At 63.4% G+C, this 47,790-nt stretch carries 51 protein-coding genes and 6 pseudogenes; 35 read left to right on the top strand and 22 right to left on the bottom strand.

The window, feature by feature from the left end; all coding sequences use genetic code 11:
* Positions 1-351: 351 nt before the first annotated feature.
* Both AC1DZY_RS25090 and AC1DZY_RS25095 read left to right on the top strand, forming a co-directional pair.
* Positions 352-1,236, top strand: coding sequence for a hypothetical protein (locus AC1DZY_RS25090; RefSeq protein ID WP_476822880.1), 885 nt, complete (start codon positions 352-354; stop codon positions 1,234-1,236).
* Between the two features lie 517 nt (positions 1,237-1,753).
* Complete coding sequence (locus tag AC1DZY_RS25095) at positions 1,754-2,239, top strand: DUF4142 domain-containing protein (RefSeq protein WP_476822881.1); 486 nt, start codon at positions 1,754-1,756, stop codon at positions 2,237-2,239.
* A gap of 278 nt (positions 2,240-2,517) precedes the next feature.
* Here the strand turns inward: AC1DZY_RS25095 and AC1DZY_RS25100 are convergent, their stop codons facing one another.
* Positions 2,518-2,865 carry a hypothetical protein gene (locus AC1DZY_RS25100; RefSeq protein WP_476822882.1) on the bottom strand — a complete coding sequence of 116 codons (348 nt, stop codon included), beginning with the start codon at positions 2,863-2,865 and terminating at the stop codon, positions 2,518-2,520.
* A gap of 159 nt (positions 2,866-3,024) precedes the next feature.
* Between AC1DZY_RS25100 and AC1DZY_RS25105 the strand changes: the two genes are divergently transcribed.
* The 3 genes from AC1DZY_RS25105 (at position 3,025) to AC1DZY_RS25115 (ending at position 4,119) form a co-directional block, all read left to right on the top strand.
* Positions 3,025-3,219 (top strand): hypothetical protein, encoded by a 195-nt coding sequence (locus AC1DZY_RS25105; RefSeq protein ID WP_476822883.1) that lies wholly within the window; start codon positions 3,025-3,027, stop codon positions 3,217-3,219.
* 64 nt (positions 3,220-3,283) lie between these two features.
* Entirely contained in the window at positions 3,284-3,724 is a 441-nt protein-coding gene (locus AC1DZY_RS25110) for a DUF2383 domain-containing protein (RefSeq protein WP_476822884.1), read from the top strand.
* A 143-nt stretch (positions 3,725-3,867) separates the two neighbouring features.
* Positions 3,868-4,119 (top strand): formate dehydrogenase accessory sulfurtransferase FdhD, encoded by a 252-nt coding sequence (locus AC1DZY_RS25115; protein WP_476822885.1) that lies wholly within the window; start codon positions 3,868-3,870, stop codon positions 4,117-4,119.
* Positions 4,120-4,326: 207 nt separating this feature from the next.
* Here the strand turns inward: AC1DZY_RS25115 and AC1DZY_RS25120 are convergent, their stop codons facing one another.
* Genes AC1DZY_RS25120 through AC1DZY_RS25135 form a run of 4 tightly spaced genes read right to left on the bottom strand, consistent with a single transcriptional unit; the run spans position 4,327 to position 8,485 of the window.
* Positions 4,327-4,635 carry a SemiSWEET family sugar transporter gene (locus AC1DZY_RS25120; RefSeq protein ID WP_476822886.1) on the bottom strand — a complete coding sequence of 103 codons (309 nt, stop codon included), beginning with the start codon at positions 4,633-4,635 and terminating at the stop codon, positions 4,327-4,329.
* 45 nt (positions 4,636-4,680) lie between these two features.
* A complete protein-coding gene (locus AC1DZY_RS25125; RefSeq protein WP_476822887.1) occupies positions 4,681-6,933 on the bottom strand; it encodes a xanthine dehydrogenase family protein molybdopterin-binding subunit in 2,253 nt (750 codons plus the stop codon).
* Between the two features lie 11 nt (positions 6,934-6,944).
* A complete protein-coding gene (locus tag AC1DZY_RS25130; protein ID WP_476822927.1) occupies positions 6,945-7,970 on the bottom strand; it encodes an FAD binding domain-containing protein in 1,026 nt (341 codons plus the stop codon).
* The gene (locus AC1DZY_RS25135; RefSeq protein ID WP_476822928.1) at positions 7,967-8,485 is read right to left on the bottom strand and encodes a (2Fe-2S)-binding protein; all 519 of its coding nucleotides are present in this window, start codon (positions 8,483-8,485) and stop codon (positions 7,967-7,969) included. Before AC1DZY_RS25135 ends, AC1DZY_RS25130 begins: the two co-directional genes overlap by 4 nt.
* Before the next feature lie 169 nt (positions 8,486-8,654).
* On the opposite strand from AC1DZY_RS25135, the gene AC1DZY_RS25140 reads away from it, so the two are divergent.
* Entirely contained in the window at positions 8,655-9,884 is a 1,230-nt protein-coding gene (locus AC1DZY_RS25140; protein ID WP_476822888.1) for a catalase family protein, read from the top strand.
* 98 nt (positions 9,885-9,982) lie between these two features.
* Here the strand turns inward: AC1DZY_RS25140 and AC1DZY_RS25145 are convergent, their stop codons facing one another.
* Positions 9,983-10,168, bottom strand: coding sequence for a hypothetical protein (locus tag AC1DZY_RS25145; RefSeq protein ID WP_476822889.1), 186 nt, complete (start codon positions 10,166-10,168; stop codon positions 9,983-9,985).
* Positions 10,169-10,298: 130 nt separating this feature from the next.
* Between AC1DZY_RS25145 and AC1DZY_RS25150 the strand changes: the two are divergent.
* From AC1DZY_RS25150 to AC1DZY_RS25165, 4 genes and pseudogenes are all read left to right on the top strand, one after another.
* Positions 10,299-10,558 (top strand): annotated as a pseudogene (locus AC1DZY_RS25150) (IS5/IS1182 family transposase); the annotation flags it as partial.
* Positions 10,559-10,816: 258 nt separating this feature from the next.
* Positions 10,817-11,062, top strand: a complete 246-nt coding sequence (locus tag AC1DZY_RS25155; protein ID WP_476822890.1) for a hypothetical protein — start codon at positions 10,817-10,819, stop codon at positions 11,060-11,062.
* 214 nt (positions 11,063-11,276) lie between these two features.
* Complete coding sequence (locus AC1DZY_RS25160) at positions 11,277-11,555, top strand: hypothetical protein (protein ID WP_476822891.1); 279 nt, start codon at positions 11,277-11,279, stop codon at positions 11,553-11,555.
* A 902-nt stretch (positions 11,556-12,457) separates the two neighbouring features.
* A pseudogene (locus AC1DZY_RS25165) lies at positions 12,458-13,278 on the top strand (IS5 family transposase); the annotation flags it as partial.
* 115 nt (positions 13,279-13,393) lie between these two features.
* On the opposite strand, the gene AC1DZY_RS25170 reads toward AC1DZY_RS25165, so the two are convergent.
* Both AC1DZY_RS25170 and AC1DZY_RS25175 read right to left on the bottom strand, forming a co-directional pair.
* Positions 13,394-14,839 (bottom strand): tripartite tricarboxylate transporter permease, encoded by a 1,446-nt coding sequence (locus AC1DZY_RS25170; protein ID WP_476822929.1) that lies wholly within the window; start codon positions 14,837-14,839, stop codon positions 13,394-13,396.
* Positions 14,840-14,889: 50 nt separating this feature from the next.
* A complete protein-coding gene (locus AC1DZY_RS25175) occupies positions 14,890-15,390 on the bottom strand; it encodes a tripartite tricarboxylate transporter TctB family protein (RefSeq protein ID WP_476822892.1) in 501 nt (166 codons plus the stop codon).
* 113 nt (positions 15,391-15,503) lie between these two features.
* Here AC1DZY_RS25175 and AC1DZY_RS25180 point away from each other — a divergent pair, with 113 nt between their 5' ends.
* Positions 15,504-16,571 (top strand): mandelate racemase/muconate lactonizing enzyme family protein, encoded by a 1,068-nt coding sequence (locus AC1DZY_RS25180; RefSeq protein WP_476822893.1) that lies wholly within the window; start codon positions 15,504-15,506, stop codon positions 16,569-16,571.
* Between the two features lie 12 nt (positions 16,572-16,583).
* Here the strand turns inward: AC1DZY_RS25180 and AC1DZY_RS25185 are convergent, their stop codons facing one another.
* Positions 16,584-17,555, bottom strand: coding sequence for a Bug family tripartite tricarboxylate transporter substrate binding protein (locus AC1DZY_RS25185; RefSeq protein WP_476822894.1), 972 nt, complete (start codon positions 17,553-17,555; stop codon positions 16,584-16,586).
* A 141-nt stretch (positions 17,556-17,696) separates the two neighbouring features.
* Positions 17,697-18,917: an aminotransferase-like domain-containing protein gene (locus AC1DZY_RS25190; RefSeq protein ID WP_476822895.1), complete on the bottom strand. Its 1,221-nt coding sequence runs from the start codon at positions 18,915-18,917 to the stop codon at positions 17,697-17,699.
* A gap of 181 nt (positions 18,918-19,098) precedes the next feature.
* On the opposite strand from AC1DZY_RS25190, the gene AC1DZY_RS25195 reads away from it, so the two are divergent.
* The 12 genes from AC1DZY_RS25195 to AC1DZY_RS25250 all read left to right on the top strand — a co-directional run bounded on the left by AC1DZY_RS25195 (position 19,099) and on the right by AC1DZY_RS25250 (position 29,391).
* Positions 19,099-19,902, top strand: a complete 804-nt coding sequence (locus tag AC1DZY_RS25195) for an alpha/beta fold hydrolase (RefSeq protein WP_476822896.1) — start codon at positions 19,099-19,101, stop codon at positions 19,900-19,902.
* The gene (locus tag AC1DZY_RS25200; protein WP_476822897.1) at positions 19,902-20,702 is read left to right on the top strand and encodes a GntR family transcriptional regulator; all 801 of its coding nucleotides are present in this window, start codon (positions 19,902-19,904) and stop codon (positions 20,700-20,702) included. The genes AC1DZY_RS25195 and AC1DZY_RS25200 overlap by 1 nt, the downstream gene beginning before the upstream one ends.
* A gap of 86 nt (positions 20,703-20,788) precedes the next feature.
* Positions 20,789-21,433 carry a glutathione S-transferase family protein gene (locus AC1DZY_RS25205; protein WP_476822898.1) on the top strand — a complete coding sequence of 215 codons (645 nt, stop codon included), beginning with the start codon at positions 20,789-20,791 and terminating at the stop codon, positions 21,431-21,433.
* Positions 21,423-22,640 (top strand): CaiB/BaiF CoA transferase family protein, encoded by a 1,218-nt coding sequence (locus AC1DZY_RS25210; RefSeq protein WP_476822899.1) that lies wholly within the window; start codon positions 21,423-21,425, stop codon positions 22,638-22,640. Before AC1DZY_RS25205 ends, AC1DZY_RS25210 begins: the two co-directional genes overlap by 11 nt.
* 17 nt (positions 22,641-22,657) lie before the next feature.
* Positions 22,658-23,293, top strand: coding sequence for a carboxymuconolactone decarboxylase family protein (locus AC1DZY_RS25215; RefSeq protein WP_476822900.1), 636 nt, complete (start codon positions 22,658-22,660; stop codon positions 23,291-23,293).
* Between the two features lie 2 nt (positions 23,294-23,295).
* Positions 23,296-24,072, top strand: a complete 777-nt coding sequence (locus AC1DZY_RS25220; protein ID WP_476822901.1) for an enoyl-CoA hydratase/isomerase family protein — start codon at positions 23,296-23,298, stop codon at positions 24,070-24,072.
* A complete protein-coding gene (locus AC1DZY_RS25225) occupies positions 24,069-24,998 on the top strand; it encodes a fumarate hydratase (protein ID WP_476822902.1) in 930 nt (309 codons plus the stop codon). The genes AC1DZY_RS25220 and AC1DZY_RS25225 overlap by 4 nt, the downstream gene beginning before the upstream one ends.
* Positions 24,999-25,005: 7 nt before the next feature.
* On the top strand, positions 25,006-25,644 hold the full coding sequence (locus AC1DZY_RS25230; RefSeq protein WP_476822903.1) for a fumarate hydratase C-terminal domain-containing protein: 639 nt from the start codon (positions 25,006-25,008) through the stop codon (positions 25,642-25,644).
* A complete protein-coding gene (locus tag AC1DZY_RS25235; protein WP_476822904.1) occupies positions 25,641-26,573 on the top strand; it encodes a 2-hydroxyacid dehydrogenase in 933 nt (310 codons plus the stop codon). The genes AC1DZY_RS25230 and AC1DZY_RS25235 overlap by 4 nt, the downstream gene beginning before the upstream one ends.
* Before the next feature lie 74 nt (positions 26,574-26,647).
* The gene (locus AC1DZY_RS25240) at positions 26,648-27,646 is read left to right on the top strand and encodes an amino acid ABC transporter substrate-binding protein (RefSeq protein ID WP_476822930.1); all 999 of its coding nucleotides are present in this window, start codon (positions 26,648-26,650) and stop codon (positions 27,644-27,646) included.
* A gap of 172 nt (positions 27,647-27,818) precedes the next feature.
* Positions 27,819-28,700: a Bug family tripartite tricarboxylate transporter substrate binding protein gene (locus AC1DZY_RS25245; RefSeq protein ID WP_476822905.1), complete on the top strand. Its 882-nt coding sequence runs from the start codon at positions 27,819-27,821 to the stop codon at positions 28,698-28,700.
* 355 nt (positions 28,701-29,055) lie between these two features.
* Positions 29,056-29,391 (top strand): hypothetical protein, encoded by a 336-nt coding sequence (locus AC1DZY_RS25250; RefSeq protein ID WP_476822906.1) that lies wholly within the window; start codon positions 29,056-29,058, stop codon positions 29,389-29,391.
* A gap of 345 nt (positions 29,392-29,736) precedes the next feature.
* Here AC1DZY_RS25250 and AC1DZY_RS25255 read toward each other — a convergent pair whose 3' ends face one another.
* The 8 genes and pseudogenes from AC1DZY_RS25255 to AC1DZY_RS25290 all read right to left on the bottom strand — a co-directional run.
* Positions 29,737-29,946: a hypothetical protein gene (locus AC1DZY_RS25255; protein ID WP_476822907.1), complete on the bottom strand. Its 210-nt coding sequence runs from the start codon at positions 29,944-29,946 to the stop codon at positions 29,737-29,739.
* 15 nt (positions 29,947-29,961) lie between these two features.
* Positions 29,962-30,231 carry a DUF7696 family protein gene (locus AC1DZY_RS25260; protein WP_476822908.1) on the bottom strand — a complete coding sequence of 90 codons (270 nt, stop codon included), beginning with the start codon at positions 30,229-30,231 and terminating at the stop codon, positions 29,962-29,964.
* A 27-nt stretch (positions 30,232-30,258) separates the two neighbouring features.
* The gene (locus AC1DZY_RS25265; RefSeq protein WP_476822909.1) at positions 30,259-30,435 is read right to left on the bottom strand and encodes a hypothetical protein; all 177 of its coding nucleotides are present in this window, start codon (positions 30,433-30,435) and stop codon (positions 30,259-30,261) included.
* 74 nt (positions 30,436-30,509) lie between these two features.
* Positions 30,510-30,731 (bottom strand): hypothetical protein, encoded by a 222-nt coding sequence (locus AC1DZY_RS25270; RefSeq protein ID WP_476822910.1) that lies wholly within the window; start codon positions 30,729-30,731, stop codon positions 30,510-30,512.
* A gap of 333 nt (positions 30,732-31,064) precedes the next feature.
* Entirely contained in the window at positions 31,065-31,298 is a 234-nt protein-coding gene (locus AC1DZY_RS25275) for a hypothetical protein (RefSeq protein ID WP_476822911.1), read from the bottom strand.
* Positions 31,299-31,576: 278 nt separating this feature from the next.
* Positions 31,577-31,795 (bottom strand): hypothetical protein, encoded by a 219-nt coding sequence (locus tag AC1DZY_RS25280; protein WP_476822912.1) that lies wholly within the window; start codon positions 31,793-31,795, stop codon positions 31,577-31,579.
* Between the two features lie 424 nt (positions 31,796-32,219).
* A pseudogene (locus AC1DZY_RS25285) lies at positions 32,220-32,356 on the bottom strand (IS5/IS1182 family transposase); the annotation flags it as partial.
* 90 nt (positions 32,357-32,446) lie between these two features.
* Positions 32,447-32,755: pseudogene (locus tag AC1DZY_RS25290) on the bottom strand (YkvA family protein); the annotation flags it as partial.
* 76 nt (positions 32,756-32,831) lie between these two features.
* On the opposite strand from AC1DZY_RS25290, the gene AC1DZY_RS25295 reads away from it, so the two are divergent.
* From AC1DZY_RS25295 to AC1DZY_RS25320, 6 genes and pseudogenes are all read left to right on the top strand, one after another.
* A complete protein-coding gene (locus tag AC1DZY_RS25295; protein ID WP_476822913.1) occupies positions 32,832-33,815 on the top strand; it encodes a L,D-transpeptidase family protein in 984 nt (327 codons plus the stop codon).
* A 365-nt stretch (positions 33,816-34,180) separates the two neighbouring features.
* Positions 34,181-34,597: a DUF1236 domain-containing protein gene (locus AC1DZY_RS25300; RefSeq protein WP_476822914.1), complete on the top strand. Its 417-nt coding sequence runs from the start codon at positions 34,181-34,183 to the stop codon at positions 34,595-34,597.
* 1,484 nt (positions 34,598-36,081) lie between these two features.
* Positions 36,082-37,246 (top strand): annotated as a pseudogene (gene tnpC, locus AC1DZY_RS25305) (IS66 family transposase); the annotation flags it as partial.
* Positions 37,201-37,875 carry a plasmid pRiA4b ORF-3 family protein gene (locus AC1DZY_RS25310; RefSeq protein ID WP_476822915.1) on the top strand — a complete coding sequence of 225 codons (675 nt, stop codon included), beginning with the start codon at positions 37,201-37,203 and terminating at the stop codon, positions 37,873-37,875. The pseudogene tnpC and the gene AC1DZY_RS25310, both read left to right, overlap by 46 nt.
* Before the next feature lie 868 nt (positions 37,876-38,743).
* Positions 38,744-39,244, top strand: a complete 501-nt coding sequence (locus tag AC1DZY_RS25315; protein WP_476822916.1) for a hypothetical protein — start codon at positions 38,744-38,746, stop codon at positions 39,242-39,244.
* A gap of 79 nt (positions 39,245-39,323) precedes the next feature.
* On the top strand, positions 39,324-39,650 hold the full coding sequence (locus tag AC1DZY_RS25320) for an OmpA family protein (protein ID WP_476822917.1): 327 nt from the start codon (positions 39,324-39,326) through the stop codon (positions 39,648-39,650).
* 495 nt (positions 39,651-40,145) lie between these two features.
* Here the strand turns inward: AC1DZY_RS25320 and AC1DZY_RS25325 are convergent, their stop codons facing one another.
* The gene (locus tag AC1DZY_RS25325; RefSeq protein WP_476822918.1) at positions 40,146-40,571 is read right to left on the bottom strand and encodes a DUF1236 domain-containing protein; all 426 of its coding nucleotides are present in this window, start codon (positions 40,569-40,571) and stop codon (positions 40,146-40,148) included.
* A 414-nt stretch (positions 40,572-40,985) separates the two neighbouring features.
* On the opposite strand from AC1DZY_RS25325, the gene AC1DZY_RS25330 reads away from it, so the two are divergent.
* The 4 genes and pseudogenes from AC1DZY_RS25330 (at position 40,986) to AC1DZY_RS25345 (ending at position 43,678) form a co-directional block, all read left to right on the top strand.
* Positions 40,986-41,384 carry a cupin domain-containing protein gene (locus AC1DZY_RS25330; protein ID WP_476822919.1) on the top strand — a complete coding sequence of 133 codons (399 nt, stop codon included), beginning with the start codon at positions 40,986-40,988 and terminating at the stop codon, positions 41,382-41,384.
* 228 nt (positions 41,385-41,612) lie between these two features.
* Positions 41,613-41,714, top strand: a pseudogene (locus AC1DZY_RS25335) (transposase domain-containing protein); the annotation flags it as partial.
* A 116-nt stretch (positions 41,715-41,830) separates the two neighbouring features.
* On the top strand, positions 41,831-42,820 hold the full coding sequence (locus AC1DZY_RS25340; RefSeq protein ID WP_476822920.1) for a peptidoglycan-binding domain-containing protein: 990 nt from the start codon (positions 41,831-41,833) through the stop codon (positions 42,818-42,820).
* Between the two features lie 417 nt (positions 42,821-43,237).
* Positions 43,238-43,678 (top strand): response regulator, encoded by a 441-nt coding sequence (locus tag AC1DZY_RS25345; RefSeq protein ID WP_476822921.1) that lies wholly within the window; start codon positions 43,238-43,240, stop codon positions 43,676-43,678.
* Between the two features lie 425 nt (positions 43,679-44,103).
* Here the strand turns inward: AC1DZY_RS25345 and AC1DZY_RS25350 are convergent, their stop codons facing one another.
* On the bottom strand, positions 44,104-44,787 hold the full coding sequence (locus tag AC1DZY_RS25350) for a TetR/AcrR family transcriptional regulator (RefSeq protein WP_476822922.1): 684 nt from the start codon (positions 44,785-44,787) through the stop codon (positions 44,104-44,106).
* Between the two features lie 105 nt (positions 44,788-44,892).
* Here AC1DZY_RS25350 and AC1DZY_RS25355 point away from each other — a divergent pair, with 105 nt between their 5' ends.
* Both AC1DZY_RS25355 and AC1DZY_RS25360 read left to right on the top strand, forming a co-directional pair.
* Positions 44,893-46,158: an ABA4-like family protein gene (locus AC1DZY_RS25355; protein WP_476822923.1), complete on the top strand. Its 1,266-nt coding sequence runs from the start codon at positions 44,893-44,895 to the stop codon at positions 46,156-46,158.
* A 150-nt stretch (positions 46,159-46,308) separates the two neighbouring features.
* Positions 46,309-46,674 carry a nuclear transport factor 2 family protein gene (locus AC1DZY_RS25360; protein ID WP_476822924.1) on the top strand — a complete coding sequence of 122 codons (366 nt, stop codon included), beginning with the start codon at positions 46,309-46,311 and terminating at the stop codon, positions 46,672-46,674.
* A gap of 240 nt (positions 46,675-46,914) precedes the next feature.
* Here AC1DZY_RS25360 and AC1DZY_RS25365 read toward each other — a convergent pair whose 3' ends face one another.
* The gene (locus AC1DZY_RS25365; protein ID WP_476822925.1) at positions 46,915-47,232 is read right to left on the bottom strand and encodes a hypothetical protein; all 318 of its coding nucleotides are present in this window, start codon (positions 47,230-47,232) and stop codon (positions 46,915-46,917) included.
* Between the two features lie 116 nt (positions 47,233-47,348).
* On the bottom strand, positions 47,349-47,790 hold a 442-nt coding region (locus tag AC1DZY_RS25370), incomplete at its 5' end, for a DDE-type integrase/transposase/recombinase (protein ID WP_476822926.1).

The raw sequence follows: 47,790 nt of genomic DNA on the forward strand, positions 1-47,790 counted from the left end.
CCGGTCTGGTCGGTCCAATGCGGCGCGACGCCGGCCTTGGCCGCAAGCTGGCGCAGGGTTTCGTCGCTCATGTTGTCATTCCAACTGATCGCATCGCCACTGAATCCAGCCGAGCCAATTCACCAACAGTCACGCCATAATGCACTGGCGATGAACACGCAGGCGAAGCCGGTGTTCCCGTAACCCCCCGTTGCGGGCGGAACTATCCAGCCCGGCCCTCGTTTTCGTGGTGTCACATGTGTGGCGATGCATCGGGAGCGCATCATGGACGGCATCATCTACCTCGTAGGACTCATCGTGGTCGTACTAGCCATCCTTTCATTCCTCGGTCTGCGATAAGGGGCCGCAATCATGTCGATGGGCACAACTGACGTTGTCGTCGTTTCTCCTCCCGCCGCTACCGCTGCGGGCACCGGCTCCTATCTAGAGTGGAGCGCGATTTTGGGCGGCGCGGTCCTTTCGGCGGCCATCACCACGGTTATGGCTGCGTTTGGCTCCGCGCTGGGCCTTTCGTTGGTCTCAGCCGACGCCGGCCGTTCCTCGAGCCTCGTTGCGCTTGCGATCGCCGCCGGACTATGGACGATCTGGATCACAGTGTCCGCCTGCTTTGCCGGTGGCTATCTTGCAGGTCGCATGCGTCGGCCCGCAGGCGATGCCAGCACCCATGAGCGCCAGGTTCGCGACGGGGCCCATGGCATAGTCGTCTGGGCCGCTGGCGCGCTCCTCGTAACGATGATCGCGAGCTCTTCGCTACTTGGCGCGGCCAAGACTGTTGTCGCCGGCGCTGCCACCGCAGTGGGTGGCGCCGCGTCGCTGGTGAGCCAACAAGCCGATCCCCTGGCCTCGGCGCTAGACTCCGTCATGAGGTCGACCGGAAGCACGCCGCCGACAGCCGGGGAGCGTGAAGAGGCGTCGCGAATCTTTCTCGGCGGGCTCAGCTCCGGGAAGCTCGACCAAGCCGATCGTGACTACATCGCCTCTGGCGTCGCCGCGCGCATGAACATTCCGCAGCCTGAGGCGCAAAAGCGCGTGGATGATGCCTTCGCCAAGCTCGAACAGGCCAAGGAAACTGCTAAGCAGGCGGCAGAACGTGCCAGGAAAACCGCAGTCATTACGGCTTTCCTGACAGCTGCCGTGCTCCTTCTCGGTGGCGTGGCTGCGTGGCTTGCCGCCCAGCTCGGCGGAAAGCACCGCGACGAGGAAACTGATCTCGGCACGCTGTTTGGTCGCGGTTGACCGACATCGGATCGGGCGGGGCGGAGGTCCTCCTAGCTTGATCCGCGTGGGATTATGTTGCGAGATTAAAAAAACCCGCCCCTAGCAAGGGCGGGTTTTGCCAAAAATGTTATCCCATCTCCAAGGGCTTTGCCTGCCCCGGCGAGCGTCCTAGGATCCGGGAGCGGGCTGCTTGGCGAGCCGCTTGAGGGTATAGTCCTCGTGATCAGCCGCCGGTTTCTGCAGCGAATTCGGATCGACCGAAATAACGTTGACCGACGCGCGTGTCTTGCCGAACTCAACCGCCTTTACGTCGGCGAAATCCTCGGCGGAAAGCGTGTCTTCTTTCTCCGTCTCGGATGGCTGTGCCTCCTAGGGGAGCCCGCTTGAGAACGTTTTCAGCAGCGCCCCGCTCCGGGCGGAAGACGATTTCCTTCTCTGGTATTGCAGGCAAATCACAGCTCATTTTTCGGAGGAACTGATCGAGCACGTCGCGGTTTAACCGTCGGCTGGGCCATCAAACCGACAGGGAATTCCCATGATTAGGCACAGCGTCCTTTCAGCAGTCATCATTCTCGGCGCATCCAGCGCTTTTGCCCAAGGCGACATCACCCCGCAACAATTTGTCGACCGCGCCTCGGTGTCCGACATGTTCGAAATCGAGTCGAGCCGGCTCGCACTCCAGCGCGCCCAGTTGCCGGCGACACGGTCTTTCGCCGAAAAGATGGTTATGGATCATTCGGCCGGCAGCACGCGCCTGTCCCAGGTCGTTGCCGGCAGCCCGCTGACCGTGCCGATGGCTCTCGATGCGGAGCACGAGAAGATGCTGGCGCGACTCGTGGCGGCGTCACCCACGGAGTTCGACGCAGCCTACATCCAGGCGCAGCAGACCGGGCACAAGGCGGCCGTCGAGATGTTCACCAACTATGCCGCGTTGGGCACCGAGCCGGTGTTGAAGGCTTTCGCAGCCGACATGCTCCCTATCCTGCGCAATCACCAAAACGAAGTTCAAGTGATGAAGTAAGCCGCAGGGTGCCGGGCCATGAGAATGGCCCGGCTTCTCAGGGTGACCTTTAACATCGTCCCGCTAGCCGCCGAGATCGCTGCCGGCTCGCGGCTCATCCAGTGGCTGGCGCCAGCCCTTATCCGATCACCCGACCGGCTCCTCATCCACACAACGAGCCTGCAGACGCCGACGGGCGGCCGCTGGCAAGCACGTGACGTCGGCTGCCAGCCTGTTCTTGGCGGCGGCGAACCAGCCGTTGTGAGCAGTCCGACCGGATCTGTGGCAGGCGAAGACAGTTAAGGCGTCGGTCGCGATGGCGACACGATCGGCTCTTCGTCATTGCGTTGACCTGTGCTGGGGAACTGCCTCGACGTGTCCCGCGGCGGGCGACCTGTTACTTCCGCCGCAGGAAGGAACAGCAGATCCACCAGTTTTTGATATCGTATCTTTGCAACCTCCATCTGCAGATCCGTTCCGTCGCGACTGACGGTGAGAAGCGACTGCCTTGCGGATTTCGCGACGATAAGTTCCTCAGCGCTGGCGTGACTCGACGAGCAAACCACGTCGCACATCGCAATCATCAAAATCAGGTCGCCCTGCGCCCGTTCGGCAGCGCTTTTCCAATGTGACCCGATACCATCCATGCCTGCCTCGCTAATTCAACGAGTAGACAAGAAAGCGCAGGCTAGGTGCAGCGCATTAAACTCTGACGGTTCAGGCCGAAATTGCTCGATCGTTTGTCAACTAGCGAACTGGAACCTGTGGCCCGTCAGGCTGTTGAAAAGCCAACGGAGGATATCGCCATGCGTGATGGTCAAGGAAAGAAGCTGTCCGAGGACGAGGTCGAGAAGGTCAAGGCCTTGGTCAAGCCGAAGCAGGACGTCTCGCTGAATGAGGTCTCCGTCGATCCTTCGACGGCACGGATCTCCCGGGTGGATCGTGACGATGAGAACCAAGATCAGGGGCCGGCTACGACGGCGCCTGAACCAACCAACTGATCGGACGTGCAAGATCGTTGGACCGGTCGTTTCTGCCGAGGGCTCATTTTAAAAGGAGCGTGCAATGAATCATGACCAACTAGCTACCCTCCACACCGCCATCATCGATGCTCGCGCGGGCTACGGTAAAGCCCTCGAACAAGCCGAGGATCCCGGCGTGATCGAGCGACTGCGCGCCGTTGACGCGCTGCATCAGTCTGCCCACGCCGATATCCACCGAATGCTCGGCTCTCATGGAGAGACGCCCGACGACGATGGGTCGTTGATGGGAAGCCTCCACAAGGCGGTCGTCACGACACGGTCGGCGATCCTCGGTCTTGACGACGCGTCGCTGGCTTCGTTCGCAAGCGGCGAGGAGAGAAATATGCAGGTTTATGACGAGGCGATCGCCGAGATGTCCGACCCGTCCCAACGCGCCGTTCTCCAGAAACACCGCGATGCGCTGGCGGCGGAGGTGACCGCCATGAAGCATCAGGCGGAAACAGCCGGAACGACCATCATTTGAGAATGTCTGCTGAATGGTAGGTCAGCGTTAGACGCTGTCGTCGCCAAGTCGACCGCAGCGCCGAGCTGCACATATGTGGCTGTCTTGGAACGAGGGCGAGGCTCTGTCGGAACGACTTCGACATATGGCCGGCCCAACAGGATATGGACTTTGCGGACTGGAAAACTCGAAGAACCGGTGCGCCCAGTTCCCCAATTTCCACTGACGAGACTTGCTTCGACGCCGCCCAGATCGTGGAGGCAGCCGCTGCGCTGCGGGCTCTGCAGCCTCTCCACAGGGAGACCGGCGCTGTTCATGCCGACGCTCCCTGGAAACCAGGCCCAGCAGAGATAATTGTCCGAGAGGAGATTGGTAACGCACTCGATAAGCTCGTTGGCGAAATGTCCTTGGAATAGGTTGACGGAAAAGGCGTCGGCGTGTTGCTGAGCAGTCGCAAAGCGGTCGAACGGGTCCAGAAGACCGCGCGTCTCGGCGTTCCGCTAATGGTTGCGATATCGGCGCCACCGCTCCATCGATCCAAAGCGCGGACGAAGGAGATGTTATTGTCGTCGCGATCGCGCGCGACGACGGGTTTCAGACCTTTACGCATGCTCGGGGCGTGATCACGGCGGCTTAGTCGTTTCCGGACCGATCGCATCGGCGATCGCGTCCTTCTGTCGGGTCGATGCGATCGTCATCACGAGGATGAACGCGGCGAGGACGAGACAGATTCCGTTCGTCAGGATCAGCGGCCATTCCACTCTGGCTACGCCATAGGCGAGCCAGAGCGCGAAACCGAGCGTGGTCAGCGCATACATCGGAGCCGAAATCGCGCCGGTGTCGCGTGTCTTCAGGATGCGGAGGGCCTGCGGCACGAAGCTGATAGTGGAGCATAATGCTGCGGCATATCCGAGCACGGCGATCGAGTTCATCGTCCTTCGTCAATTTCGGATGTGTGGCGAGCGTGGCCGTCTCGATCAGGCCGCATCGGTCATGAGCTTGTCGATGGTGATTGGCAGGCTGCGGATGCGCTTGCCTGTGGCGTGGTGGACGGCGTTGGCGATGGCGGCCGCAGTACCGACGATGCCGATTTCGCCCAGGCCCTTCACGCCGATCGGACTGGTCTTGTCGTCGTGTTCCTCGACGAAGATCACCTCGATGTCGTCGATGTCGGCGTTGGCCGGCACATGATACTCGGCGAAGGAGTGGTTCATCATCCGCCCGAGCGTATGGTCCGTCAGCGTCTCCTCGTGAAGCGCCATGCCGATGCCCCAGACGATGCCGCCGATGATTTGGCTGCGCGCAGTCTTGGGATTGAGGATGCGGCCGGCGGCGACCGCGTTGACGATCCGGGTGACGCGCAGCACGCCGAGATCCTGATCGATGCGCACCTCGGCAAAGACGGCGGCGTGGGTATAGGAGGAATAGCTCTTGGGCATCATTATGCCGACGAGGCCCGGCCCCGCCGATTCCTCAGCCTCGACCGTGCCGCCGGCCGCAGCGATGGCGTCGACCAAGGAAACGCTCCGGCTGGCGTCGATGCGCAGCATGATGCGGCCGCCGGTAAAGGCAACGTCGTCGATTGCGGCGTCGGCCAACGGCGAGCCGTCGATCTTGCGGGCCTGCTTGAAGAGGGTTCCGCGCAGGGTCTGGCAGGCGGCCGTCACGGCGCTGCCAGCCGATGCGGCCGTCCATGATCCGCCTTGCACCGGCGAAGCTGGAAGAGACGAATCTCCAAGCGCAACGGTGACATCCTCCATCGCCAACCCCAGCGCATCGGCTGCGATCTGCGTCAGAATCGTGTAGGTTCCGGTGCCAATGTCGGAGGTGGCGCAGGAGATAGCGAGCTTGGCGTCAGCGCGCAGCACCGCACGCGCCGATGTCTTCATCATGTTGGCTTCCCACACGCCGCTGGCCATGCCCCAGCCGATCAGCTCGCGTCCCTCGCGCATCGAACCGGGCCGCGCGTCGCGCCTGCTCCAGCCGAAGCGCTCGGCACCCTCGCGATAGCAAGCGCGAAGCTCTTTGGACGTAAAGGGCTTGTCGTCGTTTTCGTCGCGTTCTGCATAGTTCCGCAGCCTCAGTTCAATCGGGTCGATGCCGGTTGCGATGGCGAGTTCATCCATTGCGCTCTCGAGCGCGAAAAGGCCCAGCGGCGCGCCGGGCGCGCGCATGTCGCCTGGCGAATAGGTGTCGAGCTTGGCGAGTTCGTAGCGGAGATCGACGTTCGGTGCCGGGTAGAGCAAGCCCGACCAGTTGACGACCACCTCCTGATGATCCTCGAACTGGGAGGTCGCGGCGATCGCCTGGTGTTGGACCGACTGGAGACGGCCGTCCTCATCGGCGCCCAGCGACAGCATGTTGATCGTCTCGGGCCGGTGGACATGCGAGAACATCTGCTGACGCGTCAGCTCAAGCCTGACCGAGCGCTCAAGTGCCAGCGACGCCATGACCGCGAGGAAGAGCTGGTGCTGCGGGCGCAGGCCGGAACCGAAGCCGCCGCCGACATAGGGAGCAACCACTTTAACATCGTCGCTCGACAGGCCGAAAACGCTAGCGACATAGGCCTGACTGTTCTGCACCCCTTGGGTCTTGTCGTGCACGGTGATTTTGCCGGCGCCTTCCCAGATCACGGTCGTGGCGTGCGGCTCCATCGGATTATGGTGCTCGGTGGCGATCGTATATTCGCCGCCGACGCGGACGGCGGCCTCGCTGAAGGCCTTGACCGCATCGCCGCGCGGCTTGGGCGGCGGAGCGATGCCGATGCGCTTCTTGGGCGGCTCGTAGCTCTCGTTGCGGGCTCGGCTCAGATCGGTCTCGTGCGGATGCCGCTCATAGGCGACTCGCACGAGCGAGGCGGCATGGCGGGCGATTTCGAAGCTTTCGGCCAAAACCAGCACGATCGGCTGGCCGCTATACTGGATCTCGCCGCTGTAGAGCGGCCGGAACGGTTGGCCCGGCGGGCCGACCATGTCGCGGTATTTATAGGTGAACCAGGCCGTCTTGGGCCGGTTCTCATGAGTGAAAACCTTGATCACACCGGGCGTTGCCTCGGCGGCGGTGGCGTCTATGCCGGTGATCCTGCCACGCGCGATGCTGCTCCCGACGATGTAAGCGTAGGCGAGATCGGGGCTTGAGAATTCGGCGGCGTAGGTCGCCTTGCCAGTAACCTTTGCAGGCCCGTCGACGCGGCTGCGGGGCGAGCCGACATGGGTGTCGTTGCTGAGCATGATTGGGCCTTTCAGGCGATGCGCTTGTCGGTTTGAGACTGGGGCGTACCTGCGGCAGCCTGGGCCAACGCACGGATGACGGCGCGCCGGGCCAGATCGATCTTGAAGGCGTTGTGCTCGTGGCCAATGGCGCCTTCGAGCAGAAGATCCGCCGCCGCTGCAAAGCTTCCCTCATCGGCGGCCCGGCCTATCAAGGCAGTCTCGGCCTCCTGACGCCGCCACGGCTTGTGCGCGACGCCGCCGAGCGCGATGCGAGCGGATGTGATGGTTCCGCGTTCCATCTCCAGTGCTGCCGCGACGGAGACCAGTGCGAACGCGTAGGAGAGTCGGTCGCGCAGCTTGAGGTAGCTGTAGTGGCCGGCATAGGCTTGGCTGCCCTTGGGCAGCACGACGGCGACCACGATCTCGCCCGGCTCCATCGTATTGTCCTCTTCAGGCGTATCGCCGGGGAGGCGGTGATAGTCGGCAAAAGGTATGATGCGCTGCCCGGCCGGCCCCGCGACGTGAACCTCAGCTCCCAGCGCCGCAAGCCCGACGCACATGTCGGATGGGTGCGTCGCGATGCAGTGTTCGCTTGCGCCGAGGATTGCATGGATGCGGTTCAGCCCGCCGATCGCCGAACATCCCGAGCCAGGCTCTCGCTTGTTGCAAGGCGTCTGCGCGTCATTGAAATAGTAGCACCGCGTGCGCTGGTTGAGGTTGCCGCCGGTCGTAGCGGCGTTGCGAAGCTGCGGCGTCGCGCCCGCTAAGATGGCGCTGGCGAGCAGCGGAAAGCGCGCCTCGATGCGCTCGTCATAAGCAACGGCCGTGTTGGGCACGAGCGCACCAATGCGCACCGAACCTTCGTCGGTGTCCGCAATTCCCTTGAGGGCCTCGATCCGCGTCACATCGACGAGCGTCGAGGGCCGTTCAACATCGTATTTCATCAGATCGACGAGATTGGTGCCACCGGCGATGATTTTCGCTGTCGGATCAGCCGATAGCGCCCTGACAGCGTCATCGACGCTTTCTGCGCGATAGTAGGAGAACCGATTCATTCTGCAGCTTCCTTCATCAGCTCGCCGCGCTGGACGAGAACGTCCTCGATCGCATCGACGATGTTGGGATAGGCGCCGCAACGGCAGAGATTGCCGCTCATATGCTCGCGAATCTCCTCGCGGGTGACGGCGCGCCCTTCCTCGATCAATGCCACGCCCGAGCAAATCTGGCCCGGCGTGCAATAGCCGCATTGGAAGGCGTCGCGCTCGATGAAGGCAGCCTGCAGCGGGTGTAGAGCGCCGCTCTGCGACAGCCCCTCGATCGTCGTGATCGACTTGCCGTCCTGCATGACCGCGAGTTGCAGGCAGCTATTGATGCGCTGGCCGTCGATCAGAACAGTGCAGGCGCCGCACTGGCCGTGGTCGCAGCCCTTCTTGGTCCCGGTAAGCGTCAGATCGTGCCTTAGTAAATCGAGCAGCGTCGTTGCTGGCGATACATCCAAGGAGCGGCTCTCGCCGTTGAGGGTGATCTGGATGGGGACGGTCTGCGTCCCGACGATAGCGTGAACCGGCAAGGCGTCGTCTCCTGCGACCGAAAGTAAAACCTCTGGTGGCCGATGGCGCACCCCCGTCTCAACAGCGGCGAACACCGCATGTTCCAAAGCGTCGAATTGGAACAGTTCGATTGTGTGGTCGTTGCCGAAGCACGCGACCCGAGAACAATTTCTGTAGGGAGACCAGAACGTGACCAATTCCGCCTCGCCCACCGCGCCCCTCAAATACCATCCGGATCTCGAGCAGGCGGAGGCCGACGAGGTCGCCACAGCCGACGCGCTGGTCACGACGCTCCGGTCGATCAGCGAAACGACCTACAGGGACGGGGGCCACCCGCTGCGCAGTGTTCATGCCAAGAGCCATGCCTTGCTTGAGGGCGAGATCGAGATTCTGGATAATCTCCCCGTCGTGCTGGCGCAGGGACTGTTCGCGACGCCCGCGACCTATCCCGTCGCGATGCGGGTCTCGACGATTCCCGGCGACTTGCTCGACGACAACGTCTCGGTCCCTCGTGGCATGGGGCTGAAGATCATCGGAGTGCCGGGCGAGCGGCTCAGTGGCTCGGAAGGCGACACGACTCAGGACTTCGTCATGGTCAACGGGCCGGTCTTTGGGGCGCCGACCGGCAAGGCGTTCCTGAACAACCTGAAGGTGCTCGCGGGCACGACCGACAAGGCCGAAGGAGCCAAGAAATTGCTCTCGAGCGTCATGCAAGGCGTCGAAAGTCTTGTTGAGGCTTTGGGCGGCAAGAGTGCTACCCTGATCCAAATGGGCGGCCACCCGGAGACAAACCCGCTCGGCGAAACCTATTTCACCCAGGCACCAGTCCTTCATGGCGATTATATCGCGAAATACGGTCTGTTCCCGGTCTCGTCCGAGCTGAAGGCCCTGACCGACGCCACGGTCGATCTGTCGGGCAGGCCCGACGGCCTGCGCGAGGCCGCAATCGATTTCTTTCGCGCAAATGGCGGCATCTGGGAACTGCGCGCGCAGCTCTGTACCGATATCTCGACCATGCCAATCGAGGATTCTACAGTCGAATGGCCGCAGGAGAAGAGCCCCTACGTCGCCGTCGCACGCGTCACGGTGAAGCCGCAGGAAGCCTGGAGCGAGGCGAAATCTCGCGCCTTCGACGACGGGCTGTCGTTTAGCCCCTGGCACGGCTTGGCGGCGCATCGGCCTCTCGGTTCGATCATGCGGCTGCGCAAGCCTGCCTACAGGGCGTCTGCCCGCTTCCGCTTTGAGCGCACTGGCTGCCCGATGATGGAACCGAAAGCCCTTGAGGACATTGCCGGGTCGAGCAAGGCGCCGTCGATCGCTTTCTTCTCAGCAGGGCATGTCGACATGGGCAAGGACGATTGCGCTACGACATTCCGGCGGGGTGCTGCGGGGCCTATTATCCCGAATGAAATCCGCTAATCCCGGTCTGGCACTACGCGTCGCTCGCCAAGGTGCCGGCGGCGAAGTCGATCCCGGTGAGGCTGTGCGCTTCGCGACCGTAAGGCTCGTCGCTGCGCTTACTGGTCAAGGAAAAACCGGATCATCTCGCGCGACGCATCCGGACCCGATGCATCGGTGAAGCTGCCCCTCTCGTCGCCGCCAGACCAAGCGTGGCCGCCACCTTCGATGACCCAGTATTCGGCGATGGCCGGCACGGCGTCGGGAGCGAACAGCGTGCGCGTGACACGCCGGCCGTTGATCACGGTTTCGGTCCTCAGCTCCTGCGCCGCGGCACCCGGGGGTCGCGCCCGGGCGAACAGCGCTGCGCCATTCGACGGATGAACCGTAGCATCGGCCCCTCCGTGTATAATGATCCTGCGGCAGGTGGTCTTCCTCGACAAGCACGGCTTCGTCAGCAAGATCCATCGCAAGAAGCCCAAGGGCAGGCCCATGCCGGAGGCGACGAGGCACGCCAACAACGCGAAGTCGAAGGTCCGCTCCCGCGTCGAGCATGTCTTGGCGCAGCAGAAGGCGAGAATGGGCCTCTTCGTGCGCACCATCGGCAAGCCAGGGCCAAAACCAAGATCGGCATCGCCAATCTCGCCTACAACATGCGCCGGCTCGTCTGGCTTAACCGAACAGCAGTGGCATAAGCGACGTCAGACGCCCCCAACATGCGGACTGCACGCCTCAAGGCCGAGCCAACCTCCGACCACAGACCCCTATCCTACGCCGGAAACGCTGAGCACGAGCGGAAAGTGACGTACTTCGAACCGTCCAGCTCCACCTCCAGAGCCACGCGCTGCTCGATCGCGCCGCGCATCGCAGGGTCGTAGGATACGACGGACAGCGTTCGTTCGCGGCCGGGCGGCGGCGGGAGCGAAGCGGGCGTTGCCGACGAGCATCTCGGCATGGCGCGCATCCTGCGTCGCATAGAGCCCGATAGCCACGGCGATACGCAGGTGGCGTTCGCCGACGAGCACGGAGCGGGCGAGGAAGTCCGCCGCGATACGCGCGCCCATTTCGGCGCCGCCTGCGTCCTCGCCGTTCAGCACGATGTCGAATTCATCGCTGCTCAGACGCGCGCTCAGGTAGGGTACGCCAACTGTCCTCTTATTATCCGTTCGGCCACGGCGGCGACCAGAATTAGTAAATGAACTCAATGACATGGCAATCCCCATGCCGCTCAGTTACGCAGGCGGGGCCATCTGGTTCACTGTTTAATAAGGCCCTGGCCGACCGTCGGTACAGTGAACGCACCGCGCTGCGAAGCCGCCGCGATTATCTGGCGGAACTGGAATACCCCCTCGCCGTTATAAGCGAATTAGCTTCGCAGGTTTGCGACCGGCTCGATCAAAGATGGAGGACGACATGGAAAACGGCAGCGGTTCATGGGAAGCAAATGGGTTCAAGGCGATGTCGCAAAACGCTGATATCGCCAGTAACGGTCATACGGGCGATCAGCGCGAGGGGGTTGCATCAAACCTCAAGTCATTTGGCGTCGATACCGATCAGATGACAGAATTGGCCGGGGAGCGCGTCTCCGAATTGCAGCAGCTCCTCATCGACGAAATTAAGGCGCGGCCCCTGCGCGCATTGGGATGGGCAGCAGCGGCCGGCGTCGTCTTCGGCATCTGGGCAGCACGTTAGTTATGGGTGGGCTTTTCGCTTACCTGGCAGCGGAAGCCACAACAGCCTTAAAACGCAGAGCGACCGTCTATGGCCTCATGGCTGTAGGCGGTTTGATTTTGCTCTTTGCGGCAGGCTACGTTTTGAACGCGGGTTATATGCTCTTGGTCTTTCGCATGGGCTCCACTGCGGCGAGTCTGATCGTTGCGTGCGGGCTTTTGATATCGGCCCTTGCTTGTGTGACAGCTGGCATCGTCGTCCAATGGCGTTCAATGCGACCGCGTTCTTCCGGCACCTTGGCGTCGTCGCCTTACAGCTATGCGCCACACCGCAGGCCCTATACGTCAAAACGGGTGGTGGCAGTTACCATAGTGGCGGCCGGAGCCATGAGCGCAGGCTTTGTTCTTTTGAATTCCGAAGTTTTGCGGAATATTCTCCGGCGGAGCCGGCGTTCGAGCTGACTGGAGACCATGCTAGGCTCTGAACCGACTGGTCTGCTTGGAATCTGCGCCGGCATATCCAAATGCTGCTTGCTCGCGACATCCTCCGAACTCAGCGTGGAACTCCGCAAGCGGCGAACGTTACAATTTCGGGCCCCACAAGGTTCGCTTGCCGCAGTACTTTTTCGCGGAACCAGCAGGATTTTCGCCCGTTCACCGTCCATCAAAAAATGGGAGGACGGGCATGCGCTCGATGGGTCTTTGGCTTCTAGGTGTTCCGATTCCGATCATCATTCTGCTCTGGTTTTTCATGCGGTAGCTACCCGCCGCTTTCACTCTACGACGATCATCTGGCCCGGTATCTCGGTACCGAAAAGTGAAAGATTATCGTTATTGAGAGAGGGGTGAGCCGGATTTAAAAGGAGTTGAGCGATATCAGCAGGTTGTGATTCCCGTTTGGTGCTGAATCAAATGGGGTTTCCGATGGCCTGGACCGATATCGCTCGCCGAGCATAACCGTGACCGCCTGCGCTTTCCAAGTGATCTGACCGACCGTGAATGGGGCTGTGGTATCGCCGCTGATCCCTGCGTCCCGGCCCGGCGGGCGGCCGCGCACGACGGTCATGCGCGATGTCATGGAAGCGATCCTGTTCATCGCATCGAGCGCCTGCCCATGGCGCATGCTGCCGGGCGATTTTCCACCGGTTTCAACCGTGCGCGGCTATTTCTACGCCTGGCGCGACAGCGGCCTTCTGGCGACGATCAACCAGTTTCTGGTGATGGCGGCGCGCGAGATCGAAGGCAAGCAAGCCCAGCCCACGGCCGGCATTATCGACACCCAGAACGTCAAGGCCACTGAAAGCGGCGGGATTTGCGGGAATGACGCGGGCAAGAAGATCAAAGGGCGCAAGCGCCACATCATCACCGATACGCTCGGCTTCCTGATCTTCGTGCGGGTCCACGGAGCCGACGTTCAGGACCGCGACGGCGCTCCCGACCTGCTCAAGGCGATCCGGTTCCGCCATCCATGGCTGCGCCAAGTCTTCGCCGACGGCGGCTATGCCGGCGACAAACTCAAGGACGCGATGCGCGGCCACGGCCGCTGCACCGTCGAGATCGTCAAGCGCTCCGACACGGCCAAGGGCTTCGTCGTCCTGCCTCGCCGCTGGGTGGTCGAGCGGACATTCGCATGGCTCGGACGCTGCCGCCGCCTCGCCAAGGACTGGGAGAAATCCATCGAAAGCGCGACCGCCTTCGCTCACATCGCCAGCATCCGCATGCTCCCACGCCGCATCGCAAGATATTACAAACCCGCGAGAACTTTTGAATCCGGCTCTAAGGTCGGATATGGTGACCATCGTCTTATCGAAGTCGTCCACCGATTCTTGTTGCCCGGTGGAGAAACGTCGGGCTCGTGGATTATTCCTCGACGGCGACCGTCCTGACCCGCCGGAAGGATGGCAGCAAGATCAGCGCCAGCAACACCCCCGCCATGGCGAGCAGCGACAGGCAGATCGGGCTCAGGAAAATCTCGACGCTGCCGTTCGAGATCAGGGTCGCGCGGCGCAGGTTCTCCTCCATCGCCGGGCCGAGGATGAAGGCCAGCACGAGTGGGGCGAGCGGGCATTTCAGCAGCGAAAAGACGATGCCCGCCAAGCCGAACAGTGCCAGCAGCGCGACCTCGAAGATGCTGTTGTTCACCGAATAGATGCCGATGCAGCAAAACAGCAGGATGGCGGGAAACAGCAGCCGATAGGGCACTTGCAGCAGCTTCACCCATAAGCCTATCAGCGGCAGATTGATGACCAGCAGCATCAGGTTGCCAAGCCACATCGAGGCGATCAGCCCCCAGAACAGGCTCGGCTGCGCGCTGGCGAGGTTGGGGCTCGGCGCGATGCCGTGGATCAGCATGGCGCCTGCCATCATCGCCATCACCGAATTGCTCGGGATGCCGAGAGCCAGCATCGGTATGAAGGACGCCTGCGCGCCGGCATTGTTGGCGGCCTCGGGCCCGGCGACGCCTTCGATCGCGCCATGGCCAAAACGCTCGGGCGTAACCGAGACCTTCTTCTCGATTGAATAGGAGGCGAAGGAACCCATCATCGCGCTGCCGCCAGGCAAGATGCCAAGCAACGCCCCGATGCCGGTCCCGCGCACGGCAGCTGGCCAGGCCGCGCGAAAATCCGCACGGGTCAGCCGCAGAGCCGAGACGGCGTGAAGCTTGGCCCCGCTCTCCTCCGGCTTGCCGAGGTTGAGCGCGATCTCGGCGATCCCGAACACGCCCATCGAGAGCGCCGCGATTCCGATCCCGTCGCGCAGTTCGGGCACGCCGAAGGTGAAGCGGTCGAGACCGGTGTTGACGTCGGCGCCGACCAGACCGAGCAGGAGGCCGAGCAGGATCATCGCGATCGATTTCAGCAGCGACCCTTGCGCGAAGACGATGGCCGCGATCAGCCCGAGCACCATCAGGCAGAAATACTCCGCCGGGCCGAATTTCTGCGCGAGCGCCGTCAGGGGCGGACTGAAGAAGGCGATCAGCACGGTCGTGACGGTGCCGGCGAAGAACGACGCCAACGCCGCCGTCGCCAGCGCGGTGCCGGCCCGCCCCTGGCGCGCCATCTCGTAGCCGTCGAGGCAGGTCACGACCGAAGAGGATTCGCCTGGCAGGCGCATCAGGATCGCGGTCGTCGAGCCGCCATACTGCGCGCCATAATAGATCCCGGCCAGCATGATCAGCGCGCCGGTCGGCTCGAGATAGTAGGTCAGCGGCAACAGCATCGCCATGGTCGCGATCGGACCCAGACCCGGCAGCACCCCGATCAGGGTGCCGATCAGCGCGCCCAGAAAGCAGTACCAGAGGTTCATCGGCGTCGCGGCGACCGAGAGCCCGAGGCCGATGGATTGCAGCACCTCGCTCACAGCGGCCAAACCGGCACGGAAAGCTTCAAGACATAGCCGAACAGCACGGCGCAGAAGCCGGAGAACAGGATCGCCACGACCGGCACCTCGCGCCAGCGCACCTGCGCGTCTGCGGCCGCCGCAACGCCGACACAGGTGAGGCAGGCCAGGAACAGGCCCGCCCGCTCGATCAGGACGGCAAAGAGCAGGATGGACACGCCGACCCAGACCATCGACCAGACCGGGACGGGCGGCAGCGCCCAGAGGCGGCGGCGCGCGGCGCGGGCGATCAGGACGAGGCCGGTCAGCACCAGCGCACCGGCGACGGCGCGCGGCAGATAGCCCGGCCCCATGTCGAGCGCGCTGCCGGCTGGATAGAACCGGCCGAGATAAAGCGCGAGCAGCCCGACGCCGGAAAACAGCAGACCAGCAAGGATGTCGCCAGCCGCGTCCTGGGCCTCCTCGATCGGCGACGTCTCGTCGGATGGCTGCGCCGGCTTTGTTTCGCGCTCGTGCATGGACGACGCCCATTCCCTTATAACCTATAGATCAGCTTTATATACTATTGACCGCTGCGCAAGCGTGGTGGCATGGCTGAGGGCAAGACGCGGCTGACCCGGAGGCGATCCCGATGACGATCACGAAGCTGCGCACCGTTTCGATCGACCAAGCCTTGTCCGACCCGGAATGGCGATTTGCGCAGGGGCCGCTGACGCAAATTCAGGGCTACGCGATCGTCGTCGAGAACGCTGACGGCCAGACGGGATACGGCTATTTTCGAGCGATGCCGCCCTGGACCGAGCCACTGGCGGCGGTGAAGGCGAGCTTCGACTATCTCGCAGAGGCTCTCACCGGACAGGACGAGACGGCGATCGGCGCGATCATGGACCGTCTAGACGGTCGCCTACACGGCGCGCCGACGGTCAAGGGGGGCATCGAATGCGCCCTGCTCGACCTGCGCGCCCGTACGCTCGGCGTACCGCTATACGATCTCTACGGCGGCAAGCGGCAGGACCGCTTCACCAACACTCGCATCATTCCGCTGAAGGCATCTGCCGCCATGGCCAAGGTCGCCGAGAGTCTGGTCGCGTCGGGGCTGCGCCATCTCAAGGTCAAGGTCTCGGGCGAGCCCGCGCTCGATCTCGATCGCGTCCGCTGCGTGCGCGACGCCGTCGGGCCGGATATCCGCCTAATGATCGACGCGAACGAATCCTATTCGCCGAAGCTGGCGGTGACGACGATCAACGCTATGGCGCGTTACGGGCTCGATCTCATCGAGCAACCGACAAGTGCGGGCGACTTCAGGAGCTTTATCGCCGTAGCGCGGGCGCTCGACGTGCCCGTCGAGGCTGACGAAAGCGCACAGGACCTGCCGTCAATCCTGCGGATTGCGGAGGCAGGCGGCGTCGAATCGATCAATCTGCGCATCCTCAATCTCGGTGGACCGCGAAAAACCTTGCAGGCCGTCGCGATCTGCCAGGCCGCCGGCCTGGCCTTTCGCTTCGGCGCGGTCTTCGGCTCGAGCATCGTGCAGGCCCACACGATCCATCTTGCCGCGAGCCTACCGCCACCACGCTTCCCGCACGAATTCTCGGAGATAGCGCTGCTCACCGACGACCGCTTCTCCGGCCTGACGCTGGAGAATGGCGAGATCGCCGTGCCCAGAGGAGCGGGCACGGGCATGACGCTGGCGGAGTGATCGCCGGCAAAGTCACTCGAATTTCAGGCCGGCCTTGGCGATGATGTCGGCGTAGATGCCGATATCGGATGCGATCTGCTGGCCGAACGGGGCCGCCGGCTGATAGGCCGGCTCGCCGCCGAGGCCGCGCAGCTTCTCCTGCGTCGCCGGGTCGGCCATGACGCGAGCCAAGGTGACGTTGAGCTTGTCGGCGATCGCCGTCGACATGCCGGCGGGACCGACCAGCCCGACCCAGGAATGGGCGGTGAATTGCGGGAAGCCGCTCTCCTTCATCGTCGGCACGTCGGGAAATTCCGGCGAGCGCTTCTCGTTGGTCGTCGCCAGGATTCGGATCTTGCCGGCCTTGGCGAGGTCGCCAAGTTCGCCGCCGATCATCAGCGCGACATGGCCGGCGACGATGTCGTTGAGCGCCGGGCCGCTGCCGCGATAGGGGATGTGCTTGATCGGCGCACCGGACGCGATGGCGACGAGCTCGCCGGCGAGATGGCTGTAGGTGCCGATGCCGGAGGAGGCGTAGCCCATCGTGTTGGGCTTCTGCTTGGCGGCGGCGAGGAGTTCGGCGATCGACTTGATCGGCAGGCCGGGATAGGCGCCGATGAAGGTGAAGCCCTCGATCAGGCGAGCGACCGGTGTAAAATCCTTGACCGAGTCGTAGGGCAGCTTCTTGTCGACATTCGGCAGGATCGCCAGCACGCCGGCCGAGCAGAGCAGCAGCGTGTGCCCGTCATTGGGGGCCTTGGCGACGAAATCGGCCCCGATCGCGCCGCCGGCTCCGGCTCGGCTCTCGACCAGGAAAGGCTGGCCCAGATCCTTGCTCAGCGCGTCGGCGATGATGCGCGCGACCGCCTCGACGCGCCCGCCGGGCGCGAAAGGGACGATCATCCTGACCGGTTTGGTCGGATAGTTCTGCGCCCATGCGCTGCCGATGCTCATCGCCGCGACCGCCAGGGCAGCGGCGGCCAGCCGCAATCCGCGAAATCCCATGATCGTTTCCTTTTTTGTGCGGCCCGTCCGCGCCGGGCGCGTCGGCTTGGTTCTCCGGCTCCGGACGGACCCAAGATTTATTAGGCTAGCTATATGTCCTTTAACGGTCAATCATACTGTCGGAGATGGTGCCAGCCTGCGTCAGCCCTGTTTGCGAAAACCGGCGATCACGTCCGCCAGACGCTGGATGCCCTCGGCGATCTCGGTCGTGCCGGCGATCGAATAGGACAGCCGCAGCGTGTTGGCGCCCGACCCGTCGGCATGGAAGGCATGGCCCGGCACGAAGATGATCTTGGCCTGCTCGAAGGCGACCTGCTGCATCAAGGAAGCGTCCATCTCCGACGGGAGCGTCAGCCAGACGAACATGCCGCCTTGCGGGCTGACCCAGCTCACGCCTTCGGGCATGTGCCGGGCGAGGGCCTCCAGCATGGCGTCGCGGCGCAGCCGGTAGCCGGCGCGCAGGACTGGCGCATGGCTGTCCATGATCTCCCGCGCGACGCGGTCGACGACGATTTGGTTGAGCACGCCGGAATTCAGGTCCGAGGCCTGCTTTACCGAGACCAGCTTGGCATGCACAGCGCCGGGCGCGACGATCCAGCCGACGCGGAGCCCGGGCGTCAGCGACTTCGAGAAGGTGCCGAGATAGAGCACCACCGGTTCGCCTTGCCCGTCCGCGCGATCGAGCGCGAGCATCGTGGGCAGGGCCTCGCCCTCGAGCTGCAACTGGTCATAGGCCTGATCTTCGATCACCGGCACGCGATAGTGCCGTGCGAGACGCAGGATCTCCAGCCTTTGCGCCAGTGTGATCGACGATGCAGACGGGTTGCCGTGATCGGGCATGAGATAGAAGAATTTCGCGCCTTTGCGGAGCTCTGCTTCGAGCCGGGCGAGGTCGATCCCGTCGTCCGTCAGGTCGACATTCGCGAATTCCGGTTCGAACAGGCCGAAGGCCTGGAGCGCACCGGAATAGGTCGGCCGGGTGACGATAATGCGGTCGCTGGCATCGATGAAGGTCTTGCCGATGAATTCGAGCGCCTGCTGCGAGCCGCTGGTGACGATGACGTCCGCGGCGGGGACCTCGGCGCCATGGCGAGACAGCGATCCGGCGATAAGCTGTCTGAGCGGGGCGTAGCCTTCGGAGGCGCCATATTGCAGCGCCTGCCGCGCGAGGCCGGGATCGGCCAGGATCTCCGCGACGGCCTTGGCGATGGCATCCACCGGAAAGAGGTCGGCATTGGGAGAGCCCGCCGCGAAGGAGATCACGCCCGGTTGCCCGACATGTTTCGCCATGGCCCGGATCGCCGAGGGCTTCAGCGCTCCGATACGCCGCGCGAACGTCCCGTCCCAGTCCACGCTCACCATTCGCTCCCCTGCTATAGTATGAAAGGCTGGATATATGATCTTTCAGGGTGCGGCAACCGCTTCGGGCGTGTTGCATTTGCCAAGTCTAAAACCCTATATCCTAGATTAACTGGCCTTTTGCCGAGGCGAATGGCTGTCGATTCGGCCTGCCGCGATCGCGCAGCACTGGAGATGATCGCGGATGCAGCCCGGGCAAGACCGAACCATCACTCTCGACGGCGTCGATCTGCGCTGCCGCCTCGACGGGCGTGAGGGCGCGCCCTGGCTCGTGCTGAGCAATTCGCTCCTGACCGATTTCTCGCTCTGGGACGCGCAGGTCGCGGCGTTCTCAGATGGCTTTCGTATCATACGCTACGATCAACGCGGCCATGGCGGCAGTGCTGTCGGAACGGAACCGGTGACGCTCGACCTTCTGGTGAAGGATCTGCACGGGCTGTGCGAGGCGTTCGGCGTTCGCGATGCGGTGGTCGCCGGCGTCTCGATGGGGGCCGCGACCGCGCTGGGCCTCGCAGCCGCGCACCCGGCGCTGGTGCGTCGCGTGATCGCTTCGGATGGACAGGCCAAGACGGCCGCCGGCGGCCGCGAGACCTGGCAGGAACGCATCGACTACGCCCGCGAAAAGGGCATGGAGGCGGTCGTGCAGGCGACGCTGCCGCGCTGGTTCGGTCCGGAGTTCCTCGGTGCGGAGCATGCCGATCTGGATCGCGCGCTGACGATGATGCGGGGAACCCGCCTCGAAGGTTACATCGCGTGCGCGCAGGCGCTGCAGGGCTACGACATCTCCGGCAGCCTCGCCGGCATGAGCCAGCCCACCTTGTTGGTGGCCGGCGCGCGCGACGGCGCGATGCCGGTGACCATGAATGCGATGAGCGCGGTCATGCCGGACGCGCGCTTCGTCGAGATCGCCGATGCCGGGCACCTGCCCAATCTCGAGAAGCCCGCCGCCTTCAATTCCGTCGTCGCAGCGTTTCTGGAGCGCAGCTAGTGGCATTCAAGACACCGCAGTCGAAGCCGGGTCCGGAGACGAGGCCGCCCCATGCCATCGACCTGAACCAGAGCACGGTCTCACGCTACATCCAGCTCGCGACGCTGTTTCGCCGCCGAATCGAGACCGGGATCTGGGCCGCCGGCGCGCAGATCCCGACGGTCGATGATCTCGCGTCCGAATACGGCGTGGCGCGCGCCACAATCCGTCAGGCGCTCGATCAGATCGAGGCCGACGGACTGATCGAGCGCTACCGCGCGAAGGGCACTTTCGTGCGCCACCGTGCCGACAAGCGCCTCTGGTGCGAGGTCCAGACCGACTGGTCGGGGCTGCTGCGCTCGCGTCCCGGCGCGACGATCGAGATTCTGTCGGTCGAGACCGACCGCATGCCGCCCTCGCTGAAGGACATGCCGGGCGCGCCGGCGCCGTCCTATCGCCAGTTCCGGCGTCGGCACTGGCGCGACGGCCAGGCCTTCCTGCTTGCCGACGTGTATCTCGACGAGCGGCTCTGGCCGATGGTCAGCAAGCGCAACCTGGCGGAGTTGACCGCGCTCAATCTGGTCGCAAGCCTGCCGGGTGTGACGATCTCGGAAGTCCGGCAGACGCTGACGATCGGCACGGCCGATGTCGAGATCGCCGGCCATCTCAACCTGGCGCTGAACGCGCCGGTCGCCTTCGTCGATCGCTCGGCTGTCGATGCCGCCGGCACGCTGATCCTGGTCGCAGCCGGCATCTATCGCGGCGATGTCGTGCGGATCGACGTCAAGTTCAACGAGGCCTTCGGCGCTCCTGCCGGGTGAGGGGAGGGTGCCGCTCTGGACAAGGTCGCCCACGTCTCCTAAAAGGACATAAGACTAGTTGATAGAGTAATTTTGGGGAGGACAGGGTGCAGACCAACGACGCGACGGAATGGATGACGTTGCACTGGTCGCCGCGCTCGCCCTTCGTCCGCAAGGTCATGATCGCGGCGTATGAGCTTGGACTGGTCGAGCGGCTGGTTTGCGTCCGCACCGTCGTGGCGATGACGACGCCCAATCCGGCGCTGCTCCCGGTCAATCCGCTGAGCAAGATTCCGACGCTGGTGCTGGCCGACGGCACGATGCTCTACGATTCGTTGGTAATCAGCGACTATTTCGACGAACTCGCCGGCGGCGGCCGGATCATTCCGCGGGCGGGGCGCGCGCGCTGGCTCGAACTGAGCCGCCACGCCGTCGCCAACGGCCTGCTCGACACGCTGATCCTCTACCGAAACGAGCGCGAGAAGCCGGAAGCCGCGCGCACCGCGTCGTGGATGGCGGCCTTCCAGGTCAAGCTCGACGCGTCGCTGGCGCAATTCGAGCGCGATATCGGCGAGATCGCGGCGCGTCCCTTCGGCATCGCGCAGATCGCGCTCGGCGTCGCCTTGTCCTATCTCGATTTTCGCTTCGCGGCGGTCGATTGGCGCGCCGGCCATCCCAGGCTCGCCGAATGGCATGCCGGGTTCAGTGCCCGCTCCTCCGCGCGCGCCACCGAGGTGGTCGATGACCTCTGAAGCGCCCACCTCCCGGCAAGGCCCGCTCAGCCATGTCCGCGTGCTCGATCTCGGCCGCATCATGGCCGGGCCCTGGGCGAGCCAGATTCTCGCCGATCTCGGGGCCGACGTGATCAAGGTCGAGCGCCCGGGCGCCGGCGACGACACCCGTTCCTGGGGGCCGCCCTATCTGAAGGATCTCGACGGCAAGCCGACGAGCGAAGCTGGCTACTATCTGTCGGTCAATCGCGGCAAGCGCTCGATCACGCTCGATATCGCGACGCCAGAGGGCCAGGACGTTATCCGCGCGCTCGCGCGGACGAGCGACATCGTGCTGGAAAACTACAAGGTCGGCGCGCTGGCCAAATACGGGCTCGATTACGCCGCGCTGAAGGCGCTCAACCCACGCCTGATCTACGCCTCGATCACCGGCTACGGCCAGGACGGGCCGCGCGCCCAGTCGGCGGCTTATGATTTCGCGATCCAGGCGATGGGCGGGCTGATGAGCGTGACCGGCGAGCGCGACGGCATGCCCGGCGCAGGTCCGCAGAAGGTCGGCGTGCCAATCGTCGACATCATGACGGGGATGTACGCCGCGGTCGGCGTTCTGGCGGCTATTGCCCGCCGCGCCGAGACCGGGAAGGGCGACTATATCGACCTTGCCATGCTCGATGTGCAGGCCGCCTTCCTATCCAACCAGGCGATGAACTGGCTGGTCTCCGGGAACACACCCAAACGCAATGGCAACCGCCACCCCAACATCCAGCCGCAGGACATCTTCCCCTGCGCCGATGGCCATATCGTGCTCGCGGTCGGCAATGACGGCCAGTTCGAGAAGCTGGCGCAGCTGCTGGGCCATCCCGACTGGGCGAGCGACGAGCGGTTCAGAACGAACCCGCAGCGCGTCCACAACCATTCGCTGCTCGATCCGCTGCTGCGCGAGGCCTTCGCAATCTGGTCGCGCGACGATCTGACCGCGGGGCTCGATGCGGCCGGCGTGCCCTGCAGCCCGATCAACAATATCCCGGAGGTCTTCGACGACCCGCAGATCAGGCATCGCGGCATGCTGCGCGAGCTACCCCACCCGACGGGCGGCACCGTGCCGCAGGTCGTCAGCCCGCTGAATTTCCGCGAGGCGCCTCTTTCCTTCGACCGGCCCCCGCCGCTTCTCGGTCAGCACACCGCCGAGATCCTGCGCGAGCTCGGGCTCGAGCCCCCACAGAGCTGATGCTTCAGGACAGGTCGATGCCGCGCATTCCGCTCCCCACCGCCGCCGAGATGACGCAGGACCAGCTTTCGGTCCATGACGAGGTCGTCGCCGGGCCGCGCGGCCGGCTCGTCGGCCCGTTGCGGGCGATCATCCACAGCCCGGACCTGGCGCGGCGCTGGTCGCGGCTGGGCGAGTATCTGCGCTACGACATCTGCCTGCCGCCCGCGTTGAAGGAGCTCGCCATCCTGGTGACGGCGCGGCGCTGGAACAGCCAGGTCGAGTTCCAGATCCATGGCGACGCCGCGCTGGTGGCTGGCCTCGATGCGAGCACGATCGAGGCGTTGCGGCTAGGCCGCCCGCCGGTTTTGCCCGATGCCGAGCAGACGGAAATCTACGAATTCGCCCGCCAGCTCCAGCTCACAGGAACGGTGGCGGATGCCGACTACGCGGCGGTCAGGCAGCGCTGGGGCGACCGGGGCGTCGTCGAGCTGACGGCACTGGTCGGCTACTACACCATGGTCTCGATGACGCTGAACGTCCACGAAATCCCCCTGCCGGACGGGGGCGAGCTTCCGCTGCAACCGGTCACCGGCGACGGCCTAACCGAGCTGCCCCCAGCAAAGTCGGCGCAGGCGGCCAGCGTCGATGCCGTGCCCGCGGCGGGAGAATGACGATGCAGACATCCTGGGAGTGCTTCGACGTGACGGTCGCCGATTTCGTCGCCGTCGTCACCATCAACCGGCCGCCGGTCAACGCACAGAACCGCCGCTTCCGCGAGGAGATCATGTCGATTTTCGACATGCTGACCGATCGCACCGATGTCCGCGCCGTCGTCCTGACCGGGGCGGGCAAGACTTTCTCGGCCGGCGCCGATCTGAAGGAGCGGCCCGGCCTGGCCGACAATCCCGGCGCCTATCCGAGCCATAACCGCGTCGTGCGTGAAGCGTTCAACGCGGTGATGGAATGCGAGAAGCCGGTGATCTGCGCGATCAACGGCGCGGCGATCGGGGCTGGCTGCGTGCTGGCGCTGTGCTGCGACATCCTGGTCGCGGCAGATGAAGCTTATCTGGCCATGACCGAGGTCAATGTCGGGCTCGCCGGCGGGGTGCGTCATGTCCGTAGGTTTTTCCGGGAATCGGACGCGCGGCTGCTGATCTATACGGCGCGCCGCATCGCCGGGCCGGAGCTGCTGCGCATGGGCGTCGTCTCGGCCAGCGTGCCGGGCGATGCGCTGATGCAAACCGCGCTCGGCATCGCCCGCGAGATCGCCGAAAAGAGCCCTTCGGCCGTGCGGGCAGCCAAGCGCTCCTTCAACGTCACCGAGGATATGCCGCTGCACGGTGGCTACCGCTTCGAGCAGTCGCAGACGGTCGCGTTGGCCAGCAGCGACGATACCAAGGAGGCTCAAAGCGCCTTCGCCGAGAAACGCAAGCCGGTGTTCAGATCATGACGATGACCGCACTCAAGCCCATCTCACGCATCCCGGCCGCGCTGGGCCCGTCGGGATCGGGTGTGACCTATGAGCTGGTGAAATCCGTTGCGGCGCAGCTCTACGAGCGCGCTTTGAAGAAGGTGCCCGAGGACACCAAGGACGCGCTGCGCCGCGCCTATGAAGTCGAGACCAAAGAGGTCTCGAAGAAGACGCTCGCCTTCATGCTGCGCAGCGCCGAGAAATCCGAGGAGAGGGACCATCTGGTCTGCTCCGATGCCGGCATCCCGGTCTATTTCGTCAAGCTCGGGGCCAATGCTCCGCTCGGCTTCGATATCAAACAGGCGATCTCGGATGGCTTCGACCATCTCGTCGCGACGATCAAACCGCCGATCCTGAAGCATGTCACCAACCCGCTGACGCTGGAGCGCGGCTACAAGGGCAAGGAGATGCCGATCACGACCTTCGACATGATCCCCGGCGTCGACCATATCGACATCATGTGCTCGCCCAAGGCGCTGGGCTCCGGCCGCTGGGCGGCGCTCGAGATCTTCAGCTTTCCCTCGCTGGAGCAGATCGAGGCCTATGTCATGCAATGCGTGATGAAGGCCGGTTCGCAGCATTGCCCACCGGTGATCATCGGTGTCGGCATCGGCGGCACCTTCGACTATGCCGCCAAGCTCGCCAAGGAGGCGACGCTCCGCCCGCTCGGGTCGGTCAATTCGGAGCCGATCCTGAAGGCCATGGAGGCGCGGCTGACGACGGCCGTCAACGCCACCGGCTTCGGCCCGATGGGCACCGGCGGCGACACCACGGCGCTCGCCGTCCATGTCGGCTATGCCGCGAGCCACGGCTTCGTGCCGGTCGCGGTCTGCTTCAACTGCTGGATCAACCGCCGCATGGGCGCCCGCATCGGGGCCGACGGCTCCGTCAGCTTCTACGAATAGGCGCGCCATGGGCCAGACCTACACGCTGACCTTCCCGGTCGAGGAAGCCGACATCCGCAAGCTTTCGCTCGGCGACATGGTCTATCTCGACGGCGAGATCGTCATGACCGCCGGGCTGCCGACGCATCAGCGCATCATGAAGTGCCTGGCGGACGGCACGCCCCTGCCCACCGATCTGACGAATGCGGGCTTCTTCCATCTCGGCAGCTACAACACCGAGGAGGAGGGCGTCTTCGACGTGCTCTACCTCAACCCGACCACGAGCACGCGCTTCAACCCCTATATGCCGATGCTGATCCGCGAATTCGGCTTGCGCGCCGTCGGCGGCAAGGGCGGCCTCGACTCAGCCTGCGCCCAGGCGATGAAGGAGACAGGCTGCGTCTATCTGTCGTTTCTCGGCGGCGGCTGCACCGTGCTCTCGGAGGCGATCCGGGAGGTCGTCTCGGTGAGCTGGAATGACATGATCTCGCATTACCGGATCGTGAAGCTCAGAGTAGAGCAGCTCGGTCCTCTGACGGTCGCGATCGATGCCCATGGCAACAGCCTCTACGACACGCTGCAGGACGGAGCGGAGAAGGCGATGCCGGCGATCCTCGATGGGCTGCGCCGTGCCCGGGAAGCAGCAGCCGGTGGAGATTCGCGATGACCGATACCGCTCGCGAAATCCTCGTCGTCGCGCCGGTTCCGGCCGATCTTCGCGACGCGCTTGCGCGCGACTACAGCCTGATCGACCACCCCCATGCCGCCGACGGCTCCTGGCCGCGAAAGCCCGGCTTCAGCGTGGCTCTGACCACCAGCATGGCCGGCGCCGACGCGGCGCTGATGGACGCTTTGCCCGATCTGAAGCTGATCGCCTGCCAGGGCGTCGGGCTCGACAAGATCGATCTCAACGCGGCCAAGGCGCGCGGGATCACGGTGGCGAATACGCCGGACGTCCTGACGCAGGACACCGCCGATCTCGCCATCGCGCTGATCTACGCCGTCTCGCGCAACATCGTCCGCGCCGACCAGTTCATGCGCGCCGGGCGCTGGGGGCCGGAACGCATGGTCCCGTCGCGCCGCGTCTCTGGCAAGAGCTGCGGCATCGTCGGGCTCGGACGCATCGGCGAGACGGTGGCGCAACAGGCCGCCGGCATCGGCATGAGCGTGCGCTATTCCGGGCCGCGCCAGAAGCCGGGGGCACCCTACCCGTATGTCGCGGACGTCGCCGAGCTCGCCCGGCAGTCCGACTTCCTCGTCCTGACCTGTCCCGGCGGGCCCGCGACGCAAAACCTCGTCGACGCGACGGTGCTGGATGCGCTCGGACCCGACGGCATCCTGATCAACATCGCGCGCGGTTCGGTCGTCGATGAGCCGGCCTTGATCGCGGCGTTGCGTGAAAAACGCGTCGCCGGCGCCGGGCTCGACGTCTTCGCCAGCGAGCCGAACTTCGATCCGGCCTTGCTCGCATTCGAGACCGTGGTGCTCCAACCGCATTACGCCAGCGTCACGCTCGAAACGCGACAGGCGATCATCGGACTGCTTCAGGCCGCGATCGCGAGACACTTCAACGAAAAAAATGGGAGAACGCCATGAGATCGCAACTCGAGACCAGATCGCAACTCAAGACCAGATCGACACTCAAGACCGGAACGACACTGCGGATCAGGATGGCGGCCGTAGTGCTTGCCGCAACCTTGCCGGCCCTGACCGCCGGCGCGGGCACGCTCGACGAAACCAAGGCGCGCGGCTCGGTCAATTGCGGCGTCAGCCCCGGCGTGCCGGGCTTTTCCCTGCCGGACGCGCAGGGCAAGTGGAACGGGCTCGACGTCGACATCTGCCGCGCGGTGGCGGCGGCGGTGTTCAATGATCCGGGCAAGGTCAATTTCACGCCGCTCAACCCGAAGGACCGTTTCGCGGCGCTATCATCCAAGCAGATCGACATCCTGTCGCGGCAGACGACCTGGACGCTGTCGCGCGAGACCACCGTCGGTCTCGATTTCGGGGCGATCAACTACTATGACGGCCAGGGCCTGCTTGTCCGCAAGGCGCTCAACGTCGCCTCGGCGAAGCAGCTTGGCGGCGCCTCCGTCTGCGTCCAGACCGGCAGCACCAGCGAACTCAACCTCGCCGACTACTTCCGCGCCAACGGCATCAAATACGAGCCGGTCGCCTTCAACGCCGGCGACGAGGCGATCAAGGCCTTCGAATCCGGCCGTTGCGACGTGTTTTCGACCGACGCGTCGGCGCTCTTCGCCTATCGGCTGAAGCTCGCCGATCCGGCCGGCTTCGTCGTGCTGCCGGAGATCATCTCGAAGGAGCCGCTGGGGCCTGCCACCCGCAAGGGCGACGAGCCATGGTCGGATCTGGTGAAATGGGCGCATTTCGCCATGGTCAATGCCGAGGAGCTCGGCATTACCCGCCAGAATGCCGACGAGATGCTGAAATCGGCCAGCCCGGAAATCAGACGCTTCCTCGGCGTCGACGGCAACCTCGGCGAGGGCCTCGGCCTGAGCAAGGACTGGGCCTACCGGATCGTCAAGCATGTCGGCAATTACGGCGAATCCTACGACGCGCATTTCGGGCCGAAAACGGTGCTCGCGGTGCCCCGCGGCCTGAACAACCTCTGGTCCAATGGCGGGCTGCAATACGCCCCTCCGCTGCGGTGACACACTCGCAAGCACGGCGGTGCGGATAATTTCAACGACTTCCGCACCAACGATCAAAACAAGAGCGCAGGGAGAGCGGGACATGATGAATCGTCGAAAATTTGTTGTCTCGTCCGCTGCAGCCCTTGCCTGCTCCCCGGCGTTGGGGCAGCAGGCCGGGCGCGGCCGGACCATGACGATGATCGTGCCCTTCCCGGCCGGCGGTCCTGCTGATCTCGTCGCGCGGATCGTCAAGGAGACGATGGAGAAAAGCCTCGGCCAGACGATCGTGATCGACAATCGCGCCGGGGCCGGCGGCACGATCGGAGCGGCGGCGGTCGCAGCGGCTGCGCCCGATGGTCAGGTCGTCGGCATGATCAGTACCGGCTCCATGACGATCCTGCCGCATATGATGCCGAGCCTCAAATACGATCCCTTACGCGATTTCGCGCCAGTTGGCCTGGCGATGACAACGCCGCAGATCCTCGTCGTCTCGCCCGATCTCAAAGTCGGCAGTGTCGCCGAGCTTGTCGACCGCGCCAAGGCCAAGCCCGGCGACCTGATCTACGGCTCAGCCGGCGTCGGCTCTTCGCTGCATCTCGCCGGCGAGCTGTTTCGCCTGAAGACCAGCGTGCAGGTCACGCATCTGCCGTATCGTGGCGCGGCGCCGGCGCTGAGCGATCTACTCGGCGGCCGTATCCAGTTCATGTTGGCCGATGCGCCGGCTTTCCTCTCGCAGATCCAGGCCGGTACGCTGAGGGCGCTCGCCGTGACCGCGGCACAGCGACTTGCCATCCTGCCGTACCTGCCGACGATGCGCGAGGCCGGCGTCGATTTTCTGTCCGAGACCTGGTACGGCCTGCTCTCGCCGAAGGGCACGCCGGAGCCGCTGCTCATGCGTCTACACGAGGCGCTGGCGGGTGCGCTGGCGACACCGGCGGCGCACGCCACGCTGGAACAGCAGGGCGGCCTGATCTCGACGCTCGATCGTGCCGGTTTTGCCGCCTATATCCAGGCGGATTTCGAGCGCTGGGGCGAGATCGTCAAAGCTGCAGGCATCAAACTCGACCCGTGAAGCACCGATAGCCTCCAAGGAAGCCGGTCATTCCGACGGATCACAAAGAGATGCGGTGCAATCGGTTGTGCTATCGCCGCACAAGCGGATCAACGTGAAGCTGTGCCGGCGAACATCGAGCTTGCGATGCGACTGCTCGACAAGCTCAACGTACGCCGCAGCGGTCGCGATAAATGAGCCTCAATCAACGGCCGATCATCGTGCCATGTCAACAAGTCTCTGAGCGGCTTGACGGCTCAGAGAACGAGCGAATCAGGACTTCGTCATAAGCAATGGGCCGGTCTTCGGCCCGCTGACCGGCCAACCGTTCGCGGCGGCGGGCGTGCGGCATCGAGGGGCCTCGGAGCGGTTTGGGATGAGCGCTGCCAGCTTCAGCCGCTGGCGCAGCGGACTGACGGTGACGGCATCGATCATACAGACCTACAAAGATCAAGGGAACGACCCCCAAATCGTCGGCTGCAGCGCATCACATGCGAAATGTCAGCGAAGAACCCGCGGAGGCCTACTGCGAGCTGACCTTAACCTCCTGCCCTATACGATACGCGAAAGCCACGCGATTGACGCCAGCATTCCGGCCAAAATTGCACCCCACAACCACAGCGATATCGACATTGTYSAAATCCTTTCGCATGATCTCGTGAGGCAACGCGGAAGGGAAAATGCCGTTCCGATCGATTATCGCGGAGCCTGAGCAACTGGCGCGGCTGGCGGCAGCGTTCGACGCTGCCTGGCTTGCGGTAAACGAGATTGAGCCGGTTGACGCCTTGGCAGCCTCCGGAGCGCGAGAGCGCCTCGCGCATATCATCGCKGGATTATGGCAGACTGACCCAACAGGCCCGCTGATCGGGCCGGCTGTCGAGATCTACCTCAACGCGAARACCAWYTTTCCCGGCGATAACCGCAAGACTACGATCGGCTTCGCCGGCAAATTTAGGCCGCCAGTCTAGAGGCCGGCCCGAAGCGTATAACCGTATCGGGATTGCCGCCCGCGGCCTAGCATGTATCGCGGCACAGCGAGGACGCAGAGCCATTCTGCTCACTGTACTGGATTGTTTTTGGCCTGTTCCATGCTCGCCTGTGCCAGCATGGCTTCGAGCTTGGCCAAAAGCTCCGGAGCAAGGGTGACGTGCAGGTCGGAGCTCCCGTCCAGTTCGAAGGCAATCTCCGCCACGGCGAGTCCATCGCCGCTGACGGTGATCTGTTTGATGTCCCGCGCCGCGACTTTTACCGCAGAACTTTTGCCCATGGCTGTAATCCCAAGCTACTTGCGATTATCGGCTCGTATCTTGCCGAGGCGTTCTATTTCGCGGCGCAAAAAAGCCACCTCCGCTGGTCCACGCACCGCCATGATGCTGCGCTCATTATTGTCCGCAGCAGATGGATCTCCATCCAGAACGAGGTCTTGCTGCGCCGAAGTTAACGAAAGTAGATACGCAATTTCCAGCTCATGCCTCCATTCCTCAGACGCTGTCGAAATCATCGCACCGGTAAATTCTGAGCGGATAAGCACATCAATGGATGGTTTTTTCATCTGCACAACGATCCCAGATGACACCAATCAGCCCCGCGTCGCCGTGGCGTCTTGCTTCAAATCCCAGGCTTTGACGGCGGCGACGAGCATCTTCAAGCGCTTTCCCTCGGGCGTTTCTTCCGTCGAGCCAGCCAGTCTCTGGATGAGCGATTTCGCGGCTTCATATTCGGCGACGGTTCGAAGCTCGATATTGATGTCAGGCATGGTGCATTCCTCGATCAAGTTCAACCATGGGCGGCGGGCCCGGTTCCCTCGCGCTGCGCGGCACCCCTAGTGGATCACCAGACAGAAGGATCGCGATCATGGTCGGAGGTGCTCTTGGAAGCGGCGGTCTCGCCAAGATAGATGCTGGCCGCCTGTTCGCACTCGAACAGTTCCCGATCTTCAGCCGGGTCTCGATCTCGCAATCGCAGGACTTTGATCCGCTCGACGAGCTGCGCAAATTCTTCGGCCGAGGTAACCTTGATGGRTGGCGCTTCCGGATAGGTTCGATCTGGCATTTTCGCCCCTGCGCTTAAAGACGGCGGGGATAAAAACTCGATTTTTTCGGCCGCGCAAYAGGGTTCGGCRTTCGCCCCCGTGCGYATGATAAGCGGTAAGAAATTGGAAAGATTTCTGCTGTCATCTATGATTCTCTGGACCAAACCAGATGCCCAAACTGAACTCAGGTCCGCACGCTCGTCCCCCTGGCAGTGCGGACCTTTTTCGTGAGTTTGTCGATCTCACGCCATACAGGATCAGCACTGTCACCATCGCCGCGACCGCGATGACCCATGCGATGAAGACGAGACGCGAGGGGTGATTTGGTTCTTCCATGGCGTGGTGTCGCAGAGCTATGATTGCTTGCGCAATTCAAACCAGTCGATCGTCTTGGCGATAATGTCCATGTCAACGAGCCGTACTACGTCGGAATGCTCGGTCGACATGCGGACGACTTCTTTTAATTCAGCGGCAAATTCGTCTCGGGAAAGAAGGCCCCGTCTGTCGAGATGATCGACCAGCATGCCGAATAGCGTGACTTGCGCTGCACCGAGGCCGACTAGATATCGGCGCAACTCTTCGTCCATCGGGAGCCTCGTTGTGACGGCGTATTATGGAAAGCATGACCCTCGCTGCCAACCCCCGATGAAATTCAAACTGCAGCTGCGAACGTCACCGCCGTCGAAGCCGAAACCCAGGCCGCTCCGATCTTGCCGGGGTGCAGATCAGCCCTAATTGCGCATTGCTGCGGCGGACCTGACTTTGGTCCATCAGCGGACTAGCCACCGCTGGCGAGGGTCAGGCCGCCAGCGGTGGCGCGACCGTTATGAAAGGGGTCGCGTGAGATTGACAAATGACCTCCGCCTCAATCCGTCGGAAACACCACCTTCATTTGATGCCGTTTGGTTTCCCATACTGCGACCTCCAGCTCCAGCTCCATCAACTCGAGTTCCTCCGGAGTGTCTTCCAGGCAGCCTGCCAGATCGGCAATGCGCTTCAAAGCCTCTTCGTAATGCCGCCAGGTCGTAATGAGCCAAGTCGTCGTCAGGTCGGCATGGTTCTCAGCATTTATGTCGACCGACATTGCTGCCTCCGTGGCAGATTCAATCAGCTCTGAGGCGCCCGGTTCCGGGTAGTACCCCTGGCAGTGGTCGTTTCGAGCATTCAACTAGGACCAATGGTGTGACGATGCCGCCAGCTTTCATCATTAATCGCAGTGCGCAGGACATCCCAAGACACGCGGAAGGCCCACATCGCCGCGTCGCGACCATGCCCCTGGCCGTCGACGGGCGCTTGAAAGCGGATGCCATAGCCAAAGCGACCAGCGTGAAGATGGGCGGTCCAGTCCCAGGTCGGCCGCTCAACCGATCGATGCGTGGTCACGATGACGCCGACCGAGGCGCCTTCGTCAACGAATGTTCAGCGTGTGTCAGGATCTTCGTGGGATGTTCCGGCGCTGGCGGCGCAAGGCGCGCTCCTTGCTGGGCATGCCATTCCAGTGATAGGACGTCGGCCTTGATCAGGCTGGCATCGACGGCAAACCCCTCGCCTCCGACCAGCCCTCCGCCATGCAGCGCTTGACCGTGATTTCCAAGACCTCGCGCAGCAGATCGCTGTCGCTGAAGCGATCGCGCCGGTTACTTGAGAGTAAGCAGCGTCCCGTTGGCACCTTTGCTGGAGCGGTCTGAGTGCCGATGTTTGAAGCCCCTGAGTGCTCGACACATGACAATTTCAGAGGTCGACCCTCGCGATCTGCCGCCGTCGCGCCAAACTCCGCCATGAGCCGCTCAGTTACGAGTCGCACGGCCAGCATGAGGCCGAGCGGCACCAAAATGAAGTCATCGAGATAGCCGAACATCGGAATGAAATCGGGGATCAGGTCGATTGGCGACAGTGCATAGGCCGCGACACATCGGGCCGTAAGTTTCGCAAGCCACGGTACGCGGGGATCACGCGCTGCGATCCAGAGCGCGAAGACATCCCGCTTGATGGCGCCGGCCCATGATTTTGCTTTTTGGAACCATTCGGCGCGAGGTTCGGTCATCATCGCCCTTCCATCTGCGGAACTATATCACGCTGATCCCGTATTAGGTTTAGTGCCACAATGTCCTGGAGCCGCAATGAACTCGCTTGATATGAGAGCAATTTTTGTGGCGGGGTTCTTGGCTCTGGCAGTTGCGCCGGTTTCGGCGCTTACGGCTGAAGACATAAATTCGGTCAGTTTCAAAAATCGCAACACTCATTCGACAAGAGGACCTGACCCCTTTGTCGTGAAAGCGCAGGCGCTGCTCAGTCGTCGTAGCGTTTCACCGGGCGTGATCGACGGGATCGATGGCGAAAACTTCCGTAAGGCAGTTGCCCAATTGCGCCGCCAAGAACAACTTGGTGAGGGAAATGAGATTGATGAACTGACATGGCTGAAGCTCGGTGGAGAAACCACTAACGACATCGTCACCTCCTACGAAATCACTGCCAAGGACGCGCAGTACGATTTCGCCGACGAAATACCTCGTGACTACGCGAAACAGGCGGAGATGAAGCGTCTTTCCTATACCAGCCCGGAGGAAATGCTCGGCGAACATTTCCACATGAGTGAAACATTTCTCGGTTTGCTCAACCCATCAGCAGATTATTCGAAGGCAGGCAGCAAGATTCAGGTGATGTCGGTAACGCGYRTGCTTCAACCCGGCAGYGCGCAGAGGATCGACGCAGTYAAATCCACGGGCATGGTTTTGGTATTTGGCGCTAACGATGCCGTGCTTGCGAGCTATCCCGCGACTATCGGGAGTGACAACACGCCATCKCCCTCAGGCAGCTACACGGTCGAACGTGTCGCCCGAAATCCGAACTACACGTATGATCCCGAAAAGAACTTTCAGCAGGGCAAAAACGACGAGAAGCTAACACTGCCGCCCGGCCCCAACGGCCCCGTCGGCACAGTCTGGATCGCTCTGTCGAAACCGACCTTTGGCATCCATGGCACGCCCGAGCCCGCTAAGATCAGCAAGACGTCGTCGCATGGCTGTGTCCGGCTAACGAACTGGGATGCCGAGGAACTCGCGACGCTCGTCAAGCCGGGCGTTTCTGTCCGATTTGTGGATTGAAGTATTGAGATCGGTCGGAAAACGACGGCGGGGTCCTGATGTCGGCAGGGCCCTCTTAGCGATTATKCTTGCCGCATCGACGCTCCTGCCTGATCGRAGCGCTGCATTGGAGCCCMGGCGCYGGCCTGGCTCAACGCAGGGCRCTGTTACGATGCCGCCGCCACGACCAACAGAACTTGTGCCGGCAGCCGATGAGCCGTTGCGCTCCTCGGTGACGTCAAATCACTCAACCACATCGACTTGCATTCGGACTTTCGTAGAGCGGGGTGGAATTATCCTTCCGTCACCGCCGACCGAAAGCGTCGGGCTATGTTCAGTCGATGATCCGGTTACATTCCAGCGCATTAGGTTGGCGGGTGATGCGCATGTTCAAGAAACTGGCCCTTATCGGCGCGCTTGTTCTCGTCCCCGCCGCTGCCTTCGCTCAGAATCCCCAGGGTGCTCAGGGCGGCGTTGCTGCCGGCGCAGCCACGGGTGCAGTCGGCGGCGCAATCGTTGGCGGCCCTATCGGCGCGGTTGTCGGCGGYGTCGGTGGAGCAGTCGTCGGCGCYATCATCGGCGACAACACCCCSCGCTTYCAGCAATACGTCGTCACCCAGAAGCGGCCGTCCTACACCTACGCGCRGCCGCTGTCGGTCGGCGTAGAGCTGCCGAGCGACGGCGTGACCTAYTATGAGGTGCCGGCCGAATACGGCGCGACCCAGTAYCGCTACACGGTCGTCAACAATCGYACCGTCCTSGTCGAYCCGCGCACYCGKCGCGTYGTYCAGGTCATCGAGTGAGCCTGCARACGATCGGTCGCAATCACCGCKYYGACTGATCWCGTGTTGATYGCCCGGCGGCAATTYCATTGTCGCCGGGCAATATAATRAGCTCAGMCCGAMCGTATGTATCAAYCCGAGGGCRRCTGCMATGGACGACCGGGCGCATGTRATGTCCGAYGCCGAYTATGAGCRWGCGCGCGTTCGCGTCGAGCAATTGGCCTCCGCAGCCAGCAGTTCGGCGGGAGCAGCTGAGCTTGCMGAAYTTCTTCGCGCCATGCGCGCTTGGGAACAGGTGCGGGATCGAGCAGATGCGATCGGCGAGCGCCCGGCGGGGCTAAGACTGCAGTAAATACTGCCCTGTGAAATGCGACAGATCGTTCAAAAATAGGTCTGGTTCAATCGATGCCCATCTCTCTCATCATACTGATTTCGAGTGTCGCGCTCATTCTTGTATCCATAGGTTATGTCAGCTTTGGCAGCCGCTGAACCATACCTTCCATGCGCTCGCAAGCATCTGGCGACGTCGCGGGAAAAAGCCTGCCACACCGTGGCAGGCTCTATTTTGTGCTCTCAATAAAAGCGCCGGCCATAGCCACGACGCTCGTGACGCCTGCTGCGCGCATACATCGGGGGCCCGCGCCGACGCCCACGGCCCCAGCCAAGGTGTCTGCCACGGTTCCCGCGCTTCCAACCCTTGCCGTTTCGGTTTCCACCCTTTGCGAACTCAGTATCGACGTCGTTGAGCGTGCCTTGGAGCGGGTCGAGTTCCGGCGACGGGCTGATCACCGATGTCGTCGCCGAAGCGTCGGAAGCACCGATGAGGCTAGCGGTGGAGCCGACGGCTACGGCTCCAAACAGGGCGGCTAAAAATGAGCGGCGATCCATGACGGTCCTCCTCCAGCTGAAACCGTGTTGGTTCCATCTGGATAAAACCAATAGCCAGCTCAATTAGTTCCGATACGGCATCGGTGCCCGGCAGCCGGATCGGCTTGGCGGCGCTCCCTTCTCCCCGACGCGCCGATCGTTCGTCAAACCAACGCGCAATGCATATCGGCACGATTTGGAACACCGCACGGGCTTGGCTGCTTTCACTTCACCATGGGTCCAGCGCCGCAACGCGCGGGCGCTGCCAATTCAACCCGAAACGGAACCTGACCTTGAAAAAGATGTCCCGGATGCGCGTAAGAGCCTGGCTGTTGATCGGCACGGTCGTTCCAGCCATCCCTCTTTTGCAGGCAGACGTCGTCGCGGCGACCTCATTCCAGATCGCGCAGGCCCCCACACCCGCTAATGAGGGTTCAGAGCGTCCGCGCCGTAACCATCCGGTCTTGGCCGCCTTGCGCGGTGATCGGCATTTCCCGAACGGTCTGACCTTAAGTCTAGCTTTAAGGTCATGGCGATGGTTCGGGCGGAGGTTCTGGGCGGGATCGAGCGGCGGCGGCGCTGGCACTACGGGGACAAGGTCCGGATCGTCGAGGAGAGTTTCGCTGCTGGCGTGACGGGAGGTGCTTGAGCGCGTCACCCTGTTCAGGGTCGTCCGGCATATCCGCCCCAAGATCGTCTGCCGTGTTTGCGAGGCAATCGCGCAGGCGCCGATGCCGTCCTTGCCGATCGAGCGGGGGGCGGCCGGGTCCTGGATTGCTCGCCCATGTGCTCGTGGCCAAGTATGCCGACCACCTGCCGCTGTATCGCCAGTCCGAGATCTATGCCCGTGAGGGCGTCGAGCTCGACCGTTCCACCCTGGCCGATTGGGTCGGATCGGCGGCCGCGCTGCTGACCCCTCGGGCTGAGGCGATCGGCAAGCATGCCCTCGCCGGACGCGCGCTCCACGCCGACGACACGCCCGTCCCGGTGCTCGCCCCCGGGGTCGGCAAGACCGCCACGGGCCGGCTCTGGGTCTATGTCCGAGACGAGCGCCCCCATGCCGGTGATGCAGCGCCCGCCGTTCTCTATCGCTACACCCCGGATCGGAAGGGCATGCGTCCGCAAGGCCATCTCCAGGGCTTTACCGGTTACCTTCACGCCGACGGCTATGCCGGGTTCGACAAGCTCTATGCCGACAGCCCCGGGAAGCGCGCGGCGATCACCGAGGTCGCCTGCTGGGCTCACGTCCGTCGCAAGGTCTTCGATATCCACAAGGCCAACGCCTCGGCGGTCGCTGTCGAGGCCCTGCGCCGGATCGGCGAGCTCTACCAGGTCGAGGATGCCGTCCGTGCCCGCCCGCTTGACGAACGGTGACGATCACGTCAGGAGCACGCTCTTCCACGGCTTGCCGATCTGCGAAGCTGGCTCGATGCGACGCTGTCCAAGCTGTCGGGCAAGAGCGAACTCGCCAAGGCGATCCGCTACGGCCTGTCACGCTGGCCCGCGCTCACCCGCTATGCTGACCATGGCGATCTGGAGATCGACAACAATGCCGCCGAACGTGCGATCCGGCCGCTCGCCATCGGCCGTAAGAACTGGCTCTTCGCCGGCTCCGACAGCGGCGGCGAGCGCGCCGCCGTCATCTACACCCTGATCGAGAGCGCCAAGCTCAACGGCCTCGATCCTCAGGCCTATCTCCGTAACGTCCTGGCTCTGATCGGCGACCATCCCATCAACCGGATCGGCGATCTCGCGCCTTGGAACTGGCAGACGCCACGAGAGGCCGCTACGCTGGCAGCATGATCTCGGCCGCTTCCCATGTCGATCGCATCGCCTGCATCAAAATCGTGCTCGATCATGTCGAGCCGGCCATCTGGCGGCGCGTCGAGGTTCCCTTGACGACAAGCCTGAGAGGCCTCCACGAGGTTATCCAGGCCGTCATGCTGTTCGAGAACTATCACCTCTTCGACTTCACGATCGAGATCGACGGCCAAAGCAGGCGCTACGGCATCCCCGACCCGGATGGGTGGATCAAGCTCAGCGACGCCAAGAACACCAAGCTCGGGCCGCTGACCGATCGCGGTCTGAAGCGCTTCGCCTACACCTACGACTTCGGCGACAACTGGGAGCACACGCTTACGATCGAGGCTATCAGTGACGCGGATCCCGGCCTCGACTACCCGCGCTTTGTCGACGGCGCCCGCCGCGCTCCGCCGGAAGACGTCGGCGGAATCCCCGGCTTTGAGGAGTTCGTCGAGGCCATGGCCAAGCCCAGACATCCCGAACGCAAGCGCCTGATCGAATGGTACGGACGGGTCTTCGACACAGAGGACATCGACCTTCCCGCCATCAAGGCCAGCATCGCAAAACTGGCCCGGCGCCGCGCGATCGGAAAAGCCGCCTTCGCCAAAAGCCGGCGATCAGAAAGCTAAAAGGGCCGACACCGGACGGTTACTCCGCGCCAGCCTGGACCATCCCGTTCGCCACGCGAAGCACGGCCAGAACGTCCCGCCGGTGCCGAACGCGAGCATGGCGCCCGTCCGACGCCGGTCCCCGGACTGCCTCCAGCCGTCGAGTGGCCCGGCCCACCGCCGACGCCCCAGGTTGCCCCGCGCGCTCCGACGCCGCCTGCGCCGCCTCCGGCCGCGCCTGAACAGCGGCGCGATCCGCAGCCGCGTCCTGTTCCCCCGACCAACAGCGCGCCCAGCCCCGAGGCGCCCGCCCGCCCGGCCGCGCCAGCTGAGACCCCAGCAGTACGTCCCGCACCGGCCGCCCCGCCCGCCGCGGTACCGCCCGCCGCCCCCCACTCAACGGAACGCGCCTACGTCGGATCCGGCTGCCCCACCAGCCGCCGCCCCAGCCCCGCGCACTTCTCCGACACCTCAGGCCGCCCCGACCCCTCAGGCTGCTCCTCCCGCGCCGAGGCCGCCGGCGAGCGGCGCGCCGGGCGTGGTGCCAGGGCAGGCTGCACCTTTGGCCGCACCACTGGCCACAGCTTCCCCACCCGCCCCCGCTCAACGCAGTGCGCCTGCGCAGCAGCCGGTCGTCCCGCCTGCCGCCGGGCCGGCCCCCACTGCGCCAGCCCCTCAGGCCGCTCCCGCAGCGCCTGCCCCACCGACCGCCCCGCAGCCGGCCCAGGTTATGCCCCCGAATGCGCCCCAACTTGCGCCAACTCAGGCTGCCCCGCCTGTACCGGGCCAGCCGCCTGCGCCTGCACCTGACCGACAGGGCCGTCGCGGCGGCATATCGCCGGGCGGCGCGGCCGCCATCGCGATTGGGGCTGGCCTTGTCGGCGGGATCATGGCGACGCAGGGCGCTAACCGGCTCGACGAGGTCAGAAGTCGTCGCGAGGAGCGGCGCGAGGGCGATGTCACAATCATCCGCGAGCCCGGCCGCACAATCATTCGCGATGACGACCGCGTAATCATCCGCCGCGACGAGACGCAGCGCTTCCGCGATCTTGGCATCGACCAGCGGGTCGAGCGCCGCGGCGACGAGACGCGCACGGTTTTCGAACGCCCGGACGGAACACGCATCGTCACCATAACGGATGCGGAGGGCCGACTCCTGCGCCGCACCCGCCAGATTCGCGATGGCGAGGAGTTCGTCATTATCGATAACACCCGCCTCGACCGGCCAAATGACCGATTCTCGGACGAGATCGTCGTGCTGGAGCAGCCGCCGCTTCGCATTCCACGCGATCGCTACATTGTCGATGCCGAACAGGCTGATGAACGCCTGATCTACGAGACGATTATCGCCCCGCCGATCGCCGATCCCGCGCCGCTACACACTGGATGAAGTGCGCTACTCCCCCGATCTTCGCGCCCGCAGGCGCAGCGTCGACATCGACACGGTTACATTCCCGAGCGCATCTTGGGTGGTCGAACCCGCCCAGGCGCAGCGGCTTTCCAAGATCGCGCAATCGATCCGGCAGGCCCTGCAAACCTCGCCCAACGAGGTCGTCCTGGTCGAAGGCCACACGGATGCGGTCGGCGCCGACATCGACAACCTGTCGCTGTCGGACCGCAGGGCCCAGTCGGTGGCGGAAATCTTGACGAAGGATTTTGGGGTGCCGCCAGAAAACCTGACGACGCAGAACTATGGCGAGCAGTATCTCAAGGTAGCCACGCAAGGGGACTCACGAGAAAACCGGCGCGTGACGTTGCGGCGAATTACTCCGCTGCTCAGCGGCAAGAACGGCTGAATTGGGGTGCACCAAACTGAGAAAGGGCCGCAGCGAGCGGCCCTTTTTTAATTCGGCGGGAAAGGAAGCAAGGCTTTCCCCAAGGTGCTGCGTTAGGTTGCGAAACTTCGCGGCGGAGCCGTTCTGCTCAATCGCAGATCCGGATCCGACGCACGATGACTTCGCCATAACGATTGACGCGGCGTTTTGTTACAACTCGACAGTCGTCATGATCTTCCAGAACGACCCGCCGCTCGCGATAACCGCGGCGTTCGGCAAAGCCATAGCGCGCTGCTCATGATAGCGGGGACCGTCGTAACCCGGACTGCCGAAGCCAAATTCGACCTGCACCTGGGATTGAGCGGGGACGCTAAATACAGCGCTCACTGCGACTGCGGCAGTCATCAAGAATGCGCGTAACATCGACTTACTCCCTGAGTTCTTACGCGGGGCTTCAGGATGCCGAGCGCGGGTTATGGAAAAGAGCCCACCCTGATCGGGTGGGCTCCGGCGGAATCAGTCGATGATCTGAACGATCTTGCGGGTCTTCGGCTCGACCAGGACGGTCTTGTCGTTGACCACCGTGTAGCGATATTCGGTCTTGCCGTAGCGCGCGGGAACTTCACGATAGGTGATTGTGTCGGGCAGCGTCGCCCCAACCACCACCTGCTCACGGTAAGTCACCGAGGGTACCTTTTCCTGGGTCACATAGGTCCGGAATTCGGTACGCTGATCGGCAGCGATTCCGCCGGTGATTGCGCCGACTGCTGCGCCCCCCACGGCACCCGCTGCCGCCCCGACGGGGCCGCCGACTATGGCGCCGCCAACAGCGCCTGCACCCGCTCCCGTCACGGCACCCGCAGCGGCGCCGGAGTTCGACTGTGCGAACCCGGTAGCCGGTGCGACCGCCAAGGCTGCAATGATGAAGAAGTTCTTGATCATGGGCTATCTCCTTTTGGTTTCGAATTAATCGATCCCCAGGCCGCTCGAAAAACGACCAGCATGAACAGAAGTTCCATGAATAACCGTTCATAGATAAGGACTTAGATGGGTATCCGCACGCGCCCATGCCACGCTAGCGCGATCGCGTCGATGGCGCGGGGCCATCCGAACCTTGCGCAGCGTCTGCGCGGACGGTTTCGTAACTGCGTTCGCCACGGCAGAAGGTGTCACGGCGTTGGAAGATGCCGCGTCTGTTCAGCAGTCATCCTCCAAGACGACCGATGCGCGTTCGGGCGCTGGATCGTAATGACTCTCACCGTAAGCTTGTTCCTGTAACGCATCGAAACGCTATACGGGTGGTCCTCAATGCCAAGGCGCGGTATGAAGAGGCTCCTTTGCTGGAAGGTCCCCGAGATGAAGACCCCGCTCCTCGCCCTTGCCTTCGCCGCAGGCCTCGGGCTCGCGCCCTCATGGGCCCAGCCCGCCCGGCCCGAAATGGTTCTGCGCGAGACGGTGCGGGGCATGCCGCGTAGCGAGCAGCAGGAAATTCAGGTGCTGACTGCCCGCTTCGCCCCCGGCCAGGCCACGGTGTTCCACACCCATCGCTTCCCCGTCACCGTCTATATCATCGAGGGTGCCTTCACCCTGGAACTGGAAGGCCGCCCGCCGGTGGTAGTCCGGGCGGGCGAATCTTTCGTCGAACCGCCCGGCGTTAGGATGACAGGTTATAATCGCAGCACGACGGAGGGGATCCGGCTGGTGATCTTCTATGTCGGCGATCCGGGGACCCCGTTTCTGGATGTGATCCACTAAGCGGCGCGGCGAAGGATGTCCCGCACCTGCGTCGCGGCAATTCTTTCCTTTCGAGCGGTTTGAACGCCCCTTGAATTGATCTTATCCGCAACAGCTGTCCGAGTGGAATATGCATCACTTCCCCATGCGCTTAGTATAGCGTATCTACTACGCTGACTGTCAGCACGGGCCGTTCTACCGCGCGACAGCGCATACTTGTCGCGAATTCGGTTATTTTGACGCTACCTCGTCGACGTCATCACCCGTATCGTTGCCGGCCATCCCCAGAGCCACCTCGACGACCTGCTGCCGTGGGCATATGCACCCCAGCCGCTTAAGGCCGTGGTCTGAGAACATCGCTTACCCAGAGAGCATCTGGTGTTGGATTCAATCTCTAGCTGCTACAATCTCCAGTCTCTACCGCCGGACAAGTCTGGCGGTGCATAGCTGACCGAAAGGACAAGGCGATGCCAGCGATGTTGAGGCAGGGCAGCAAGGGGCTCGATGTCACCCTGCTTCAAGCGCAGCTCAATCTCGGCATACCCGACAAGAAGCCGCTGGCCCTAGATGGCAAGTTTGGTCCATTGACCAATGCGCGCGTGATCGAATTCCAGAAATCGGCTCAGTTGTCGCCCGACGGCATCGTTGGGCCCAAGACCTGGGCGGCTCTGGCGCTGGTTGCTTCGGGGGCGGACAAGCCGAGCCGCTTCTCCTGCGACAACGGCAGTCCCGACAATGTCGCGAAGGCGGGCACCTTCGCGGCGGCCCTTCGCGGCGGCTCGCTCAACGGCGGCTTTGCTTTCGCGGGAAGGACCGGGGGCGGCGCGACCACGACCTCATCCCTCGTTTCGGTCGCCGGCGTTTCGATTCAGCCGTTCGTCGGCAATCCTCACGAGGCTGCAGCAAGAGCCATTTATGGCAGCAGCCTGCACTACGACCGTATCTTCACCTCCAACAAGACCGGAGGCGGCGGGCGCCCCTTCACGCTGGCAGTGCCCGTGCCGCCGCTGGTGATCGAAGCACTGCCGCTGGGGGGCAATATCGTGATTCTCAACCTTGGCACGACGTTCAGGGAAGTCGACGTCATTCACGAGCTGGCGCACGCTTGGCAGTCGCAGCATCATTCCGCTCCCGCGCAGTACATGGCCAACTGTGTCGCCTGCCAGGCTGCGGCGGTCGCGGCCAACACGAAGCTCGTCGCCGTCGATCCCAGGGTGGTGTTTCGCAAGAACTTCCCGGTCAATGCCCCGTTCTCCGCTTACAACTATCGCCGTGGACTGCCTTTTGCGGCCTATGCCGGCGAACAGATCGCCCAGCAGGTCGAGAAAAACGAGGCCGTCATCCGGACGAAAATTGCCAGCGTCGCGGCCGGCGTTGTCGACAGCGACAACGTCAAATCCCTGAATTCCTTCAACATCTGCATAGAGGATGAAAGGGCGGCCGGTGTCTTTGGCTGACGCAGGATGATCCAGTTTATGCGGCGCATATTTTTTCAGCGGATCGGCCTTGGCTCGGGCCATAGCGGCTACCATTGCGCGCCGAATTCGCTGCGCGGGGTTTTGCCGCATCATGGCCGGCTCATTGTGGCGATAACGCCCCGACCGATGACCAGCCCACCGCCGACATAGATTAGGGGCAGGTCCGCCAGAGCACGAAGGTCGGCAGGGTGACGGGTTGGTCCCGGCAGGGGTACGAGACCGGACCCGCGCTCGCATGCTCTGCTCGGATTTCGAGGGATTGTTCGACGTCACTAAAGGTCTTTACGGACGCGTTCCCAATGAATGACCAGGCTTGGCGTATGGCTAGCCCGCTTTCGTCACAGTAGTATAAGGTGTGATTCGGGGGCCTGGAACTTCGATAAGAAGGGGCTTAGCATGTTAAAGGTAGTTATCGCCGAAAACAGCCCAATGCTCGCGGCACTTTTTGCAGACTACCTTGGCTTGGTAGGCTATGATGTGATCGGTATCGCCGCATCCGTTGAAGACACGATCGGCCTGATTGCGCGGCAACAACCCCACGTCGCAATTATCGATTATCGCCTTGGTGGCGGCCAGCGTGGCACGGATATTCGTCCTTTGCTAAACCCGGCGAGCGCGCCTGCTTTGCTGTACCTCTCAGGCGCGCCGTTGCAAGACACGCTGACCAATCTCGACGGCGAAGGCTTTATTCAAAAGCCCGTGAAGTTGGAAGATCTCGATCGCGCACTGCGGGCGGTCTGGGAGATCAAGACGACCGGTCAGGCCGCACTCGAGCTCGCGCCACTATGCCTGCATCAACTCACGGCTCCAGCAGTACGCACGCTGCGGGCTGGATAACTCTCGCCGCCGCCTCAATGCGCGTCCTCACCTCCATCACAGTGCACCGGGACCTATACCTATCTTGATCAGAGCGTGCGCTCGCGCGCTCTGGCTATCGCCGTTGTGTCAGTCGCAGGCTATTATCCGGTGGTCGCCGGCATCGGCGCTATGCGCACGTCGTGGGTGCCTAAATTCGACGAGACACCGAGCGAACGGGTGCTGGCATTCGTTCCTATGCGCTACTGACGCAGATCGAGATCTTCGCGCATATTGACGCAACCGCCGCCGCGACGGGCCTCCCGATGTGCATCAATCCACCGTAGCCGAAACTAAAGATGGCAGCATTCGTCGACCGCCGTTCTTATCAAACCGCTAAACCCTTCGATGGTGGGCGATCAGGGTGTAACCTGACATGTTCGGGGAGGGGTATTTCTCAGACGTCGCTAGCCGCGAATTCCGAACTCGGCCTCGGCGCCAGCCAGACTGCCGACTAGGAGGCGCACAAGCCGGTTGGCGTAAAGCTCGACCATCGCCGGCCGGCCACCCTCGCCAGCCAGGAAATCGAGCTGCCCGTCGATAAGCAGCGTCGAGAAGCCGTGGGTCACCGACCAGACGAACAGGATCGTGCCAAGATCGGGATCGTCGGCGAAGGAGGGCGGCGGCAGGCACAGCGGATCGTGCCCCTGCACCGCAAGCTGGATCCGCGTCTCGCGCACAAGCAGCCCGAAGGCGCGCGAGGCCGCGCGCTTGAAGTCGGGATCCTCGATATCGAGCTCGCGCTGGCCGAACACGACACGGAACCGCCCGGGCCTCGCCAGCGCCGTATCGAGATAAGCCCGCGCGACGGCGGCCATACGATTTTCGCCCTTCTCATCGGCCTGCCAGGCGGCGGCCTCGATAGCATCCGACAGATCGTCGAAGCCCAACGTCGCGATCGCCGTCAGCAGTCCCGCGAGATTGCCGAAATGATGCGCCGGCGCTGCGGGCGATACGCCGGCTCTGCGGGCGCATTCGCGCAGGGTGAAGCCCGCGATGCCTTTCTCCGCCAGTACCGCTTCCGCCGCCTCGATCATCGCATGGCGTAGATCGCCATGATGATAGCCGCCGCGCGCCTCGACTTTCGCCATTTTCGCCGATCCGTGATCTGAACATCGTCAAAATTATCTTGACGGCGTCAAGATAGATGCCCAGGCCATCAAACGCAACTTAACGGCGTTCAGATGGGGTTCGCCATGCCGCCAATGACTCTTGATGACGCCTTTTCCGTCGCGGGCCAGCTTGCTCTAACCGGCTGGCTGAGTTTGGCGCTGATGCCGCGCTGGCGCGGGGTATCGCACGCACTCGCCGGCTGGATCATCCCCGGCCTGCTGTCGCTGGGCTATCTCGTGCTGATCGCGGTGTCCTGGCGCGACGCGCAAGGTGGGTTCTCTTCGCTCGACGGCGTCGGGAGCCTGTTCCGGTCGCAGCCGATCCTGCTCGCCGGCTGGGTGCACTATCTCGCCTTTGACCTCTTCGTCGGCAACTTGATTTTGCGCCGGTCGCAGGAGGAGCGATTGCCGCATCTGCTGATGGTGCCAATCCTGCTCGCGACCTTCCTGTTCGGGCCTATCGGTTACCTGGCTTTCCGGCTCCTCAAGACGAGTGCCCGAGCCACGCGCGACGATCGCCTAGCGCGGGCGCAAGCCATGCTGCCAGCATGGCTGCGGTCGCTCGAGTTCGAACCGAGGCTGACGGCGGCCGGACTGGCGATGCTGGCTTTGGCCGTTCCCACCGCGCTCGCCTATGCGCTGGACGCGCGCCTGTTCCAGGGCATGAACGTCTGGCTGAAGCCGCTGAAATTCGAGGCTTCGCTTGCGCTCTATCTGCTGACACTGGCCAAATTCCTGCCCCTTACCAGCGGCCGTTTCCAGCGATCCCGGCTCGGCCGCTACGCCGTCTGGGGCGCGATCGTGCCGTCGTTCCTGGAGGTCGCCTATATCGCCTGGCGCGCCTCGCGCGCCGAGGCCTCGCATTTCAACGTCGGCACGGCGCTCGATGCCGCGCTGTACAGCGCAATGGGCATCGGCGCGGTCATGCTGACCCTGGCGGCACCCGTCATCGCCTGGGGCATCGCCCGCAAGGACGCCCCACCGCTGGCACCTGCCCTGCGCTGGTCGATCGTCATCGGACTGGCTCTGACCTTCTTTCTCGGCGGGCTCGAAGGCAGCCTGATGTCGGGTAGCCAGACCGGCCATTTCGTCGGCGCGATCCCCGCCGTGCATGCGACGCTGCCGATCCTGGGCTGGTCGCTGGTGATCGGCGATTTGCGCGTGGCGCATTTCCTTGGCCTGCACGCGCTGCACGTCATCCCGGCCTTCGGGCTGATGGTCTGGCTCGTGACGCGGCACGCTCAGACCGGGACCATCGCGGTCGGCGTCTTCTCGGCAGCCTATGCCTGCGTCACCGCCATGGCCCTGGCTGCGGCGCTGAATGCAAGGCCACTGTTGAGCCTCGGCTGACCCGACGAACCCCCTCTTTTTCTGCAGGCTCGAACGCGCGCCAGTCGCACAGAGGAGATCATACGTTATGTATCACGCAATCGTCCGCCGCCGTGTAGCGAGCACCTTCGCGTCGCTGAGCAACGGTGACTACGAGATCGCACTGGCTGCATGGCCAAAACGTTCGAGCACCGCTTTTCCGGACATCACGCGCTGGGCGGCACGCGGCGCACAAGTGCGGCTATGCGAGCTTGGTTCGAGCGGCTCTACCGTCTCAATCAGAAGCTCGACTTCGAAATTCGCCATATCGCCGTGTCGGGCACACCCTGGAACACGACGGCGGTGGTCGAGTGGCGAGACACTGCAACGCTCGCCAATGGCGCCCCTTATGTGAACCAGGGAGCTCATGTCATAGGGATGCGGTGGGGCAAGGTCGTGACACTTCACGCCTATCTCGACACCGCCATCCTCGCCGAGGCGCTCCTGGGGCTGGCGAAGCCTTGCCGACATCGCGCGAGCAGTCGATGCCCCGTCTGAGGCAGGGCAAGTCGGGTCGCAGACGATCCTGCTTGCCGAGACTTTGCGTGTCGAAGCGCAACTGCTGGATGGCGCGGTCTCAGATCTCATTCGGGACGTTCGGTCATCCTGACCGTCGCGGGCGCCATCTTCAGTCCGATATGCGGTAAGCAGTGCAGATCTCGCGGCGCTTGCTGCCGGGCCTGTGCTCTCCAATGCGCTGCCGCACGTCTGCAGGTATACAAGGCCGACTGCAACAAATCACGCATCCTCGATCGCGAAGAAATCATCTACAAGATGGTTGGCATGCTTTTCGATAAGACCGCGTGCCTCTTCGTCTGACAACGGCAACACGCCGTCGCCTTCGACGTAGCCGCGATCGTCGGGGATGAGCCGACGCCAACGGGTGGCGGCGCCGCCCTCGCCGGCCAGAAAAAACCTGCCCTTCCGTGTCCGGAACAGCTGCGTTCTCTCATACTTCCAGTCACCGCCGGTCCGGGCGATTTCTGCGATCAGTTGGGAGGTTTCCGTATTGTAGCGCAGCCCATCGACCACGCGGTTCAAGATGATATGGTCCATGCAAAATCCGTCCTTTCGTTATGTTGATTGAATACGTCAGAGCGGGCACCGCTTTGGCCACCGATGCCCGCCGGTTCTGAACCGCTCCGGGTTTCCCGGAGGCCATTTCGTTTGGGTCACGCCGCCATGGCTGGCTCGTCCAGCATAGCATAGTAGCGTTCCTCGGCCTCGGCCGGCGGGATGTTGCCGATGGGCTCCAGCAGCCGGCGATTGTTGAACCAGTCGACCCAGGTCAGCGTGGCGAACTCGACGGCCTCGAAGCTTCGCCAAGGTCCGCGCCGGTGGATCAACTCCGCCTTGTAGAGGCCGTTGATCGTCTCGGCGAGAGCGTTGTCGTAGGAGTCGCCGACGCTGCCGACGGAGGGCTCGATGCCGGCTTCGGCGAGGCGCTCGGTGTATCGAATGCTGACGTATTGCGATCCCCTGTCGGAATGATGGACGAGGCCCCCTCGATGGACGGGCCGTCGCTCATGCAGGGCCTGCTCCAGCGCGTCGAGCACGAAGCCGGCGTGTGCGGTCCGGGATACGCGCCAGCCAACAATGCGGCGGGCGTAGGCG

Source organism: Allobosea sp. P2_A10, assembly GCF_056405115.1.

Coding starts and splice junctions, on each gene's coding strand:
- AC1DZY_RS25090 (WP_476822880.1), top strand. CDS start 352: ATGTCGATGGGCACAACTGACGTTGTCGTCGTTTCTCCTCCCGCCGCT.
- AC1DZY_RS25095 (WP_476822881.1), top strand. CDS start 1,754: ATGATTAGGCACAGCGTCCTTTCAGCAGTCATCATTCTCGGCGCATCC.
- AC1DZY_RS25100 (WP_476822882.1), bottom strand. CDS start 2,865: ATGGATGGTATCGGGTCACATTGGAAAAGCGCTGCCGAACGGGCGCAG.
- AC1DZY_RS25105 (WP_476822883.1), top strand. CDS start 3,025: ATGCGTGATGGTCAAGGAAAGAAGCTGTCCGAGGACGAGGTCGAGAAG.
- AC1DZY_RS25110 (WP_476822884.1), top strand. CDS start 3,284: ATGAATCATGACCAACTAGCTACCCTCCACACCGCCATCATCGATGCT.
- AC1DZY_RS25115 (WP_476822885.1), top strand. CDS start 3,868: ATGGACTTTGCGGACTGGAAAACTCGAAGAACCGGTGCGCCCAGTTCC.
- AC1DZY_RS25120 (WP_476822886.1), bottom strand. CDS start 4,635: ATGAACTCGATCGCCGTGCTCGGATATGCCGCAGCATTATGCTCCACT.
- AC1DZY_RS25125 (WP_476822887.1), bottom strand. CDS start 6,933: ATGCTCAGCAACGACACCCATGTCGGCTCGCCCCGCAGCCGCGTCGAC.
- AC1DZY_RS25130 (WP_476822927.1), bottom strand. CDS start 7,970: ATGAATCGGTTCTCCTACTATCGCGCAGAAAGCGTCGATGACGCTGTC.
- AC1DZY_RS25155 (WP_476822890.1), top strand. CDS start 10,817: ATGGCGCGCATCCTGCGTCGCATAGAGCCCGATAGCCACGGCGATACG.
- AC1DZY_RS25160 (WP_476822891.1), top strand. CDS start 11,277: ATGGAAAACGGCAGCGGTTCATGGGAAGCAAATGGGTTCAAGGCGATG.
- AC1DZY_RS25170 (WP_476822929.1), bottom strand. CDS start 14,839: ATGAACCTCTGGTACTGCTTTCTGGGCGCGCTGATCGGCACCCTGATC.
- AC1DZY_RS25175 (WP_476822892.1), bottom strand. CDS start 15,390: ATGCACGAGCGCGAAACAAAGCCGGCGCAGCCATCCGACGAGACGTCG.
- AC1DZY_RS25180 (WP_476822893.1), top strand. CDS start 15,504: ATGACGATCACGAAGCTGCGCACCGTTTCGATCGACCAAGCCTTGTCC.
- AC1DZY_RS25185 (WP_476822894.1), bottom strand. CDS start 17,555: ATGGGATTTCGCGGATTGCGGCTGGCCGCCGCTGCCCTGGCGGTCGCG.
- AC1DZY_RS25190 (WP_476822895.1), bottom strand. CDS start 18,917: ATGGTGAGCGTGGACTGGGACGGGACGTTCGCGCGGCGTATCGGAGCG.
- AC1DZY_RS25195 (WP_476822896.1), top strand. CDS start 19,099: ATGCAGCCCGGGCAAGACCGAACCATCACTCTCGACGGCGTCGATCTG.
- AC1DZY_RS25210 (WP_476822899.1), top strand. CDS start 21,423: ATGACCTCTGAAGCGCCCACCTCCCGGCAAGGCCCGCTCAGCCATGTC.
- AC1DZY_RS25215 (WP_476822900.1), top strand. CDS start 22,658: ATGCCGCGCATTCCGCTCCCCACCGCCGCCGAGATGACGCAGGACCAG.
- AC1DZY_RS25220 (WP_476822901.1), top strand. CDS start 23,296: ATGCAGACATCCTGGGAGTGCTTCGACGTGACGGTCGCCGATTTCGTC.
- AC1DZY_RS25225 (WP_476822902.1), top strand. CDS start 24,069: ATGACGATGACCGCACTCAAGCCCATCTCACGCATCCCGGCCGCGCTG.
- AC1DZY_RS25230 (WP_476822903.1), top strand. CDS start 25,006: ATGGGCCAGACCTACACGCTGACCTTCCCGGTCGAGGAAGCCGACATC.
- AC1DZY_RS25235 (WP_476822904.1), top strand. CDS start 25,641: ATGACCGATACCGCTCGCGAAATCCTCGTCGTCGCGCCGGTTCCGGCC.
- AC1DZY_RS25240 (WP_476822930.1), top strand. CDS start 26,648: ATGGCGGCCGTAGTGCTTGCCGCAACCTTGCCGGCCCTGACCGCCGGC.
- AC1DZY_RS25245 (WP_476822905.1), top strand. CDS start 27,819: ATGACGATGATCGTGCCCTTCCCGGCCGGCGGTCCTGCTGATCTCGTC.
- AC1DZY_RS25255 (WP_476822907.1), bottom strand. CDS start 29,946: ATGGGCAAAAGTTCTGCGGTAAAAGTCGCGGCGCGGGACATCAAACAG.
- AC1DZY_RS25260 (WP_476822908.1), bottom strand. CDS start 30,231: ATGAAAAAACCATCCATTGATGTGCTTATCCGCTCAGAATTTACCGGT.
- AC1DZY_RS25265 (WP_476822909.1), bottom strand. CDS start 30,435: ATGCCTGACATCAATATCGAGCTTCGAACCGTCGCCGAATATGAAGCC.
- AC1DZY_RS25275 (WP_476822911.1), bottom strand. CDS start 31,298: ATGGACGAAGAGTTGCGCCGATATCTAGTCGGCCTCGGTGCAGCGCAA.
- AC1DZY_RS25280 (WP_476822912.1), bottom strand. CDS start 31,795: ATGTCGGTCGACATAAATGCTGAGAACCATGCCGACCTGACGACGACT.
- AC1DZY_RS25315 (WP_476822916.1), top strand. CDS start 38,744: ATGGCGACGCAGGGCGCTAACCGGCTCGACGAGGTCAGAAGTCGTCGC.
- AC1DZY_RS25325 (WP_476822918.1), bottom strand. CDS start 40,571: ATGATCAAGAACTTCTTCATCATTGCAGCCTTGGCGGTCGCACCGGCT.
- AC1DZY_RS25330 (WP_476822919.1), top strand. CDS start 40,986: ATGAAGACCCCGCTCCTCGCCCTTGCCTTCGCCGCAGGCCTCGGGCTC.
- AC1DZY_RS25340 (WP_476822920.1), top strand. CDS start 41,831: ATGCCAGCGATGTTGAGGCAGGGCAGCAAGGGGCTCGATGTCACCCTG.
- AC1DZY_RS25345 (WP_476822921.1), top strand. CDS start 43,238: ATGTTAAAGGTAGTTATCGCCGAAAACAGCCCAATGCTCGCGGCACTT.
- AC1DZY_RS25350 (WP_476822922.1), bottom strand. CDS start 44,787: ATGGCGAAAGTCGAGGCGCGCGGCGGCTATCATCATGGCGATCTACGC.
- AC1DZY_RS25355 (WP_476822923.1), top strand. CDS start 44,893: ATGCCGCCAATGACTCTTGATGACGCCTTTTCCGTCGCGGGCCAGCTT.
- AC1DZY_RS25360 (WP_476822924.1), top strand. CDS start 46,309: ATGGCCAAAACGTTCGAGCACCGCTTTTCCGGACATCACGCGCTGGGC.
- AC1DZY_RS25365 (WP_476822925.1), bottom strand. CDS start 47,232: ATGGACCATATCATCTTGAACCGCGTGGTCGATGGGCTGCGCTACAAT.